Annotated in this window: 43 protein-coding genes (2 of these 43 running past the window's edge); 23 read left to right on the top strand and 20 right to left on the bottom strand. The window is 41.4% G+C overall.

Features of this window, described 5'->3' with window-relative positions; genetic code table 11:
- Both GSQ74_RS04110 and GSQ74_RS04105 read right to left on the bottom strand, forming a co-directional pair.
- A protein-coding gene (locus GSQ74_RS04110; RefSeq protein ID WP_158990354.1) for an arsenic transporter crosses the window boundary here: on the bottom strand, positions 1-546 show its start. It extends 696 nt beyond the left edge of the window; 546 of the gene's 1,242 nt are visible here — the first part of the coding sequence; the start codon lies at positions 544-546; the stop codon falls past the left edge of the window.
- On the bottom strand, positions 543-1,781 hold the full coding sequence (locus GSQ74_RS04105; protein WP_158990352.1) for an MFS transporter: 1,239 nt from the start codon (positions 1,779-1,781) through the stop codon (positions 543-545). Before GSQ74_RS04105 ends, GSQ74_RS04110 begins: the two co-directional genes overlap by 4 nt.
- A 218-nt stretch (positions 1,782-1,999) precedes the next feature.
- Between GSQ74_RS04105 and GSQ74_RS04100 the strand changes: the two genes are divergently transcribed.
- Positions 2,000-6,193, top strand: coding sequence for a hybrid sensor histidine kinase/response regulator (locus GSQ74_RS04100; RefSeq protein ID WP_158990350.1), 4,194 nt, complete (start codon positions 2,000-2,002; stop codon positions 6,191-6,193).
- A 655-nt stretch (positions 6,194-6,848) separates the two neighbouring features.
- Complete coding sequence (locus GSQ74_RS04095; protein WP_158990348.1) at positions 6,849-7,271, top strand: VOC family protein; 423 nt, start codon at positions 6,849-6,851, stop codon at positions 7,269-7,271.
- Positions 7,272-7,324: 53 nt separating this feature from the next.
- Here the strand turns inward: GSQ74_RS04095 and GSQ74_RS04090 are convergent, their stop codons facing one another.
- Positions 7,325-9,061: a phospho-sugar mutase gene (locus GSQ74_RS04090; RefSeq protein WP_158990346.1), complete on the bottom strand. Its 1,737-nt coding sequence runs from the start codon at positions 9,059-9,061 to the stop codon at positions 7,325-7,327.
- Positions 9,062-9,285: 224 nt separating this feature from the next.
- Between GSQ74_RS04090 and GSQ74_RS04085 the strand changes: the two genes are divergently transcribed.
- Together GSQ74_RS04085 and GSQ74_RS04080 are read left to right on the top strand one after the other, a co-directional pair.
- The gene (locus GSQ74_RS04085) at positions 9,286-9,684 is read left to right on the top strand and encodes a DoxX family membrane protein (protein ID WP_158990344.1); all 399 of its coding nucleotides are present in this window, start codon (positions 9,286-9,288) and stop codon (positions 9,682-9,684) included.
- Positions 9,685-10,032: 348 nt separating this feature from the next.
- Positions 10,033-10,899, top strand: a complete 867-nt coding sequence (locus tag GSQ74_RS04080) for a beta-1,6-N-acetylglucosaminyltransferase (RefSeq protein WP_158990342.1) — start codon at positions 10,033-10,035, stop codon at positions 10,897-10,899.
- Here the strand turns inward: GSQ74_RS04080 and GSQ74_RS04075 are convergent.
- Positions 10,891-11,841, bottom strand: a complete 951-nt coding sequence (locus GSQ74_RS04075) for a Smr/MutS family protein (RefSeq protein ID WP_158990340.1) — start codon at positions 11,839-11,841, stop codon at positions 10,891-10,893. The two genes, GSQ74_RS04080 and GSQ74_RS04075, sit on opposite strands and share 9 nt — an antisense overlap.
- A gap of 502 nt (positions 11,842-12,343) precedes the next feature.
- Between GSQ74_RS04075 and GSQ74_RS04070 the strand changes: the two genes are divergently transcribed.
- Entirely contained in the window at positions 12,344-14,218 is a 1,875-nt protein-coding gene (locus GSQ74_RS04070) for a M1 family metallopeptidase (protein WP_158990338.1), read from the top strand.
- A 188-nt stretch (positions 14,219-14,406) separates the two neighbouring features.
- On the opposite strand, the gene GSQ74_RS04065 is transcribed toward GSQ74_RS04070, so the two are convergent.
- The 4 genes from GSQ74_RS04065 to msrA form a co-directional block, all read right to left on the bottom strand.
- Positions 14,407-14,784, bottom strand: a complete 378-nt coding sequence (locus tag GSQ74_RS04065; RefSeq protein WP_158990336.1) for a YtxH domain-containing protein — start codon at positions 14,782-14,784, stop codon at positions 14,407-14,409.
- Between the two features lie 148 nt (positions 14,785-14,932).
- Positions 14,933-15,127 (bottom strand): cold-shock protein, encoded by a 195-nt coding sequence (locus GSQ74_RS04060; protein ID WP_158990334.1) that lies wholly within the window; start codon positions 15,125-15,127, stop codon positions 14,933-14,935.
- 120 nt (positions 15,128-15,247) lie between these two features.
- Positions 15,248-15,763 carry a peptide-methionine (R)-S-oxide reductase MsrB gene (msrB, locus tag GSQ74_RS04055; protein ID WP_158990332.1) on the bottom strand — a complete coding sequence of 172 codons (516 nt, stop codon included), beginning with the start codon at positions 15,761-15,763 and terminating at the stop codon, positions 15,248-15,250.
- Complete coding sequence (gene msrA / locus GSQ74_RS04050; protein WP_158990330.1) at positions 15,764-16,393, bottom strand: peptide-methionine (S)-S-oxide reductase MsrA; 630 nt, start codon at positions 16,391-16,393, stop codon at positions 15,764-15,766.
- Between the two features lie 297 nt (positions 16,394-16,690).
- On the opposite strand from msrA, the gene GSQ74_RS04045 reads away from it, so the two are divergent.
- On the top strand, positions 16,691-18,001 hold the full coding sequence (locus GSQ74_RS04045; RefSeq protein ID WP_158990328.1) for an aspartate kinase: 1,311 nt from the start codon (positions 16,691-16,693) through the stop codon (positions 17,999-18,001).
- A gap of 117 nt (positions 18,002-18,118) precedes the next feature.
- Positions 18,119-19,270 carry a diaminopimelate decarboxylase gene (gene lysA / locus GSQ74_RS04040; RefSeq protein WP_158990326.1) on the top strand — a complete coding sequence of 384 codons (1,152 nt, stop codon included), beginning with the start codon at positions 18,119-18,121 and terminating at the stop codon, positions 19,268-19,270.
- A 16-nt stretch (positions 19,271-19,286) separates the two neighbouring features.
- Here lysA and GSQ74_RS04035 read toward each other — a convergent pair whose 3' ends face one another.
- Positions 19,287-19,595 (bottom strand): hypothetical protein, encoded by a 309-nt coding sequence (locus GSQ74_RS04035; RefSeq protein ID WP_158990324.1) that lies wholly within the window; start codon positions 19,593-19,595, stop codon positions 19,287-19,289.
- A 307-nt stretch (positions 19,596-19,902) separates the two neighbouring features.
- Here GSQ74_RS04035 and GSQ74_RS04030 point away from each other — a divergent pair, with 307 nt between their 5' ends.
- Together GSQ74_RS04030 and GSQ74_RS04025 are read left to right on the top strand one after the other, a co-directional pair.
- Positions 19,903-21,042, top strand: coding sequence for a GAF domain-containing protein (locus GSQ74_RS04030; protein ID WP_158990322.1), 1,140 nt, complete (start codon positions 19,903-19,905; stop codon positions 21,040-21,042).
- 178 nt (positions 21,043-21,220) lie between these two features.
- On the top strand, positions 21,221-22,756 hold the full coding sequence (locus tag GSQ74_RS04025; RefSeq protein WP_158990320.1) for a S10 family peptidase: 1,536 nt from the start codon (positions 21,221-21,223) through the stop codon (positions 22,754-22,756).
- 261 nt (positions 22,757-23,017) lie between these two features.
- On the opposite strand, the gene GSQ74_RS04020 is transcribed toward GSQ74_RS04025, so the two are convergent.
- From GSQ74_RS04020 to GSQ74_RS04005, 5 genes are all read right to left on the bottom strand, one after another.
- The gene (locus GSQ74_RS04020) at positions 23,018-23,509 is read right to left on the bottom strand and encodes an isoprenylcysteine carboxyl methyltransferase family protein (RefSeq protein ID WP_158990318.1); all 492 of its coding nucleotides are present in this window, start codon (positions 23,507-23,509) and stop codon (positions 23,018-23,020) included.
- A 1-nt stretch (position 23,510) separates the two neighbouring features.
- Entirely contained in the window at positions 23,511-24,569 is a 1,059-nt protein-coding gene (locus GSQ74_RS04015) for a type III polyketide synthase (protein ID WP_158990316.1), read from the bottom strand.
- A complete protein-coding gene (locus GSQ74_RS22965) occupies positions 24,544-24,780 on the bottom strand; it encodes a VanZ family protein (RefSeq protein WP_174236917.1) in 237 nt (78 codons plus the stop codon). The genes GSQ74_RS04015 and GSQ74_RS22965 overlap by 26 nt, the downstream gene beginning before the upstream one ends.
- 34 nt (positions 24,781-24,814) lie before the next feature.
- Complete coding sequence (locus GSQ74_RS04010) at positions 24,815-25,048, bottom strand: hypothetical protein (RefSeq protein WP_158990314.1); 234 nt, start codon at positions 25,046-25,048, stop codon at positions 24,815-24,817.
- Between the two features lie 74 nt (positions 25,049-25,122).
- Complete coding sequence (locus GSQ74_RS04005; RefSeq protein WP_254060808.1) at positions 25,123-26,226, bottom strand: metallophosphoesterase; 1,104 nt, start codon at positions 26,224-26,226, stop codon at positions 25,123-25,125.
- Positions 26,227-26,430: 204 nt separating this feature from the next.
- Here GSQ74_RS04005 and GSQ74_RS04000 point away from each other — a divergent pair, with 204 nt between their 5' ends.
- Both GSQ74_RS04000 and GSQ74_RS03995 read left to right on the top strand, forming a co-directional pair.
- Positions 26,431-27,006, top strand: coding sequence for an alpha-ketoglutarate-dependent dioxygenase AlkB (locus tag GSQ74_RS04000; protein WP_158990310.1), 576 nt, complete (start codon positions 26,431-26,433; stop codon positions 27,004-27,006).
- Positions 27,007-27,434: 428 nt separating this feature from the next.
- Positions 27,435-27,677, top strand: coding sequence for a hypothetical protein (locus GSQ74_RS03995; protein WP_158990308.1), 243 nt, complete (start codon positions 27,435-27,437; stop codon positions 27,675-27,677).
- A gap of 91 nt (positions 27,678-27,768) precedes the next feature.
- Here GSQ74_RS03995 and GSQ74_RS03990 read toward each other — a convergent pair whose 3' ends face one another.
- Positions 27,769-29,340 carry a choice-of-anchor Q domain-containing protein gene (locus tag GSQ74_RS03990; RefSeq protein ID WP_158990306.1) on the bottom strand — a complete coding sequence of 524 codons (1,572 nt, stop codon included), beginning with the start codon at positions 29,338-29,340 and terminating at the stop codon, positions 27,769-27,771.
- A gap of 335 nt (positions 29,341-29,675) precedes the next feature.
- Here GSQ74_RS03990 and GSQ74_RS03985 point away from each other — a divergent pair, with 335 nt between their 5' ends.
- The 10 genes from GSQ74_RS03985 (at position 29,676) to GSQ74_RS03940 (ending at position 40,318) form a co-directional block, all read left to right on the top strand.
- Positions 29,676-30,161: a VIT family protein gene (locus tag GSQ74_RS03985; RefSeq protein WP_158990304.1), complete on the top strand. Its 486-nt coding sequence runs from the start codon at positions 29,676-29,678 to the stop codon at positions 30,159-30,161.
- Between the two features lie 28 nt (positions 30,162-30,189).
- Positions 30,190-30,861 (top strand): cytochrome b/b6 domain-containing protein, encoded by a 672-nt coding sequence (locus GSQ74_RS03980; protein ID WP_158990302.1) that lies wholly within the window; start codon positions 30,190-30,192, stop codon positions 30,859-30,861.
- 174 nt (positions 30,862-31,035) lie between these two features.
- Entirely contained in the window at positions 31,036-31,971 is a 936-nt protein-coding gene (locus GSQ74_RS03975; RefSeq protein WP_158990300.1) for an FAD:protein FMN transferase, read from the top strand.
- 8 nt (positions 31,972-31,979) lie between these two features.
- A complete protein-coding gene (locus GSQ74_RS03970) occupies positions 31,980-32,201 on the top strand; it encodes a DUF4266 domain-containing protein (protein ID WP_158990298.1) in 222 nt (73 codons plus the stop codon).
- Between the two features lie 17 nt (positions 32,202-32,218).
- The gene (locus tag GSQ74_RS03965) at positions 32,219-33,502 is read left to right on the top strand and encodes a DUF3570 domain-containing protein (protein WP_158990296.1); all 1,284 of its coding nucleotides are present in this window, start codon (positions 32,219-32,221) and stop codon (positions 33,500-33,502) included.
- 11 nt (positions 33,503-33,513) lie between these two features.
- Entirely contained in the window at positions 33,514-33,939 is a 426-nt protein-coding gene (locus tag GSQ74_RS03960; RefSeq protein WP_158990294.1) for a thioredoxin family protein, read from the top strand.
- A gap of 504 nt (positions 33,940-34,443) precedes the next feature.
- Positions 34,444-35,889: a cell wall metabolism sensor histidine kinase WalK gene (locus GSQ74_RS03955; RefSeq protein ID WP_158990292.1), complete on the top strand. Its 1,446-nt coding sequence runs from the start codon at positions 34,444-34,446 to the stop codon at positions 35,887-35,889.
- A 235-nt stretch (positions 35,890-36,124) separates the two neighbouring features.
- A complete protein-coding gene (locus GSQ74_RS03950; RefSeq protein ID WP_158990290.1) occupies positions 36,125-37,990 on the top strand; it encodes a mechanosensitive ion channel family protein in 1,866 nt (621 codons plus the stop codon).
- 88 nt (positions 37,991-38,078) lie between these two features.
- The gene (locus GSQ74_RS03945; protein ID WP_158990288.1) at positions 38,079-38,984 is read left to right on the top strand and encodes a LysR family transcriptional regulator; all 906 of its coding nucleotides are present in this window, start codon (positions 38,079-38,081) and stop codon (positions 38,982-38,984) included.
- Positions 38,985-39,034: 50 nt separating this feature from the next.
- Complete coding sequence (locus GSQ74_RS03940) at positions 39,035-40,318, top strand: MFS transporter (RefSeq protein WP_158990286.1); 1,284 nt, start codon at positions 39,035-39,037, stop codon at positions 40,316-40,318.
- 449 nt (positions 40,319-40,767) lie between these two features.
- Here GSQ74_RS03940 and GSQ74_RS03935 read toward each other — a convergent pair whose 3' ends face one another.
- Positions 40,768-42,093, bottom strand: a complete 1,326-nt coding sequence (locus GSQ74_RS03935) for a serine hydrolase (protein ID WP_158990284.1) — start codon at positions 42,091-42,093, stop codon at positions 40,768-40,770.
- A gap of 368 nt (positions 42,094-42,461) precedes the next feature.
- On the opposite strand from GSQ74_RS03935, the gene GSQ74_RS03930 reads away from it, so the two are divergent.
- On the top strand, positions 42,462-43,151 hold the full coding sequence (locus GSQ74_RS03930; RefSeq protein ID WP_158990282.1) for a hypothetical protein: 690 nt from the start codon (positions 42,462-42,464) through the stop codon (positions 43,149-43,151).
- A gap of 297 nt (positions 43,152-43,448) precedes the next feature.
- Here GSQ74_RS03930 and pbpC read toward each other — a convergent pair whose 3' ends face one another.
- The 4 genes from pbpC to GSQ74_RS22855 form a co-directional block, all read right to left on the bottom strand.
- Complete coding sequence (pbpC, locus tag GSQ74_RS03925; protein ID WP_254060807.1) at positions 43,449-45,788, bottom strand: penicillin-binding protein 1C; 2,340 nt, start codon at positions 45,786-45,788, stop codon at positions 43,449-43,451.
- A gap of 57 nt (positions 45,789-45,845) precedes the next feature.
- On the bottom strand, positions 45,846-51,437 hold the full coding sequence (locus GSQ74_RS03920; RefSeq protein ID WP_158990278.1) for an alpha-2-macroglobulin: 5,592 nt from the start codon (positions 51,435-51,437) through the stop codon (positions 45,846-45,848).
- A 165-nt stretch (positions 51,438-51,602) separates the two neighbouring features.
- Positions 51,603-55,766, bottom strand: coding sequence for a gliding motility-associated C-terminal domain-containing protein (locus GSQ74_RS03915; RefSeq protein WP_158990276.1), 4,164 nt, complete (start codon positions 55,764-55,766; stop codon positions 51,603-51,605).
- Between the two features lie 930 nt (positions 55,767-56,696).
- Positions 56,697-56,819 carry a hypothetical protein gene (locus tag GSQ74_RS22855; protein WP_256366258.1) on the bottom strand — a complete coding sequence of 41 codons (123 nt, stop codon included), beginning with the start codon at positions 56,817-56,819 and terminating at the stop codon, positions 56,697-56,699.
- A 305-nt stretch (positions 56,820-57,124) separates the two neighbouring features.
- On the opposite strand from GSQ74_RS22855, the gene GSQ74_RS03910 reads away from it, so the two are divergent.
- Positions 57,125-57,671, top strand: partial view of a hypothetical protein gene (locus GSQ74_RS03910; protein ID WP_158990274.1) — the 5' portion only. The gene runs 167 nt beyond the window's last position; only the first 547 of its 714 coding nucleotides appear in the window; the start codon lies at positions 57,125-57,127; its stop codon lies beyond the right edge, outside the window.

Raw genomic sequence — 57,671 nt, 5'->3', positions numbered from 1 at the left:
TGATGGCAAACCATATTGGCCCAACCAGTGCAGCAAGGCAGGCATACGGCTGCCATAAATAACCAAATTAGCCGGGTTGGAGATAGGTAATACAAAAGATGCCGCATTGGCTATAAACGCGCAGATGAGCAAATAAGGCAATGGTTTTTCAACCTTGGCGGCTTTAACGGCGGCGGCGACAGCTGGTGTTAATACCACGGCAGTTGCATCATTGGATAAGAATATGGTTACAATTACCCCTACCAGGTAAATTAATAAAAACAACCTGTTAGCCGATCCTTTAGCCATTACTGTAGCATGCGCGGCGAGCCAATCAAACAGCTTTTCCTCCCGGGCGGTTTCTGCAAGCAGCATCATACCTATCAAAAACAGGTATACATCTAACCCTTTTACAACGCCTAACCATGCGTCGCCGGGCTTAATCAATTGAAATATCAGTAGTATTATAGCACCAATTACAGCATATATGGCTTCTGTTATTTTAAATGGCCTGATGATAACTCCGGCAATGGCCAAAAACGAGATGATACAGATAGCGATGTTCATGTAGTTTGTTTAGAAGTATCACAAGCCATTCTAAGTGATTTTGCGAAAATTAGCCATAATAAAATTGAGATCGTAGCAAAGCTACCTAAAATTAAAAAAGTGGAACTATAGCCAAAACCCTGCGCTATCCAGCCACCGATAGCGGGGCTTAAGGACGCGCCTAAGCCTTGAACAGTCATTACTGCACCCTGGCCTATATTTACCCGCCCTGTTCCGTTTAAGATGTGTGCTACCAAACCCGGCACAGCCACACTCTGTAAGCCAGCGCCTATACCATCCAGTATTTGAACCGGATAAAGCCCCGTGTGATTGATCATATGCGAAGCGATCACCCCCCTAACAGGCAGTGCCAAAAATGAAACTAATAAGACAAGCCAATAGCCACTTTTCTCAGCCATACGCATAGCAATCAGCGATACAATAACCATTACTACCTGTGCAATTACAATCGTCATGGCTACAAACATGATCGGATTACCCTGATTTTTGGTGGCGGCAGCTAACCCATATAAAGGCAGCATAGCGCCATTGCCTAAATGGAAACAAGCCAGTGCAGCGGCCAGTATAAGTAGCGGTTTACAATGCAGTAATACTTTTAGGCCGCTCGCCTTACTATCGCCTCCACTCTCTTTTAAACCTCTGGCGGCTCTGTCATCAATGCTTTTGGCGGGAACCATTAAAACAGATATTATCGAAAGCACTCCAAAAAGCGCTGCCAGGTAAAATACTGCCGGCATACCAAATTTCATCCCTAAATAGCCCGATAGTGCCGCACCTGCCACATTCCCGGCATGATTATAAGCTTGGTTATAACCGTTTTGCCGGTTAAAGCCCGCTTGTTTTACTATGCCGAGTGTAATGCCAACAACGGCTGGCCCAATAGCTGAGCCCGCGACAGCTGTGGCTATCTGCGAAACGCTTACCAACCAAAAGTTTTGGGATAGCAATATAATAGCCGATGCCAAAATGGTAAAAATACCGGGGATAACTATATATAAACGCTTACGTTTCGTTTCATCTATTAATGCTCCGGCCGGGGCGGTCATTAGCATGCCTGCAACTCCGCCTATGGTCATTACGGTGCCAATGGGGCCGCTTTTCCAGCCATTGGCTAACAGAAAGACACCCAGAAACGGACCAATTCCTGCCTGCATATCCGCCATGAAAAAATTGAGTGATTGGAGTGGCCAAATAACCCAATGATTTTTCGCAATAGTGGATTTTTGCTTTCCCATCTTTTACAATCAACATTACTATATATCTATTGTTTGCCAGCTATCAATTAGCATAACAATCATAATAGCAGAATTTTGATTGTAAAAGATGATTTATCAAACCAAAATAATTTCCCCGCGAATAGTAAAAACATCCACCCAGACAGTTAATTTAGAAGAAACTTAATGACCGCATAAACGTATACCACTTAACAACCAATTCATACCTTCATTCCTAAATGTTGTATCGGGATACGAAACGTATTTTATTTTTATTGCTGATAGGCCTTTTCGGCTTATTAAATAAAAGTTATGCCCAAAATATAAGCCTCAAGTTTCAGCATGTTGGCACAACCGAAGGTTTGTCGCAAATTAATGTGAACTGTATCATGCAGGACAGCCGGGGTTTTATATGGATTGCCACCCGGAACGGCTTAAACCGTTATGACGGTTACCATTTTATAACCTACCGGTATGACCCTACTGATAGCACATCCCTCAGCAATAACATGGTTACCGATATTGCCGAAGATAAAACCGGCAATATCTGGTTGGCTACACTTGGTGGTTTAAATATGTATCAACGCAGTACAGGGCGTTTTATACGCTATGTACATAACAGCCATAACAACACGAGCATTATTGATAACATTATAAACCGCATTACATTTGATGCTGATAATAATTTGTGGATAGCAACGCAGGATGGCGGCCTGGATTGCTTTTATATTTCACAAAATAAATTCGTGCACCATCAGCACAATAAGCAGGATACTAACAGTTTAAGCGACAATAACCTTCGTACGGTTTATCAAGATAACGAGCACCGCCTATGGGTCGGAACCGAAAATGGAGGTTTAAACCTTTATAACAAGGCTAATAATACCTTTACCAAATATCAATATCATAACCCCGTTACCCATACCGTTATTGGGAATGACGTTATATGCATTTTTGAAGACAGGCAACAACAAATATGGTTTGGTACGCAGGATGACGGGCTCTTCTCCTTTAATCCGCAGCAAAAAACATTTAAACATTTTGCTTTCGATAAAAAGAATCCGAACAGCATATCATCCAAAACCATATACAGTTTAAACGATGATAAAAACGGCAATTTATGGATAGGGACAGAAAATGGCGGCTTATGTATCTTAAACAAGCACACCGGCAAGATCAACGTTTATCAAAATGATGAGGTTGATAATAACAGCATTAACGGCAACTCGGTATACGCCATTTGCCGGGACAAAAATGGCAATATGTGGGTGGGGGCATTCGGTGGTGGCATAAATCTGTATAAAAAAAGCACTTCAAGTTTCTCACTTTATCGCCATAGCAGTTCACCGTTAAGCTTATCAAACAATTATGTACTTGATTTTGCCGAAGATAAAACCGGCAACATATGGATTGGTACCGATGGTGGCGGCTTAAATAAGTTTGATCCGGTTAAACAAACTTTCATCCATTACAAAAAACCCGATGAAGGCAAAAATGGTATCGCTGGCAACTATGACCTTGTGGTAAAACCCGATGACCAGGGCAATATTTGGATAGGTACCTGGGGCGATGGTTTAAGCATATTTAATCCTTCAACAAATACATTTAAAAACTTTAAGGTTGATACCAGCAAACCTAATAGTATTGGCGGCAACAGCATTTACTACCTGTTACATACCCGCGACAAAAAAACCTGGATAAGTGCCTTTAATAACGGCGTAGATTGTTACGACCCGGCAACAGGTTTATTTAAACACCATAATTTTAATGCAAATGATCCCAAAAGTATAAGCAGCGACAGGGTATATGTAATTTATGAGGATAAAGAGGGCAACCTTTGGTTTGGAACAGCCGACGGTGGCCTTGACCTGTTAAACCGGAGTAACAACACATTTACAAGTTACCAGCATAACGAAAAAACAAATAGTATAAGCAGCAATTCTGTAACAGATATTTTTGAGGATAGCAAAGGGCGGTTGTGGTTAGCCACATTATCAGGCCTTGATTTATTTGACCGGAGGACCAAGCATTTTACCGTTTATACAAAAAAAGATGGCTTGCCAAGCGATATTATTTATGCCATAAGGCAAGGCAACCTGGGCAAATTATGGATAAGCAGCAATGGCGGGCTAACAAAATTTGATCCGGAGGAGAATACCTTCACCAATTATACTACCGAAGATGGCTTACAGGGAGACGAATTTAAACCACACTCGGCTTTGGTTACCCACGATGGCGATATATATTTTGGTGGCATTAATGGATTTAATGTTTTCTCGCCAGATAAGGTTTTAAAAGCTCCAAAGTTCGCGCCGCTGGTTATTACATCATTCCAGTTATTTAACAAGCCGCTCACCATTGCGCAAGGCCCAAATGATAACTCGCCATTAAAAAACGATGTAACCGATACCCGGAAAATAACCTTATCGCATAAGCAATCAGTCTTTTCGATTGAATTTGCGGCGCTTGATTATGCCTCGCCTGATAGAAAACAATATGCCTATTTTTTAGAGGGTTTTGATAAAGAATGGAATTACATCGGCAGCCATAACGCGGCATATTACACTAATCTGCCCCCCGGTAATTACACCTTCAAATTAAAATACAGGAATAGCCAGGGGGCATGGTCACCGGTAGCATCGCCACTTAATATAGTTATAGTACCACCATTTTGGTTAACCTGGTGGTTTGAAATACTCGCAGTAATATTTATTGTAAGTGCTGTTATCGCCTTGTTCAGATACAGGTTACGTGCAATTGAAAAACAAAAAGAAGAATTAGAACAACAGGTGCTTGAGCGTACCCAAAACATTTTGCAGCTTACGCTTGAAGAACGTAAATCGCGTGAGATTGCCGAAAAGGCAAAAGAGGAAGCTGAAAATGCCAACAAAGCCAAAAGCATATTTTTAGCTACCATGAACCATGAAATAAGAACACCAATGAATGGTGTTATAGGTATGGCTACTTTATTGGCAGACACTAATTTAACCCCCGAACAAACGGAATACACCGAGATCATTAAAAGTTCGGGGGATGCGTTGTTAACCGTTATTAACGACATCCTTGATTTCTCAAAGATAGAATCGGGCAATATGGAGCTTGATGAACATGAGTTTGACCTGCGGGAATGCATCGAGGGCGTTTTGGAACTCTTTAAAGAAAAAATACACCGTTCAAACCTCGAGCTACTCTATCATATCGAACCCAATGTCCCAGCCAATGTAATCGCGGATTCTACCCGTCTGAGGCAGATATTAATAAATTTGGTTGGGAACGCTGTTAAATTTACCACCAAGGGCGAAATTTATTTACACGCGAGCGTTGTTAATGTTGTTAATGAGGAGTTAACCCTAACTTTTGAAATACGCGACACCGGGATTGGCATACCCGAAGATAAGATAGCGCGATTGTTTAAAGCATTCTCTCAGGTTGACTCAAGCACCACCAGGAAGTATGGCGGCACCGGCCTCGGTTTAGTAATATGCGATAAACTGGTGCAACTAATGGGCGGCAATATTTCTGTTGATAGTAAGATCAATCAGGGTACTACATTTACGTTCACCATAAAATGTGGTATCGCAACCGGCGTTACCCAGCCACCCGAATACCTACCCACAGCTGCGTTAGAGAATAAGCACATCCTTATTGTTGATGATAATAATACCAACCTCAACATTCTTAAAGCCCAGTTAAGTTACTGGAATTTCATCCCGGTATTAGCAAGCTCGGGGCTGGAAGCTTTAAGTATATTATCAACAGGGAGCCCTATTGATATAATAATATCGGATATGAGTATGCCCGAAATGGATGGCATCCAGCTCACAAAAAAAATAAAACGCATACGTCCAGAAGTACCTGTTATTTTACTTACTTCGGTTGATAGCCAGCAAATTGGGCCCGACTCTGCTTTATTTGATGTAATACTGAGCAAACCTGCCCGCCATAATGTGTTGCTTAAATGTATCGTCGACTTGTTAAAACATAAGGATGAAGCAGTTAAAAATGTAAAAGCTCAAAAAAGCCACATATCAACCGAAATGGCGCTAAAATATCCAATGGAAATTTTAATTGTTGAGGATAATTTGGTTAACCAAAAAGTAGCCATGCATATTCTTGGCAAAATGGGGTATCGTCCACTAATAGCAAACAATGGCCTGGAGGCAGTAAATGCTATAAAAAACAATCGTTTTGATTTGGTTTTTATGGATGTACAGATGCCGGAGATGGACGGCCTGGCGGCCACACGGTTCATCAGGGTAAACTTTACCGCCCAACCTTATATTGTTGCCATGACGGCTAACGCAATGACTGAGGACAGGGATATATGCCTACAAGCAGGCATGGACGATTATCTAAGCAAGCCCATGAAATTAAATGAAATGATAGCCGTACTTGAAAAATATGGTGAGCTGATTAATTTGAAGAATAATTAGGGATGTGTTATCGTCCCAGCGTGAGATTTTTTACACTCCTTTGTCATTCTGAGCATAGCGAAGGATCTGTAAAGTAGTCTCTCTACTATGTCATTGCGAGGAACGAAGCAATGACAAGGCGTTTTATTTTCCTTTATTGTCATTCTGAGCATAGCGAAGAATCTGTAAAGTTGTTTGCATCAGTACAGATGTTTCGTTCCTCATGACAAAACTTTTTTATCACCTTGCGCTTACAATAACGAGGGTTGAGTATAACGTGCGCAAAGGCTGTCATACTGAGCGTAGTCGAAGTATGTGGGCTGGCCTTTACATTCATGCCAAGCTCCTCCATCAATAAATAACGGTTCACTTATCGTCTTAATAGATGACTAAACAATGTCATCAAACTTTTGATTAAACACTGGGTCAATATCGCTAAGATTACTAATCCAAATGCATATTGAAGAGTATTTTCGTACTTGCGATTTCCTACTGGCATAATTTATAAGAAAATATTAATTATAAAGATATTAAATATTATATAAATGGAAATAAGTATGAAAATTATTTTTTATTAAGTGCAATACGGTAGCAAAAGCGGTAAATGATAATTTCACAAAATCATATTTAAATTACTGACCATCACTATATTTGTTATAACTAACCAATCATCATCATGAAAGCTAACATCACCATTGTATACAACGGGCAAACCGAAGAGGCTTTTAACTTTTATCGCTCCATATTTGGCGGCGATTTTGGCAGACTATCGCGCATGAGCGAAACACCCGGCGCACCGCCCTTGCCGGAGGATCAGGCAAACAAGATATTATTTATGGATCTGCCTATTGGCGAGAACATGTTAATGGGTATGGACTGCCCCGCAAGCATACCGCCAGTAAATGTGGGTAATAACTTTATGATAACCATTGATACCGCCAGCGAAGTGGAAAACACCCACCTGTTTAATAAACTTGCCGAAGGTGGAGATATTAAAATGCCGCTTGCCCACCAGTTTTGGGGCGCGTTCTTCGGCATGGTGACTGACAAGTTTGGCATCACCTGGATGCTGAGCTACGTAAACCAGGAACAATCCTAAAACAAAAGAACCCGGACCAATAGATCCGGGCTCTTTATAAAATGGCGTTTTTATTAAACACCCAGATCCTGCATAATAGCGGTTATCTTGTCGTCTAATTGCTTGTCTGTTTCTTTATAAACAGCGGCGCTGGCTAATTTGCCGTTAACACTGCAATAGAATTTTATCTTAGGTTCAGTGCCTGACGGGCGGGCAGATATAATGCTACCATCCGCGGTGATAAACTGTAATACATCCGATTCAGGGAAATCCAGTTTTGTGGTTGTGTTTGAAGTCAAATCAGTCTCCGTACCTTTCTCATAATCCTTCAAAGTAATCACCTTCGATCCACCCAAAGTAGCAGGTGGGTTGCTACGGAATTTTTCCATCATAGCTTTAATTTCTTCTGCACCGGCTTTACCTTTTTGGGTGATGGAGATCAGCTTTTCTTTGTAAAAACCATACTCGATATAAGTATTCAATAAAGCTTCAAATAAGCTGCTGCCTTTGTCCTTGTAATAAGCGGTCATTTCCGCAATAAACGCGCTCGATATTATGGCATCTTTATCCCTTACCAGTTCACCAATCAGGTAACCATAGCTTTCTTCGCCTCCGCCAATAAAGGTTTGTTTGCCTTCAAATTTGGTCATCAGCTCGCCAATGTATTTAAAGCCGGTTAGGGTATTGTAAAACTTAACGTGTTTGGCGTTAGCAATAGCCTCGATAAGGTTAGTGGTTACAATGGTTTTAACAATGTACTCGTTGCCGGTAAGTTTGCCTTTCTCCTCCCATGCGGTAAGCAGGTAATTTATAAGCATGGCACCGGTTTGGTTGCCGTTAAGTAATACAAACTCGTTGTCGGTGTTTTTTACGGCGATACCTACACGGTCGGCATCAGGATCAGTAGCTAATACTAAATCGGCATCAACTTCCTGCGCTTTTTTAAGGGCGAGGGTTAAAGCTTCTTTTTCTTCAGGGTTTGGATAAACTACCGTAGGGAAATTACCATCAGGTGTAGTTTGTTCATCAACCAAAATCACATTCTCAAAACCAAAACGTTTTAATGCCTGCGGCACTAAAGTAATCCCGGTTCCATGTATTGGAGAGTAAACTATTTTAAGGTCTTTTTGGCGACGGATAGCTTCTTTTGATACCGATAGTTCGGTGATCTTATCCAGGTACAGGTTATCTATCTTCTCTCCTATTATCTCGATGTTAGCATCAACCCTGTTGAATTTTATTTCATCAATACTTTTAATTGCCGCTACTTCATCCATTACAGCCTTATCCTCTGGCGATACAAACTGACCACCATCGGCACCATAGGCTTTGTAACCATTGTATTCTTTGGGGTTGTGTGACGCGGTAAGCATTACCCCGCTTTTGCAGCCTAAAGTACGTATGGCGAATGAAAGCTCTGGCGTTGGGCGTAAAGCCTCGAAAAAGTAAACATATATATCATTAGCCGAGAAAACTTCGGCGGTGATGTTTGAAAACAGATCGGCATTGTTACGGCTATCATGCGCTATAGCGACTTTAATTTTTTCGCCGGGATAGCTCTTTTTCAGGTGATTAGCCAGGCCTTGTGTAGCTGCTCCAAGGGTGTATTTATTAATGCGGTTTGTTCCCGGGCCCATGGTACCACGTAAGCCGCCGGTACCAAATTCAAGGTCGCGGTAAAAAGCATCAGTTAGTTCAGTATAATTTTTATCATCTATCAGTTTCTGAACTTGTTTTTTAACATCATCATCATAACTGCCCTGTAGCCATGAGTTCGCCTTTTGAAGAATGGCGGGATCTAATTCCTGCATAAGTACTGTATATTGTGTTTATTATTGATAATAAGTAGTGCCAAATATGATAATAATATCGGATACTATGTAGCAACCAAACAACAATAAACGCTTTGGGTTTTGCATAAATTAAATTGGTTACCCGCTAATTAACCGGAACGAAAAACCGGCTCTCCTGCAACAATCTTGTTAATCATCAACCTTATAAAACTTAATGATATGCTTTTTTGTAAATTAGTATAATGACAAGAGAAAGCACCACCTACTTACTGGCCCGCCTGCCCATAGGCATGAGCTTTTTAGGCCACGGATTACAAAGATTGCCCATCCTGACAAAATTTAGTAATGGTATGGTGACTAGCTTCGGCAAATCTTTTATCCCCGGTGCGTTGGTACTACCCTTTAGCTTCGGCTTGCCCTTTGTTGAGCTATTGCTTGGTATTTTATTATTATTAGGGCTTTTCACCCGTTTTGCCACCGTGTTGGGGGTAATTACTATGCTGGCGTTAATTTTCGGTTCAACATCGCTTGGGCAGTGGGATGGTGTGTTTATACAGTTAATGTACAGCGCTTATTTAGTTCTGCTGTATTACTTTTTGCCTTATAATACTGTTTCTATTGATGGCTGGCGCAATAAGTAATCTTTAGAAGCTGTTAAAAATAGTTCAATGTTGTTTTTCCACAGGCAACCATCTTAATATTCCTCCCGTAAATAGCTTATAATCAAAGCGCTTTATTTAACAGTTATATAAAATAAAGATTTTGTATATTTACAGTAATTACCCCTATTAAAATGAAACTAAGATTCACTAAATCAGGCATTATCGTGCCTAAAAAAAAGCCCTCGGCTAATTACTACAATAATTTACACTTTACTGGTTGATCGCTTTCTGAATAATGCTTTGTGTGCCTTTTATCATTGATGATAAAAGGCTATGATATTTTTATTGAAGAATTACTGATATATACACATTAAATACCCCTCATTAATGAAAATTGCCCATTTAATATTGGCACATAAAGACCCTCGTTTGGTTGAACGGCTGGTTAAAAAACTGCAACATAAGGATGCTGACATCTATATATTGCTGGATGCGAAATCGGATATAAATGAGTTTATTTATATCGAAAATATTCCGAATACCTGTTTTGTTGATAAAAGAATTAATACGGTTTGGGGCAATTACAGCATCATCGAATCCACTCTTAATGGTTTTGAATACATCCTTAAGTCGCATAAAAACTATACCCATATTAATTTATTAAGCGGGCAGGATTATCCATTAAAACCTATTGACGAAATACACCGTTTCCTGTTTGCTAACAGCGATAAAACGTTTATGCGCCTGCTATCCATTAATGATAATGAATGGGATCAGGGAAAAGAACGCCTTTTAAAATACAGCTTTGGCGATTACCATTATATATTTAAGTATAGGCTTCAGTATTTGGCAAACACTCTTTTACCGCAACGTAAAGTACCATTAAAACTAAGGCCCTATGGCGGCTCGCAGTGGTTAACTATCACACCACAGTGCGCGCTTTATACTATAAATTATCTAAAAAATAATCCGCAGCTAAAGCGCTATTTCAGGCGGACATGGGCTATTGATGAAATATTTTTTCAAACCATATTGATGAACTCCCCATTACGGAATAAACTCGTTAACGACAATTTAAGATTTATTGAGCAGTCGGGTAATACCCGCCCAACAATTTTCACCATGAATGATGCCGAAAGATTAAACGCATCAGGCAAACTTTTCGCCCGTAAATTTGACAACGATGTTGACACCCAAATATTAGATTACCTGGATACAATTATTGATGAGCCGGTAAAACAAGGGCTACTTTAATATCACCTTGGTAGCGCCATAACCAAACTTCTCTTTACGGGCATCCATAAAGGTTTGTATGCGGTTATTCTTGCTTAACAATTTATGCAATTCAAGTCTTAATGTACCGTTGCCCGATCCGTGTATAAAAGTAATATCAGGCAATTGATGTACAATAGCGGCATCCAGCGCCTTGTTAAAATATGTCAGTTGAATATTCAATATTTCGGAGCTTTGTAAAAACTGGTAATCATCGCGCAGTTTTTCAATATGTAAATCCACCTCACCGGTTGGCTTACTTATTTCCTTTTTCTCTTCTGCGGGTTTATGAAAGCTTTCTTTAAGTTTTTGCGCATCGATAACCAATTCGGGTTCATCAAGCTGTATTAACCAGCCTTGTGCATCAAGCAAAGGCAGTTTCTTTTTGGCACCGGCTAAATCTTTCGCTTTTAACTTTTCGGTTATTAGTAAAGGCGCTTCGGGTTTAATATTTTGCGTGGTATAAAAAGTGATATTAAATATAAACTTAGGCCATACCTGCATATCGGCCAATTGCGCCGAGTATATTTTTACCGCTTTTTTAGGCCCGATGATCTCCGCATGCTCGCCTTTGTATTTCTGCTGATCTTCGGTAGTTAAAGCTGCCAAAAGCTGGAAAGAAGTATCGTTTATCAGATAAAAATGAATAACAGAATTTACCTTCGCATCATTCACCAGGCCCAGATAAACCCCTTTGCTAATAAATTCCGCAGCAGGTATTTGCGCGATGTTTAGATCAGAAGCTGTACTTTTTGTACCATTGTTTTCGTACCCGTGTACAAAGGTTACTTTGCTGGCCAAAACCGGTATCTCAAAATCATCATCACCTGTAACACCAATCATTTGCTCATCAATAATGCGGGTTACAAAACCTTCCATTTTCTCATCAACAAACCGCACAAAATCACCTAATTTGTATTTCATATATTATATTATCTACTGCAAATGTACCCTATATTACCGCTAACCGGTAAAAATAAAACATACTATATTATCAGATTATTAGTTTTAATTTTGAGCAGATTAAGCACCTTACATCCATACATGCAACTGTTAGAGCACATAAACATAAGTGCTTGCAGCATGTTAAAATGATAGCCCCAAAATTAAAGATGAGAGAAGCAAGCCAATTGCTTACTGAATGTTTTGATGAATCAATAGATAATGATCATTTATTCATGCTAATATCTAAAGAATACATAGCTATAGATTAATCGCTATAAAAAAAAGAAGGCCATCTACTAATAGCAGATGGCCCGATATAGTTATTTAATACCCCTATTAAAATAACTCCTCAAAAATAGGAAAATATTTAATACCAAGCAAGCTATTTTAATTGTTGTAATATACTTGTTACCTTTTTTACTAGTGCTAAAACGTATTTTCGTACTTAATTTTAACTGACTTAATAAATAATTGTAACGTAATGAAGTATTTCATTTTATCCATGTTATGCTGTGGTTTTTTATTGCAGGGGCAGGCTCAAAGCTTGTACATCCCGCGCGATATTAAAAAAGCATACGAAAAAGGAACACGATCCGCAGACGGAAAACCCGGAAAAAACTATTGGCAAAATACCGGCAGGTATAACATTTCAATAACGGTATTGCCACCTAACCGTAATGTACAAGGCACCGAGCAAATAACCTATTTTAACAATAGCCCGGATACGCTAAAACAGCTTAATATGAAGCTGATATTAAACATCCACCGCCCCGGCGCAACCCGCTACGCCAACACCACTCCTGATTATTTAACCCAGGGCATACAGGTTGATTCCATATTTGTAAATGGTGCTAAAAAAGAATGGGATAACGCCAAGGCTTTAGGCACTAACCAATTTATAGCGCTGGGCCAGCCATTAATGCCCCATGACTCGGTAAAACTAAATATCACCTGGCACTATGAGCTATCGTTAAAAAGTGAACGCGAAGGCATGATCGATCCTACCACATTTTATATAGGTTACTTTTACCCGCGTGTGTCTGTTTATGACGATTATAATGGATGGGACAGGCTGGAGTTTAATGATCGTCAGGAATTTTATAACGACTTTAATGATTATACTTTAAAGGTAACCGTACCGAAAAACTTTATTGTTTGGGCAACAGGTACCTTGCAAAACCCTAACCAGGTTTTACAGCCGGAATATGCTAAAAGACTGCAACAATCAATGACAAGCGATGCGGTAATGCACATAGCTACTGCTGATGATCTGGCTAAAAAGAACATCACCGCGCAAAACGATCTGAATACTTGGGTTTGGACAGCTAACGACATCAGCGATCTGGCCGTTGGCGTGAGCGACCATTACGACTGGGATGCAGGGAGTGTTGTGGTTGATGACGCGACCCATCGTCGAGCCAGCATGCAGGCTGCCTTTGCCGATAATTCGGCAGACTTTCATTTAGCTGTTAAATGGGGATTGCATGCGCTGGATTATTTATCGCATGGCTTACCGGGTGTGCCCTACCCCTTCCCAAAAATGACGGCCTTCCAGGGCTTTGCGGATATGGAGTTCCCGATGATGGTGAACGATAGTCACGAAACTGATTTGGCCGATGCCGAGCTTTTGCAGGACCATGAAATGGCGCATACCTACTTCCCTTTCTACATGGGAATTAATGAAACCCGTTACGGCTATATGGACGAAGGCTGGGCAACCACGTTTGAACTATTTTTAGGTTATACCGAGGTAGGTAAAGCTGCCTCAGAAGAAGTTTATAGAAACTTCCGTGTGAAAAAATGGATATTCGACCCATCAACCAGCGAAGACCTGCCGATCATCACCCCAACCAGCGAATTAACCCGTGGCTATGGTAATAATGCTTATGTAAAACCATCATTAAGCTATATCGCTTTAAAGGATATGCTGGGCGATGAAGGCTTTAAAAAGGCATTGCACGTTTACATGAATAACTGGAACGGCAAACACCCAATTCCATGGGATTATTTTAACTCGATGAGTGCAGGATCGGGTAAAAATTTGAACTGGTTTTTCAACAACTGGTTCTTCACCAATAACTATATCGACCTTAATCTACAAAGCGTGAGTAAAGATAAAACCGGTTATATGTTAGCCATACAAAATATTGGTGGCTTTGTTATACCTTTTGATGTTAAAGTAACTTATGCCGATGGAACCACAGAAAGCCTGCACCAAACCCCTGCAGTTTGGGAGTATAACCAAAAGCAAATATCCGTTCATGTAAAAACCACCAAAGCTGTACAATCCATCTTTTTAGATAATGGTATTTTTATGGATGCGGATATTAGTAATAATAAGTGGGTGAGTAAGTAACCCGGCAGCGGGCAACCCTTTAAAGCCCTTTGTCATTCTGAGCGAAGCGAAGAATCTATCCGTTATACATGGCGCAAATGCCTGTCGATAGATTCTTCGCTCCGCTCAGAATGACAGAGAAGATTTAACATACAAACAAAGAAACCCGGCTTATGGCCGGGTTTCTTGCTTTATAAAAGCTGATTCAATTAGTTATGAACAATGGTGTTCAAATCATCAAGATTACTTTTTGCCTTTGCTTTAACATTGTTAAGGGCATCCTCGCCGTATGCTTTGGCCTGATCGGCAACATCACTTGCTTTTGATTTTATATTGCCGATTACATCATCGCCAACTAAGTCATTAATTTTTGTTTTGGCAGTGTTATAAACGTTATTGCTATAATCTTTAACGCCGCTGGCTGTTGTTTGCGCCTTATCTTTTGCTGATTCTATTAAATCATTAATGTATTCAGCTATACCGTCCCGGGTACTTGCTCCGCTATCTGGTGCTAATAATAAACCCAGTGCAGCGCCTGCTGCAGCACCAACTAAAAGTGCTGCTATAATCTTTGTTTGATCTTTCATATTCGTTTTCTTTTAGTAGATGAATAAATAAACAACACTATTTAACGTTTTAAGTTTAAACTAATTGCAAAAAAAAAGAAAGTATAATACAAAAAAAAAGCACCCACTCTGATGAGTGGATGCTGTACGATTGATGATTATATTATAATTAAATAACCTTTACATTTACCGCGTTCAAGCCTTTTCTTCCGTTTTCAACTTCGAATTCAACTTTATCGTTTTCACGAATTTCGTCGATTAGGCCTGTAGAATGAACAAATACATCCTGACCACCTGCATTAGGTGTGATAAATCCGAATCCTTTTGTTTCATTAAAAAATTTTACTGTTCCTTCTTTTTGCATTATATTGTTTATTAAAGCGCGCAAGTTAGGTATAATATTCCAAATACACTAATTATTGCAAATCATGACGTATGAGCGACTAATCACAAGACCCATAATTGAGTTTGAAACTGTTAATTATTACAATTTATCCGGCGCGAAATCCAATGATATGGAGTTCATACAAAAGCGTTTATAAGTTGGCGGCGGCCCGTCGTTAAATATATGGCCCAAATGCGAGCCGCACCTGGCGCATATTACTTCGGTACGTTTCATACCGTACGAATCATCTTCCCGGTATATCACGCTCCCCTTTCTAACCGGTTCAAAAAAGCTGGGCCAGCCGCAGGTGCTGGCAAATTTAGCATCTGATCGGAACAATTCATTCCCGCAAACCGCGCAATAGTACGTTCCCTTTGCATTGCTGTTCCAGTATTTACCAGTGAAAGGCTTTTCTGTATCTTGTTTTCTCGCTACAGCGTACAAGTCGGGTGGCAATATCTTTTTCCATTGGGCATCAGTCACCTTTAATGGTTTGGTATCTGTATTAGAATAATACGGGTTGTTGGCATGCCCTTTATCTGATTTAAGTTGCTGCGCATTTGTCAGCGTAATTGCACTGATGAAGATGCCGATGATAATTAGTGCTGATCTCATTTATTTTAGTTTGTCTTTAAAAGCGGCTTTAAATTTATCAAGCTCGGGTTGTATCACATTTTCGCAATACGGCTGGTGGGAGTTATTGTTAAAATAGTTTTGATGATAATTCTCTGCCTTGTAAAACGCTGTGTAAGGTACAACCTGGGTTACGATTGGTTTTTTATATGCTTTTACCGCATTTAGTTTAGCAATGTAATAGTTGGCTTTTTGTTTTTGTATAGCACCATGATAAAATATGGCGGAGCGGTATTGTGTACCCACATCATTACCCTGCCTGTTTAGTTGTGTTGGATCATGTGATACAAAAAAGGCTTGCAGCAATAGCTCAAATGATATTTTGGTAGGATCATAAATAATATTGCAGGCCTCGGCATGGCCGGTGGTGCCGGTGCAAACCTGCTCATAGCTTGGATTAGCCACATGCCCGCCCGAAAAACCGGAAACTACTTTTACCACACCACGTAATTGCTGAAACTTTGCTTCGGTACACCAAAAACAACCGGTAGCAAAGGTGGCGGTATCTAAATGTGTGCTTTTTATAGGATGATTGGGTTTATTATTGCTGTGTGCGGATGCGCTTAAGCAAATAGTAAGCGATAGAAATAATAAAAGGGTTATTTTTTTCATAGAATGTTAAAGACGATGTGATTTTTACCGGTTAAATATATAAACGTAAAAAGTGTGGTGAGCTATTATATTGTATAGAAAGTGATGCATTGGTGACAATAGCCCCCTCTAAATCTCCCCCGGTAGGGGAGACTTTAGTTTCATTCTTCTTTAAAGCCCTCCCTTCCGGGGAGGGTTGGGTGGGGCTAACATCATTTTTATTTTAATAATATTACCGATAACTCTTTAAAAATCCTATTTTTAGCGCCGCAAAATTGGTATGAGAATATCAACACATTATGGTATAAATTAACAAAAATGAAAGTTTTAAAATTTGGTGGAACATCAGTAGGCAGTCCCGAAAGGATGACGAAACTGTTGGACATCATCGATCCAACCGAGAGGCAGATCGTGGTATTGTCGGCAGTATCCGGAACAACAAACAATTTAGTGGAAATTGGCCAGGCTTACCTGGCCGGTGACAAGACCAGGGCCACCGAATTGATAAAGACGCTGAAGGATAAGTACGAAATTTTTATTAAGGAACTTTTAACCAAGCCTGAGTTTTTAGCACAAGGCAAGGAAGTGATCGACTATCATTTTGGCTTGTTAAGCAATTTAGCTAATGATCTGTTCACTACAATTGAAGATAAGATCATTTTAGCGCAAGGCGAATTATTATCGACTACCTTGTATCATGTTTATTTAAAACAGATCGGCGTGCCATCGGTATTATTGCCGGCGCTTGATTTTATGAAAACAGATGAGGATAGCGAACCAGTGGTTGATTATATCACCGAAAAGCTTACCCCGCTGTTGGCGAAACATCCAAATAACAACCTGTTTATTACCCAGGGATATATTTGCCGCAACGTTTTTGGCGAGATTGATAACCTGCGCCGTGGTGGCAGCGATTATACCGCGTCGTTAATTGGTGCCGGTATCCGCAGCGAAGAAGTACAAATCTGGACTGATATTGATGGTATGCACAATAACGATCCGAGGATTGTTAAAGGCACCAAACCTATCGCCCAGTTATCATTTGATGAAGCTGCCGAGCTGGCTTATTTCGGCGCGAAAATATTGCATCCGCAAAGCGTTTTCCCGGCACAAAAATACAAGATCCCGGTTCGCCTGTTAAATACAATGGACCCGCAAGCTGCTGGTACCTTAATTACCAACGATAGCGAAAAGGATAAGATCAAATCTATCGCCGCTAAAGATGGCATTACCGCTATCAAGGTGCAATCAAGCCGTATGCTATTGGCGCATGGTTTTTTACGCAAGCTGTTCGAGGTTTTTGAGCGTTATAAAACCTCTATCGATATGATCACCACTTCGGAAGTAGCGGTATCATTAACTATTGATGATACTACCTATTTAACCGAGATCAAAAAAGAGCTTAACGCTTTTGGTAGTGTTGAGATTGACGAGAACCAAACTATTATTTGTGTGGTTGGCGATTTTGGTGTTGAGAAGCACGGTTATGCCGCTAAAGTTTTAGAGGCGGTTAAGCATATCCCGTTGCGTATGATTTCATACGGAGGCAGCGATCATAATTTATCTATACTGATAAAAACTGAAGAAAAAACTGAAGCGTTAAGAAGCCTGCATAATAGGTTGTTTTAACAGCCCCTCCTAAATCCTCCCCGGTAGGGAGGGCTTTAAAATTTGGAGGAAATAAATTTATTAGATACCATTAATCATTATAAGTCTCCCCTACCGGGGGAGATTTAGAGGGGGCTTATGTTCAATACTACTATAACAAATAAATTCAAAGACTTAGAAACCCCATTCTACTATTATGATATGGGTGTTTTAAGGCAAACCTTAGAAGCCTGTACCAATGCTTCGGCTAAGTACGGCTTCCACGTGCATTATGCCATGAAGGCTAACTTTAACCCAAAGGTGCTGGATATGATCCAGTCTTTTGGTGTAGGTGCCGATTGTGTGAGTGGTAACGAAGTTAAGGCTGCTATTGAACATGGCTTTGATAAAGGCAAAGTAGTTTTTGCCGGGGTTGGCAAATCAGACAAAGAGATAAACTTCGCTTTGGATGCTGATATTTTTTGTTTTAATGTAGAGTCGGTACAAGAATTACACATTATAAACGATCTGGCGAAAGCCAAAAACAAAAAAGCTAATGTAGCCATCCGTATTAACCCAAATGTTGATGCTCATACCCACCATTTTATTACCACCGGGTTGGACGAAAATAAATTTGGTGTAAACATTTGGCAATTACCTGATGTGGCTAATGCATTACGCGAATGTACTAGCCTCCAATTCTTAGGTATCCATTTCCACATCGGTTCGCAAATAACGGATATGGAGGTTTATAAAAGCCTTTGTACCCGCATAAACGAAATGCAGGATTGGTTTGAAGACCACGGTTTCCCGGTTAAAGTATTAAATACTGGCGGCGGCTTAGGCGTAGATTATCATAACCCCGACACTAATGGAATGGCTGATTTTGAAAGCTATTTTGAAGTGTTTAAGAACTTTTTAAATGTAAAACCTGGTCAGGAAGTGCACTTTGAGTTGGGCCGTGCGATGGTTGCTCAAAGCGGATCATTGATTTCAAGGGTATTATACGTTAAAAACGGACAAAAAAAGAATTTTCTGATCTTAGATGCAGGCATGACGGAGCTCATCCGCCCTATGTTGTACCAGGCTTATCATGATATTGAAAATCTGAGCAGAGAATCAGGACAAAGCATAAAATATGATGTGGTTGGCCCAATTTGCGAAAGCACCGATTGTTTCCGTAAGGATGTTGACCTTCCTGAATCTTTCCGTGGTGATTTGATAGCCATACGTACAGCAGGCGCTTATGCCGAAGTAATGGCTTCAGGATATAACCTGCGGGATAAAGTGCAAAGCGTTTATTCAGCCTGATTACTTCAGGATTTTACTATCTGCTAAATACTAAAAAGCATAATGCTACAATGCTGATAGCTTCAAAAAGGTAGCAGATCACCGTTAGGGCTCGGGTTACAACTTTATTGGTTAAGGATATTGTTAAAATATTGAGCACTAAACCTGTGAATGCGACTCCCATTATCAGCATATCATGTGGTTCCACAAATGTGCTGTCAAGGGTATCGGGGGCTATCATCTTGTTGGCTACATAAAGCCCCAGGCATGCCAGTATAAAAATCCAGAAGGATGGTTTATTGATGGTAGCCATCCGGCTTAGCGGCAATGGTTTTTCGTCCTTCATTATCACAATCGAATAAATACTAATGTAGTGTTAATTCAAAAAAAACGACATATATTTTTAAGGTGTAATGAGATTATTAACTACAATAATTATTCATTAATTAACCCAGGTTACCCATAAGTTAATTTTAAATAAATTTTTTGTTTTTGTTTGAAAAACAACAACTAATAAATGGATATTTACGTTTACTGGAATGAAAATATTAAAAAAATAAAAATCGACCTGCAAAAAATATCGTAGTGTATTTAGGTATGTCATTTACTACTAAAATGGGACAACGTTTAACCGCTTACTCTATAATGTGCTAATGGATCGGGAACTTCACCGCCTGGAGGCTGTTAAACGTTTTAAAGAACTGGAACTTGATCCTGCCATCACGCAGGATTTAAATGATATAGTGGAGCTGGCGGCTCAAATATGCAACACACCTGCCGCACTTATAACTTTATTAGATGAGGATACGCAATGGTTTAAAGCCACTACAGGTATAAATATATTTAGCACTTCAAAAGAAATATCATTTTGCCAATTTGCTATTGAAGAGCAAGGTATTTCAATAGTTGGCGATGCCAAAGCTGATGATCGCTTTGCTAATAATCCCTTAGTTACAGGTGATCCCAATATTCGTTTTTATGCAGGCGCCCCATTAACCACCAAAGATGGCTTTAATGTAGGGACATTATGCGTAATGGACTTTGAAGCACGTGGGTTGGATGCACATCAACAAAAATCGTTAATGGTGCTATCAAAACAAGTAATTAATCTGCTTGAACTTAATTGGAGTTTGCAGGTTATGGCCCAGCAAAACGAACAGCAGCAGTACAATAAAAAAGCAATTGAAGACTCGGAAATTAAATTAAAAGCAGCCTTTGACAGTTCGTCAGATGTTCACGTTTTAGTTGGTAAAAATTTAGAAGTATTAGCTTTTAATAAACCTGCATCATTCTACATCAGAAGCATTTATCAGTACGAAGTTACTGTTGGCGATAGGATACTAAACTACGTCGACCCCAAAAACAAAAAACATTTCGCTAAATATTTCGACATTGCTTTTACAGGCAAAACCATCAAACATGATCTCTTAATACGACCGGGAACCCGGTTTGAATGCTGGCGCGAAATAAAACTGGTACCCATTAAAAACAACCATGACGAGATCATTGGCGTAGCGTTAAACTCGGCAGATATAAGCAGACGCAAGCAGCAGGAAAAACAAATTCATATTCAAAACGAGGCGTTAACCCGTATAGCCATTATACAATCGCACGAATTGCGCCGCCCTGTAGCTTCGCTACTGGGTTTCATGCACTTAATGAAGATAGAAGAATTAGAGTTTGACTATTTTGATATGATGAACTTGACCATTAACGAGCTGGACGAAAAGATCCGCATTATTGTAGCCGATTCCGAAAAAACGATTAGCAGCCCGCTTTCTATCGTAGCATAATCAAAACCAAAACTAAGCGTCTTCAGCTTGTGGTGGTGTTTTCACCGCACCACTTATTATTTACTTGCTTATTACGTAGGGCTGGTGCGGTGAAAACACCAACCAGAAGCTAAAATAATCCCCCTGTTTTAATTCAGAATAAAACCTTATTTTGGGCTATTCATTTTAAAGCCTCTTCATGAAATTTATCAGTACAACTTTAACATTAGTTTTAGCTGCATCGTTATTTACCCAAGCGCAAAATAAACGCAGCATACAGGTAACTGTAAAGGACTCCACCATTGAAAAAAGGGATACCATACCCGGTAAACCCGTAGTTACCTATCACCAGGTTACGGTTGATGGCAAAACCATCACCTACAAAGCCACAGCGGGCTATATGCCGATGCACGATAAGGATGATAACAAACTGCTAGCCAAAATATTTTACGTAGCCTATACCGCAACCAACAGCGGGCAAACCAAAGAGAAACGCCCCGTAACATTTGTATTTAATGGCGGACCAGGCTCGGCATCCATATGGCTGCATATGGGCGGTATATCGCCGGTTAGGGTAAAGTTTGCCAATGATAAAGGCGATGCTCCCGGAGCACCTTACGAATATGGCGAAAACCCAAATACCTGGCTTGCTTTTACGGATTTAGTATTTATCGACCCGATATCAACCGGTTATAGCCGCGCTTATAAGGGTGTTGATGTTAATCAGTTTCATGGTTATAACGAGGATCTGGCATCTGTTGGAGATTTCATCAGGCTATATATCACCAAGGATGAACGTTGGGCAAGCCCTAAGTTTATCGCCGGTGAAAGCTATGGTACAACCCGCGCCGCTGGCCTTTCGGGTTATTTAGCTGATCGTTATAACATCTATTTAAATGGTATCACCTTAATATCTTCGGTATTGAATTTCCAGCTGATTGATTTTAAGAATGGTAACGATATGCCATACATTTACTTTTTACCAACTTATGCTAACACGGCCTCGTATTATCATAAATTAACACCTGAACTGGAAAGCCTTACCCCTGCCGAGCTTACTAAAAAATCGGAAATATTTGCCAATGGCACGTACGCAAGATTTTTGAGTTTAGGCGATCAGGTTCCTGCTGATTTGACTAATTTGGTGATTGACTCCCTGAATTACTTTACAGGCATACCTAAAGATTATATCAGGAAAACTAATGAAAGGATTACCGATTCCCGCTTTTTCAAGGAAGTATTACGTGATGAAGGCAAGATTGTAGGCCGTTACGATAGTCGCTTTAGTGGTGAAGATATTGATGACGCGGGTGAAAACCCATCATACGACCCAAGTGATGCCAACCTAAATGGTTTATTTGTTGGCGCATTTAACGCTTATGTGCGTAAAGATTTAAACTACCGCAACGACATTCCATACGAGGCAATAACCAACGTATGGCCATGGAACTACAAAAATACAGAGAACGCTTACCTTGATGTATCAGAAACGCTGCGTAGCGCCATGACACAAAATCCGCACTTAAAAGTGAACATGATTTGCGGTTATTATGATTTGGCCACCCCGCTTTTCAATGCGGAATATGTGATTAATCACATGGGGTTACGTCCTGATTTGCGTGGCAATATCATTGTTAACTATTACAAAGCTGGCCACATGGTTTATGTAAGTAAAGAAACCGATGAGAAGCTTAAGACCGATGCGGAAGTATTTTATAAAAGCGCATTGAAGTAATATTCCTTTTGTCATTCCGAGGAACGAAGAATCTATCCGCTAATAACCATGCGGTGAGCCTATCGATAGATTCTTCACTCCGTTCAGAATGACAAGGTTAAAAAGAGGCTTGATTTTAGAACCAAGCCTTAATATTCCTTTTGTCATTCTGAGGAACGAAGAATCTATCCGCTAATAACCATGCGGTGAGCCTATCGATAGATTCTTCACTCCGTTCAGAATGACAAGGTTAAAAAAAGTCCGGTTAGAAACCGGACTTTTTTATTTAGCCCAAACTTTATTTTCAACACTGATTCTTACCGTAAGCATTATCGCATTTAATACCGTAAAGACAATAGCGGTATAATACAAATGGAATACCATCGGGATAATAGCTATCTCACATACTACAATAAAATAATTAGGATGCTTAAATAACTTATACGGTCCTTTTTTAACCGGACCAGCGCCGGGCACGCGGAATATTTTGGTATTCCAGTATCTACCTAATGAGGATAACGCCCAGAACTTGAACAACAGTAATAGCGCGAATAGTATCAGGAATACAAAATCAATAGGCGTATTGCCACGCAGTGTGTATTCTACAATAATGGAAATGATAAACAAAGTATGCAGCGCTACAATGAACGGGTAATGCTCTTTACCGTACTCTACTGCGCCCTGAGAGCGCAGCCATTTTTCGTTGCTTCTGGCGATGTACAGCTCTGATAAACGCTGGATAATGACGAATAGAATGAAGATGATGAAATACATGTTATTTATTCTTCATCTTTAATAAAACCATCTCGCTCGAAAAACCTGGGCCCATGGCCATCATTAATCCGTAACCGTCTTCAAATCCCTGCTCCATGAATTTTTCCAGTACATATAGCACCGTAACGCTCGACATATTGCCGTTATCGTTCATCACTTCGCGGGTTTTCTTTAAAAAATCGCCGTCAATAGGCAAAGCATCGGCATAAGCATCCAATACTTTTTTGCCTCCGGGATGAAAGATAAAATTCTTGATGTCACTTAATTGCAGATCATGTTTTTGCAGGAAGAGGGTGATATCTTCCAAAACATGCTCATTAATAAAGGTTGGAATATCTTTAGAAAATAGAACCTTAAAGCCCGTATCCTGAAACTCCCAGCCCATTACATCCAGCGAATCATAATACAGTTTGCTGCTGGCATCAAAATAAGTTACCGCTTTATCAATACCGTGATTATCGCCTTTGATAATACAAGCCGCTATACCATCCGAAAACAAGCTCGACCCTATGAAATTACTTTTACTGTAATCGCTTTTGATGAGTGTTAATGAGCAAAGCTCAACCGCTACTAAAAGTACAACCGCATCAGGGTTTGCTTGCGCTAAAGCATTGGCCTTTGCCATGCCCGATACGCCACCCGCACAGCCCAAGCCCCATATCGGCATACGGCGGATGTTGGGGTTAAGTCTCATTTTGTTGATGATGAGTGCATCCAAACTTGGCGTTGCAAGTCCGCTGGTTGAGAGGAATATAATGTCGGTAATATCATCTTTAGTGATGCCTGCCTTTTTAATTACATCCTCCACTGCCTGTACCGAATACTCTAATGCGGTATTGATATATTCCAGGTTACGCTCCTCAAATGTAGTTGTACTGGTGTAATAGGAAAGCGGTTTGCAAAAATTACGGGTTTTGATCTCGGTATTATCAAAAGCGAATATCAGCCTGTTGGTTTGGGGGAAGTTAGCTGAGAACATTAGCTGGGCTTGTTCTTTTACTTCCTGCTGAGATATTTTATAGGGTAGTTCAATTTTAGAGACTGCGGTTATAGAAGGCATATATTTTTTTATATAAGTACGTTTTTATAGCACATGTCGGTTGCCTTGCTGCTAAGAATGATTTATGAACCGGCCGTAAACAACTAAATGTAAGTATATAAGCCAAATTAACAGCTATTGTTTGCAGATTGTTACTGAAGCTTATCCCTAAAAAGACAGCTATAAAATAGCATAAAATAAAAAATGCCGCACAATGTGCAGCATTTAAAATTCTTTATATTGTTTTAATTTGAACCGGTAGACGATTAGTTATAACGGCGAGCTTTTTGCTCCCATGATGACATATAAAGGGTAAGACCCATTAAAAATACTACACCTGCGCTATAAGTAGGCCATGGCACAGATACAGCACCATACATATATGCCCAAAAACCTCCTGAATCAACTGCATTATCAGTTATAGGGTGATAAAACATGATAGTAAACACGATCATGGCAATTGCTGTTATTACCATTATAGATAAGCCTGCTTTTTTCATATGCTGTATAGTAGTATTATGCCACAAAGTTAAAAATGTTTACGATGTTTCATAAACAAAAATCATCAGTATTATTAAATACTTTTCAGGGTGATCACCGTAATCTCGGGCCAGATACCTACCCTACCCTTAAAGCCGATGAAACCAAAGCCACGGTTAACATACAAATATTTTTCGCCGCGTTTATACAGGCCTGCCCATTGCTCATAAACATATTTCACGGGGCTCCATTTAAAACCAAACAGTTCGATACCAAACTGCATGCCATGTGTGTGCCCCGCAAGCGCCAAATTGATATGCTTTTCATGCTCTAAAGTTTTTGCTTCCCAGTGCGATGGGTCGTGCGACATCAGGATCTTGAACTCGCTGTCATCCAGATTGGCGGTAGCTTTAGTCAGATCGCCGTATTTTTGGAAACCGCCTTTACCCCAGTTCTCCACTCCTATCAAAGCGATTTTCTCACCACCTTTTTCAATATTTACGGATTGGTTAAGCAATAATTTAAAGCCAATCTCTTTATGAACCTCTTTAAGGCGGGCGAGGTTATCTGCTTCATCCTTTTTTGAAGGCCACTTGGAATAGCTACCATAGTCGTGGTTGCCTAATACCGAGTATTTGCCCACTTTGGCTTTCAGTTTAGCGAAAGATTCTATCCAGGGATCCATTTCTGAAGCCAGGTTATTCACCAAGTCGCCGGTGAACAGCAAGAGGTCGCTGTTTTGGGCGTTTACCAGGCTAATACCTTTTTCGACGCCTTTTTTGCTGCTGAAGCTACCAGAATGAATATCCGATAACTGTGTTATAGTAAAGCCATCGAAAGCCTCCGGCAGATCAGTGAATGGCAAGGTAATCCTGTGCACTTTGTAATTGTGTCGCCCGCCGATCATCCCATACAACAAACTAAAGAACGGGATTGCTGCGACAACGGCAGCCAGCGCGCTCACCCAAAACTGCCTTGGCGGGAAGTTGAGGAACAGGCGGGCAATATCCTCGACCAGTAAAACCGGGAGTGCCAAAATTTTCGGTACAGCCGATAGTAGCAACCCTGCCATCAATATGGATATAATCGCAGGGTTGCGGCCTATGCTGCGTATAAACATAAAGAGCATGATGCCGCCAATCAGCAATACATCTATCATCCAGTAAATCCAGGTGGCAATGGCTGAATTATCAGTCATAATTTTAACTGCGTGAAAAAAATAAACGTCGGCTATAAGCCAAATGAGTATAATAAGGGGGATTCTTTGTTTCATGTTATAAATACCTAAGGCTATTGGCCTTACAATGTTTCGGCAAAGATTAAACTTAATAATTTAACTTAAAGCCAATTTTACCGCAAGAACCGGGTTTTTACACAAGGATTACTGTTCTACTTTTGTGCTATGGAGATAATTAACAACGATGGCATCGTAAACTATTATGGTAAAGTGATGAATAAGCATGAAGCAGACGCGTATCTCAAAAATTTGCTCGATACTATTGAATGGAAAAATGATGAGGCGATCATCTTCGGCAGGCACATCATTACTAAACGAAAAGTGGCCTGGTATGGCGATGATGGTTACTCCTACAAATATTCGGGCACTACCAAGCAAGCGTTAAGCTGGACACCGGAATTACTGGAACTTAAAAAGCTAACAGAACAACTAACCGGCGAATCATTCAACTCCTGCCTGCTTAACTTGTATCATGATGGCAACGAGGGCATGGCCTGGCATAGCGATGATGAAAAATCGCTCGGGAAAGATTCGGCTATTGCTTCATTAAGTTTTGGCGCGGAGCGAAAGTTCAGCCTGAAACATCGGGTAACTAAGGAGAGCCACTCCGTATTGTTGGAAAACGGCAGTCTGCTTATTATGAAGGGTGCAACACAAACCAATTGGCTGCATTCGTTGCCAAAAAGCAAGAAGATTATTTTGCCGAGGGTGAATTTGACTTTTAGGCGTATGATGGGGTGATACTGTAGTTGCAAACTACAGTCTTATTGGTTCGAAGTCAGAGACTTCGAACAGCGAGATTCATACATTATTTCACTAAGATAGTATTATCCAACTGTTTTAAATACCATAATTGCGCTCGTTTGCAATAAGTGCAATTATGGAATATTTTTTAATGCTTTTACCCTCTTTGTCGCGCAGCGATAGAGAGGGCGGTCGAGCGAAGCAAAGACCGGGTGAGTAATTATACGAGCGCCATTGGCGCAAACGCTTGGCGCACAGTTGACTCACCCCGAATGCGCTGCGCTGTTCGACCCTCTCTCCGGCAAGCCGGAAAGAGGGCGAAAATTATTGCACGATCCTACAAACAGGACGCTGCTGTAGCATGAGAATAATAAGCTTATTTACTTAAAATTTAAACCTTAATAAAAATAGCTTGTTAAACTGATATGAAAAATCCATTTGTAAAACAGAACAACACGGGCCTTATTGCTGTAGCTTCAGTAGTAACGGCTGCAGGCGCAGGTGCGCTTGCCTATTTATATTTAACTGAAAGCGGTAACGAAGTACGTAACTCCATATCGCATAAATTGAAAGATGAATTTAAAAACCTGGTATCAAGATTTATCAGCGGGAAAACCGGCGTTTCTAAGGATAAAGTAAAAAAGGTGGCCGATCATATTTCTAAATAGGTTACATATTTGTGCTATTCTTCATTAAAAAAGCCTTGCTAAATTAATAGCAAGGCTTTAATCATAGATGTAGGATCAGAAGGGTGTTGTTTTAGTACGATGTTTCATCGGCACCAATATCAACCCTTGAATTTTGAACGCGTGCTTGTCCGTCAATATCAAGTTCGCCTGTTGCTGCTACATAACCTGGCAACCCTGCATTTATACAAACTGATGTACTACTTAAGTGTAGATTTGGCGTTGGTAAGCTGGCGGTTACAAAACCCGGAATGTTGTAAAGACCATGTGCTTCTGCATTGGGAATCACTGTTTGGGCCTGGAAATTCGCGAATGAATACCAGCCACCTGCTGTGCCAAAGTCAAATGTGATGGTGCCTGATGATGCGCTCAGGGTATAATAGTCATCATAATCCATGGTCAGGTTTGTTGAAGTATAGCCTGATAAAGCGATAACCACCACATTGCTGCGCGACTGGATAATGTTATCAAACACATTTAAGTGATCGGTATTTTGGTACTCCACCTCGCCACCGTAACCACCTTGTGAAAAGTTATCATAAAATGTATTGCCGGATAACGTTGAATAAGTAACCTTACTGCTTGCCTGGTTTGAACCGTATATAATACCGGCGGTTACGTTATTGTAGATAAAGTTATCACGCACATTAATTTCAGTAGCGGTGTAACCGTTGTTTTCGCAGCCTACGGTAATACCCGCGCCATTAGCATAGCTGGTATTACCTTGTATATTAATATACGAGCCGCCATCTACATAAATACCACCTGAGGTTGCAACTTGCGATACGCAGTTGTATACGGTATTATAATTTACGTTTCCGCCCCTTGCATAATTTACGCTATCAGGTGCGCCGGTATAGCTGTAATGGCCCGACATATCAATCCCAATATTTGGAATATCATGCACAACATTGTGCTCTATTAAAAAATTGCTCACATTACCCGCCATGGTCAAGGCCTCACTGTAACCGGTGGCGCAATCGTAAATAGTATTGTAGCCAACATATACATTGTTATAAGCTAATGCACCTGTTGCACCCGTACCTTCCACAAAAATTGCATGCGCATTGTTTGATGATGATGGAACAGCTGTCAAACTGGTTGTCCAGCCTACATTATCTACGGTACAGTTGCTTATGTCCACATTAGTACCCGATCCTGTAACAGCAATACCATTAGCATACGCCATAATATTATTTTGAATGGTGATACCATTAATGCTAATGTAGCTTTTGCTTGCTACAGTTATCATATTGGCGTTGCTGCCGGTATTGGTTGTACTTCCATCTATAATAACAGTGCCGCCATCGTTAACTACAGTTATTGGCGCAGCAGATGATGCCCCTGAATTTGGGAACGTTATTCGTTCATAATAAGTGCCCGGTAATACATTAATAGTTGCAGCTGCACCCGCGGTGGTTTTGTTTAAAGCCGCCTGGATAGTTTTTAACGGTACGGATGTGGAAAGACCCGTATTTGAATCACTCCCGGTTGAAGTATTAACGTAATAATTAGTACCGGGCCCGGTAAGAGAACTTTTTACATTCCCGGTTGAACCAAGGGCTGGTGAGGTTGGTTTCACAACAGATTTGTTGCAACCGGCAAGCAGTGCTGCAGACACCAAAAACAAGGATAATTTTTTCATAAGAAAAGAGTTTGGTAAATAAAAATGGTGAATAATGTGTTCGGGTACGCAAGAAAGTTCAGGTCAGTTAAAATACTTATACATTGATTTACAATCTAAAATACCTTTAAATCAAATATATAAAATAATTATGCGTGTACGTACACATATTTTTAAATTTATTTTCTACTTTATTTTTAATCTATGATTAAAAATCCTTTTAGCAGTCACCAAATGGCATTTTCGCAAAACCGGAGTGGTATATTATTTTTTTACACTTCAGTTTTCCTACAAACTTTAGGTCTATCTTTAAGTTTAACAGTTGGTGTTGATATTAACCCCCCTCTCCTATTTCCATGACTGAAAAATCAGACGCTAAATTTGTCATTCAAAAGATTCAACCCGGTTTGCTTGGCTTAATGGATGGCTCAGTATCAACCCTTGCCCCTATTTTTGCAACTGCCGGTTTAACCGGGCAACCTATAAAAGCTTTTTATGTAGGGTTAGCGGCTTCGTTGGGCGCGGGTATCAGCATGGGCCTGGCCGAAGCGCTATCTGATGATGGTAAAGTTACCGGCCGCGGCAGCCCGATAACGCGTGGTGCAATTACGGCATTTGCCACCGCATTGGGCGGAATGTTACATACACTGCCTTTCCTTATACCTGATTTACACCGGGCATTGCACTTTGCATACATAGTGGTTATATGTGAGCTGCTTGCAATAGCTTTTATACGTTACAAATTCATGAAAACACCTTTGTACTCCACCATATTACAAGTTATTGTGGGCGGCGGAATTGTTTTTGCCGTTGGCTTATGGCTGGGAAGCGCCGGATCTTAAAAAATTACATACAGAATACATCTAATTTATGACAATCATTGAACCAAAACGCCGGGACGTTCAACATCCGCAGGAAATAAAAAAACATTCACCGTCTTTACGCTTGTGGCATTGGCTTAACGCTATTGTTATAACCGGATCATTATTAACAGTGCTTTTAAATTCAACCCTGTTAAAAACAAAAAAGAACGCTGTAGCTATTAAAGCCAATTTAGCTCACTCGGGGATAACGGTAACCGATGGACAGGCACGGTCGGTAGCGCATGAGCTGAGCAATAAAGTTTGGATGATACATACTTACTTTGGCTATACCTTAGCCGCGCTGTTACTTTTCAGGCTGCTGGTGGAGTTTTTCCAATTAGCCGATCAGAAGTTTATTCGTAAACTAAAAAGCGCCTATCATCAATATCAAACCACGAAAAAACACCGTGAGCTTGCCAAACACGAGTTTTGGATTAAAACCATTTATGCTGTTTTTTACCTGATGCTGATAACAATGGCGCTAACAGGTTTGTGCCTGGCTTTTGAAGATGATGTGCCTTTGCTTAAATCAATTCATGCTTTTAGGCAGATACACGCTTTTACCATGTATCTGATACTCGCGTTTATTATTGTTCATGTGGTCGGCGTTTTACTGGCTGAGCGGAAAGATAGCCAGGGCATTGTATCTGATATGATAAACGGCGGTACAGATTCGTAGACAGAGACATCCATTATGTTAAACTTATGTTAAATGGCGAAATTTCATGCTAGCTACAGAATGTTAAGTTAACATTGCGTTAAGGTATCAGACATTGGGTTGGGTGGAAAAAAGGCCATTCATCTATACGTTTTCTTGCAGAAAGAATGATTTTGGCTCATCAGGTTTGTTTGAATGATAGGAATTAAAGACGTTTTTAAAAGAGCTTGTAAATTAATGGGCAACCGCTTTGAACTAAGCGTAGTTGCTGATGATGAGCAGTGGGCAAATGAAAAAATTGATGCTGGGGTTGCCGAGATACAACGCATTGAAAAACTGCTTACCACCTTTAGCGATGATAGCGAAACCAATCGGGTAAACTTAAATGCAGGCATAAAACCTGTTGAAGTTAGTCGGGAAACGTTTAACCTGATACAACGCTCGCTCAGGATATCGGCTTTAACCCAGGGCGCATTTGATATTAGTTATGGTTCGATAGATAAACGTTTATGGAACTTCGACCAGCAGATGACCCAATTACCGGATAAAGAAACAGCTAAAAAGATGGTGAGGCTGATAAACTACAAAAACATCGAACTCGATGATGATAAATGCACCGTGTATTTACGCGAAAAAGGTATGCGTATTGGCTTTGGGGGCATAGGTAAGGGCTACGCCGCCGAGCGTGCCAAACAAATAATGAAACTACAGGGAGTAGAAAGCGGTGTGGTTAATGCATCAGGAGATTTAACAACCTGGGGGTTACGGCCTGATGGCAAACAATGGACCATAGCCATAGCCAACCCAAATGCAGCTCACGAAGCATTTTCATACATGAATATTAGCGATATGGCCGCGGCAACATCAGGTAATTATGAAAAATTTGTAATGATTGATGGCAAGAAATACTCGCACACGATTGATCCGTATACGGGCTTGCCGATAAGGGGCATTAAAAGCGTAACCATAATTACTACCAACGCCGAGCTTGCCGATGCCATGGCAACACCAGTAACCATTATGGGTATAAACGCCGGTCTTGATCTGATCAATCAAATGAAAAACATTGAAGCTATTATTATTGATGACGATGATAAGCTTTATACCTCAAAAAACATAGACATTAAATAGCCCCTATTATGATAAAACGATTGATAAACGGAGCAGCATGCGTAGCGCTGATAATAACGGCTACATCGTGCGTGCATTTAAAGGAATATCAGAAAAACAGGCTCAATGATTCGGAAATGGTGCTGGGTAACCGGAAGGTTGAAAAGAATGAGTTGAACTTTGAATCCTATCGCGAAGCGGCATCAGGCGCTAACGCGGGGAAAACGGGTGGCGGTTGTGGATGTAACTAATCAGGATAAATAAAAACATGAAAAAAATATATTTATCCATAGTTGGATTTTCAATACTCTGCCGTTTAAACGCGGTGGCCCAGGTTGGCAATAACAGCCTGGCCGACAACAAGGCACCTTTTACTATATCAACCCCTGCAGTTACTGATACCGGTGATTACAAGTTAAGAAAGATACATATAGATGAGGTGGATTTTGTAACCAGCTACTATAATCAAAACGGCGATCACTCAGCAATTACGGGTGGTATCGGCACAGAAAAGGTTACCGATGTTGCCAATAGCCTTACCTTAAACTTGGTTTGGCTCAACAAATCGAATAATAAAAATACCTTAGAGGTAGGCCTCGGGTTTGATTATCATACCGCGGCATCACAGGCTTTTGTATCTAAAACCGGTGCATCATCTCCTACCGGCACAAGGATATATCCATCATTAGACTGGACAGTTGAAAACGCAAAAAAGGGAAATACATTTGGTGTAGGAGCTTATTATTCAGGCGAATTTAATTACCAATCCTTAGGTGCTGATTTGCATTTCTCGCAAAAAACAACAGATAAAAATGGCGAATTCAGCGCCAAACTTCAAGGTTATTTTGACAAGGTTACACTTATTTATCCGTCGGAGTTTGAACCGGCATCAACAACTGATTACAATGGAAATGGAACTGGTTCTGGCGATGGTAGGAGCCATCATAATTACGGCAGCAGCCCCCGTACAACGCTTGCTGCATCGTTCTCCTACTCACAAATGATCAACTCGCGCTTACAAGTTATGCTTTTAGCCGATGTAGTTACGCAAAATGGTTTTTTAAGCCTGCCCTTTCACCGGGTGTACTTTAACAACGGAAAAGACACTATTGAGCGGTTACCTTCTTCGCGATTTAAGCTGCCTATTGGGGCCAGGCTGAATTATTTTCTGGGTGATAATATCATCATTCGTACCTATTACCGTTATTATATTGATAACTGGGGCATACGATCAAATACGGCAGGCCTCGAGGTGCCATATAAGGTTACACCGTTCTTTTCAATATCACCTTTTTACAGGTTTTATAATCAATCGGCAAGTAAATATTTCGCGCCTTATGAAGAGCATAGCCCAACCGACCAATATTTTACCAGCAATTATGAGTACGCGAAATTTGAAAGCAGTTTTTACGGCATAGGTTTTAGACTAGCGCCACCTAATGGTGTATTTGGAATACAAGGTTTACACGAAATGGAGATTAGATACGGGCATTACACCCAAACTACTGACCTGGTATCAAACGTGGTGTCGGTAAGCTTAGGCTTTAAATAAAATACAAAATCATGAAATTACTAACAGTATTTATAGCAATGTTTTTGATGACCGGGGTTACCTGGTCGGGAGATTTTAGCGCGGCTCAAAAAGAGGCTTCGCAGGAGCATAAGTTAATATTGATCAATTTTTCAGGATCGGACTGGTGCGGCCCTTGCATCCGTTTACGAAAAGAAATATTAGAATCATCAACATTTGAAAGCTACGCGTCGGACCACCTGGTTTTAGTGCGTGCCGATTTTCCGAGGCAAAAGAAAAACCAATTGAGCAAAGATCAGGTAAAGCTTAATGAGTCACTTGCCGACAAATATAACCCTGACGGTAAATTCCCTTATACCTTATTGGTTGATGAAAACGGAAAAGTTTTAAAAGACTGGGACGGTTTCCCGAATGAAACGCCTGAGCAATTTGTATCGCAGATTAGCGCGGAGAAATAATTTAGAGTGGTACGGTGAAAACACCGCCCTCAAGCCGATTTTTTCATCCTCTTTTTTGCCTGCAAAAGAGAGGATGGTCGAGCGAAGCAAAGACCGGGTGAGTAATTATACGAGCGACATTGGCGCAAATGCCCGGCGCATAGTTGGCTCACCCCGAACGCACTACGCTGTTCGCCCCTCTCTCCGGCAAGCCGTAAAGAGGTAAAAATCCCTCTTTACTTAAGATGTCGTTTAAATAGAAGTTATAATCTTTTTTCTGTAAAAGTCGTTTTAATCAGGAAGCTTAAAACATAATAGGTCTATTTATACTTTGTTATACTATATACCAATAGCTGAAAAAGACGTATCTAAAAGAATAATAAACGATATACGGCTTTTAATGCATAGATTACCAAAATTATGGGCGCGAAAGCTTGTGTGAAGTGGTTTGCGTGCTAAAAGAATGCCCTGGTCAAATTGGCCTCCTGTATTAATTACTCAATATTATTTGCTCATCTCCTATTTATGGAAACCAATAATTTAGCAGAGCTGTTAACCATTGCCAATCAGGACAAGATTAATCTTGCCGCGGCGCTGGAACAGGCTAATAGCGAACTTGATCTTCAGAACAAGGAAAAAGGAAAGCGTGCGGCAGAACTCATCCTAGCCAACGTCGAGATGGATCTTCAAAATGAAGAAAAGCTGAAACTCGCTATGGAATTGGTCATCGTTAATAAGGCGCTTGATTTTCAAATTGAAGAGAAAGCAATGCGGGCCGCAGAGCTGATCATCGCCAATAAAGAGTTACGGTTTCAAAATGCAGAAAAGGAAAAGCGTGCTGCCGAGCTGGTTATTGCTTATAGCCAGCTGGATGTACAAAACCGTGAGCGTGAAGCGCGCGCCGCGGAGCTCATTTTAGCTAATACTGAACTGATCTTTCAAAATCAGGAGAAGGAAAAACGTGCCGCCGAGCTAATCATCGCCAATAAAGAATTGCTTTTTCAGAATGAAGAAAAGGAAAAGCGGGCAAACGAGCTGATTATCGCCAATAAGGAACTGCTTTTCCAGGCAAAAGAAAAGGGAAAACGTGCAGCCGAATTAATTATTGCCAATATTGAGTTGAATTTTCAGGACAGTGAAAAGGAAAAGCGTGCCGAGGAACTGATCAACGCGCTTAAGGAGCTGGATTTTCAGGATGAAGAACGGGGGAAACGTGCCGCAGAACTGCTCATTGCTAACCGGGAAGTATTGGTTCAGAAACAGGAAAAGGAAAGGCGTGCTGCTGCCGAAGCTAAAAAGGATGAATTTTTCAACATGGTTAGCCATGAATTTAAAACACCATTAACTAATATAAAAGCTATTAACCAGCTGCTGACCCAAAGGATAAATAAGGCGGATAATATTTATCCTTTTATTGCAAACGCTAATAATAGCATTAAACGCCTGGAAAAACTGATAGAAGATCTGTTAGATGTAACCAAAATTAATTCGGGACAAATCGACCTGAATATTGCAGCTTTCCATTTTTCGGATGCCCTTACGAACAGCATTGTTAATGTTCAATTAACGGCACCCAAGCACGACATCTTACTCGAAAATTCCATTGACTTGTTTTATACAGGCGATCAATTCAGGATAGAGCAGGTATTGATCAACTTACTGAACAATGCTATTAAATATTCGCCGGATGCGAGACAGGTTATTGTAAGGGCCAAGATTGAAGCGAACAACCTTGTAGTAAATGTAGAGGATTTTGGAATTGGTATCGCGAGAGAAGATATCGATCAATTATTCCAGCGCTTTTACCGCGTGAGCAAAGTAGCTATGAATTTTCAGGGGGTCGGGCTTGGCTTATACATCGCATCTGAGATTATCAAAAAACATAACGGCACATTTTCCACAATAAGTGAAGTTGGCAAAGGAAGCATATTTTCCTTCAGCCTACCACTAGACCATCAGGTATTTAATTAAACGGAGATAATACTTAGAAATGGCGTGTGGTGTCGCCCTGAGGCTCGCGAAGGGTTGGCGCAGAGGCCCGCCTCGCATACTTGGACTACGCTTAGCATGGCACCTTTTTCTACTTTTCCGAAGACCGATCGTAAAACACCAACCACAGGCTAAATAATATTAAACCCACCTTCGTTTTCGCGGATAACATTTAATGGTATCTTAGTGATATTAAAAACCTGTTACCTTTTTAGCGATGAAAAAACTTATTTACCTGGTTATCTGTTTAGTTATAGCGGGACAGCAAGAACTTCTCGCGCAGCAAGACACCAGTAACCACAAGAATGACTCTACCCACAATATAGCACTGAACAACCAGCTGTTGAATATCCAAAAGCTTTCAGCAGATCGTTTGTCCGATTCATTAAAGAGACAGCAACTGGAGAAACAGGTAGCACAACTAAGCAGTGCCGATAACCTAAAAAGGCTGGACCTGTTAAAAGAGGTTAACGCCATTAAGGAAAAAGACTCACTCCGGCTAGTACAGCAAAAACACCAGATCGATTCGCTCCGGAAGTTTGTGAAGGGGTTTCCGGTTGTGCCGTTCAGAGACACATTGTTTTCACTTTATACCAGGCAGGGAAGTTTTACCGCACAGGAGCGGGCAGAGGCCATCGCCGGGCGTATTGAAAAATTAAGCAGCGACTATAACTTCAGGCCCGACTCGCTAAAAATAGTCGACAATGAAACGACTACTGATATAGTTTTTAAGGATCAACTGCTAATGGCTGTATCAGAACCCGACGCGTTATGGCAAAACACCGACAGGCAGTCGCTCGCCATAAAACTGAAATCAAGTATCGGGGCAGCAGTATTGCAGCACCGGGAAGAGACCCGTTGGCAAACTTTATTAAAGGAGTCATTACTGGCATTATTTGTTATTGTTGTTGTAATCCTGCTTATCTACGGGGTTAACCGTTCATTAAAATGGTTGCTGAACAGGATAAGGGGCAAACAACGTTGGTTTACATCGGGTATAAAGATCAGCGATTACGAATTGCTCAATGCCGATAGACAGGTTTATCTGCTCGATTTTATATTCAGGATCGTTAAATGGTTCCTCATCATCCTGATCGTTTACCTTGCCTTACCCGTACTGTTCGGGATATTCCCTTTCACACACGACCTTTCAGACCTCTTAATAGGTTACATCACCAGCCCTTTAAAGAGTATAGCAGTTTCTATTTGGGATTATATTCCTAACCTGATCACCATTCTGGTTTTATTCGTTATTTTCAGGTACATCCTACGTTTTATCCGTTACATAAGGGATGAAGTAGCAAAAGGCTCACTAACCATTCCAGGGTTTTACCCGGATTGGGCAAGCCCTACTTACCAGATCGTACGCGTGTTGATCCTTGCCTTTATGCTGATCGTCATCTTTCCCTATCTGCCGGGTTCAGATTCGGCCGTATTTAAAGGGGTTTCGGTTTTCGTTGGGGTCTTATTTACCTTTGGTTCGGCAGGCGCTTTGGGAAATATCGTTTCGGGCGTAGTTATGACTTATACACGCGCCTTTAAACTGGGCGACCGTGTAAAAATAGGTGAAGTGACAGGTGACATTATTGAAAAAACAATGCTTGTTACCCGTATTCGTACGGTTCAAAATGAGATTATTTCCATACCGAATTCAACGGTTATCAGTAACCATACCATCAACTACAGCAGCGATGCGCCCGACAAAGGCTTGATTATCCATACCACGGTAACCATTGGCTATGACGCACCGTGGAGACAGGTACATCAATTGCTGATAGATGCCGCGCTGGATACGCCAATGGTTGAAAAAGAACCACTGCCCTACGTATACCAAACCAGCCTTGACGATTATTACGTGAGTTACCGTATCAATGCATTTACCAAAGAACCCAACCGGCAGGCGGCCATTTACTCGGCGTTGCATGCCAATATCCAGGATCATTTCAATAAAGCTGGTGTCGAGATAATGTCGCCGCATTATAAAGCGCTAAGGGACGGTAATGCAACTACTATCCCGCCAGACTATTTACCAAAGGATTATACCGCGCCCGGCTTTGTTACGCAAACCCGCAAACCGGAATAATGCGGGATGGATAACACCAAATGATTTATTTTTGATTATCATATATTAGCATGATTATTTAATCAAATCACAGGCAAAATTAAACGCTATGCCCGACAAAATTCTGAACTTATTTAAGATCAAAGTATTATCGGAAGTTTGCAAAACGAACAGTTATCGCATTGCATCAAAAAATCTATATATCACTCCTTCAGCGGTCAGCAAAATCATTAAAAGCCTCGAAGCTGAGTGGAACCTTCAATTAGTTCAGTCGACAGGAAATAGCATTAAAGTTACCCCTCAAGCGAATCAATTGGCTGGCCTTGCAACTGATATTCTGCAGGCAGGCACCAACTTCGCTGAGCAACTATCCGTTTTAAATGGGCACAATAGTACAGCAGCTTTGCAAATAGGTTCGGGAGGCTCACACTCGAAAATCATTATGAACAAGTTGCTGGAGTTCTTTGAGCGCTCATTCCCGAAATTGGAATATGACGTGGTAACCAATAACTCAGCTGAAATATTGAATCTTGTTGAGAAAGGCGAACTGGATTGCGGCATCGTATCGGGAATAGTACCCGATCATGTGGATAAGGAATTGATTTATAATGACAATATATCCTTATACGCCTACCACAAACATCCGCTGGCGTCCGCCACAGTATCATTAAAGGACATAACGTATCCGATTTGCCTACGGGAGAAAGGATCGTCAACAAGATTTTATGTAGAACAATTTCTATTTGAAAATCACATCCAGCTTCAAAATACCAAACAAACAGGAAAGAATGATGAATTGACGGACCATCTGTGCAAAACACAGGATGCATTACAGTTTATATCTGATTTTTATTACCGTAACAGCAATTGGAATAAAGAATATGTAAAAATCCAATGCAGCGAAGTTCTTATCCCCATTTCGGTTTATTTCATTACCCGTAAGAACTTTCCTTTTCTTAAATTAAGGAAACATATGCGGAGCGGGGCTTTCCAGGAGGAATTTTTGGCACCCTAAGTAACTTTTTTTCGCTTTGTTAGCCACAGCTTAAGATTTACGTTTGTTGTATGGATAGCGTAACCACTCAACATATCAAACATGATCCTTTTGCATCGCTACGTTTTAAAGATTTCCGTTCATACATTGCCATGAACTTCTTTTTTACGTTCGCTTACCAAATGCAAACCATTGTTATCGGTTTTTACATTTACCAGTTAACTAAAAGTGTTTTTGCATTAGGCATGCTTGGCCTAAGCGAAGCCATTCCTGCTGTAGGGATTGCTTTATATGGTGGCTATATTGCAGACAAATCTGAAAAAAGAAAGATGTTGTTGTGGATCTATAGCGGTGTAATTTTATCGTCAGCTATTATGTATACGGTTACGCTAAAAAGCATAGGCCCTTATCTACATGCAGGCTGGATAGTGCCAATTATAGATGGCATGATATTTTGCAACGGCGTGGCGCGTGCGTTTTTTGGCCCGGCAACCTTTACCGTGTATGCCCACAGTATCCCAAAGGAACTTTATCCTAACGGCACTACCTGGACCACCTCCACCAAGCGCTTAGCCTACATATTAGGCCCGGCAACCGGCGGCCTGGTGTATGGCTTTGCCGGTATAACAGCAGCGTTTTACGTGATCTTGTTTTTTGTGGCGGTTGCACTGATACTTGTTTATTTCATGAAGGAATATCCGGCAGTATTCAAACCGAAGGAAAACATTTGGTTCAGCCTTGGTGAAGGTGTAAGGTTCGTATTTAAAACCAAGATGATGCTGGGTGCCATGAGCCTTGATCTGTTCTCGGTATTTTTTGGCGGCGTAGTTGCTTTATTACCGGCTTTTGCCAATACATTGCTAAAAGTGGGCCCCGAAGGACTGGGTATTATGCGTGCAGTATTCTCTACCGGATCGATAGTAACCATGCTGATTATGTCAAAGTATTCACCAATGAACAGGTCGTGGCGTAATTTATTGATCGCTGTTACAGGTTTTGGTATCTCTATTATTTCCTTCGGGCTTTCGCGAAATTTTTACCTTACTTTATTTTTCCTGTTTGCTCAAGGTTCATTCGATAGCATAAGCGTGATTATCCGTGGCAGTATAATGCAGTTACTCACTCCCGACCAAATGAGGGGCAGGGTATCGGCAGTAAGTTCAATGTTTATCGGTTCATCAAATGAACTCGGTGACTTTGAATCAGGCACGGCAGCAAGTATTTTGGGCCTGGTACCGGCTGTAATTTTCGGCGGATGCGTCACGCTGACGGTAGTAACCGTTACCTATTTCAAAACAAAAAACCTGCTACCACTGTCAATGGAAGATATTCATAGTTCTGATATAGCCGCCTAAAAAGTATTCGTTTTTATGTTCTGATACCAGATCTTTTGGAATATCACCTTTCAGCCTGTGGTCGGTGTTTTCACCGCAGATGTTCAGAAGAATAAAAAAGGAAGCACCGGCCTTGTGTGATTCCGGCCATGGGGTGGGGACAATGTAACTTAGTTAATGGGGAATAATTCTTTACCCTCTTACCGGAGAGAGGGTCGAACAGCGCAGCGCATTCGGGGTGAGTCGACTGTTCGCCAGTTATTTGCGCCAATGTCGCTCGTATACTCAACTCACCCGGTCTTTGCTTCGCTCGACCACCCTCTCTTTTGCAAGCAAAAAAGAGGGAATTAAAACGACAATGTAAACTTCCGAACACCTATGGTGTTTTCACCGCATCATAAAAATGGCCTGATCAGCATGAAAAAGCAGTTTTTTTCAACTATCAATTTCGAATTTGCAATTTGATCCCATTAGTTGGCTTTAGTAAAAAGATAGGTAACTCCCCCCTGATTTAAAGAGAAACTATTTTTGGCTGGGTCGAATTGTACGGTAATGTTGGCATAAGTGAATTTATCACCTCCTTTGGCTTCCAGCGGAAATGCCATCTGACCAGTGGCTTGCGCAAACAGCGCTGTATTATTTTTAGTAATAGCAATTTTTAAAGGTATTTGGGTACTGGAATATTTACCGACATATTTATCGAGATCAGCCGTGCTTAGGGTAATTGTTTTAAATTCAGGAATTGTAAACGGCTTATTAAAATAGATGCTTAACGCACCTGTGATTATATCAGTAGTTGAATATCGCACCCCGTTAGCAGTATAAGCTATCGCTAGCTTCTCTTGCGGGAAATAAATAAGCCAACTGGAGAACCCGTCGATGCCCCCGCTGTGCCCATAACCTTTTTTGTCATAAAACGGAATCGTGATCATGGCCATACCATAGTTATCCTTCATCGTTTTCATAAGCTCTAAACTAGCACGGTTAATGAGTTTTCCTGCAAAAAGCGCATTTATAAATTTAACCAAGTCCGTCGGTGTGGATACAATAGCGCCAGCCCCACCCGGAATACTCATATCCGTTTCTGGCATTTGCGTCCATTGCCCTGCATATTTGTAGGAGTGTGCTTCGTTTTTGGCTGTATTGGTTTTAGTACCATAATAAGTATCTGCCAAGCCAATTCGGGAAGTGACGCGATTTTTCAATTCTTCGGCATAGGTTTTACCGGTTAATTTTTCAATAATATAACCCAGCAACACAAAATTGGTATTGCTGTATTCGGCCTTTGCATCCGGTTCAAAATCGGGTTTCTGCCTGGCAAAAATGGCAGTCATTTCAGCTTCTGATTTAGGGGTAGCCATATATGTGGTATAAAGCGAGTCACTCGTAAAGTTATGAAGGCCACTGCGGTGATCAAGCATTTCTCCTATGGTGATATTTCCAGCATTAGGGAGTTGTGGAAAATAAGTAGCCAATGGTGTTTCAAAGCTAAGCTTACCTTCATCAATCAGTTGAAAGATCATAACCGCTGTAAACATCTTACTGATAGAGCCTATCCGGTATTCAGTCTTAATTGTCGCTGGTGTTTTTAACCCATCGTTTACCTGACTGTAACCGATGGCGTTTTGGTATACGACCACACCATTGGATGTTATAGCAATACTACCCATGTTTTGGCCATGCGTGTTCAGCGCGACAAAAAAACTGTCTAACTTGGCTTTGTCGAAGGTTTGAGCATGAGTGCAACTTTGCAAAATAAGGAGCAAGAATAAAAGATTTAATCTTTTTTTAGTCATTGCGTTAATGTTTAGAAGATAAAGTTAGAATTTAATTAGGTGATAGATGCTATCTACTGTTAGATGCCAGATCAATTGCCATGGAATTTCCAAAAACATAAATTAAGAAAACATTATTTCTACAGTTATTGTTAAGGTAAACATAACTTTAAACAATCATATAGGTTTCCTGAAGCTGTTTTAAGAATATTTTTTCAGGTTGATGTACCGTCGGGAAAACAAGCATCCCGGAAAATCAACAATTATAGCTTTAAGTGCAACAAAGAAGATATGCTTTTAATACCGCCTGCTGGTACTTGTTTTTATATTGAGACCCTGATTTTTACAGCTTAAAAGTTAATTGTTAAATCTCTAATTTTTAATAAAATATGAACAGAATAATTTTAGCCCTCATTTTGTTATCTGCTAACCCGTTGCTTAGCCTTGCACAAACTTCTCAACCAGACATGACTGTATTTGGATATAAATTGGGTAAAAAAATACCCATACCGGAATGCCCTTGTAAGATTGTTGAATCGAAAAGAGTAGGTAATTATGGAGTTTTAAGCATTACACACATTAAAGGCTATCAATATGTATCAGGATTAGGAACTCCCGTTAGCACCACCTGTTTTGAACGTTTAGACATAGATAATTATAAAGTAAAAAAAAGTGACCAATTAAATCCGTTACCTGCAGTTACAAATGGAATTATCAACGTTCGATTTGCACCGCAAGACGCTCCCTCAAAGGAGATGTGCCCTTTAGGCTCATTTAATGCATCTATTGAAGATTCTAAATTGACGGCTGTTACCTTTACGATATATGCTGGTGATGCCGATAATATATTTGCGGCACTGAAAAAAAAGTATGGAAATAATGCAGTTGTAAAGCCCTATACAATACAAAATGGTTATGGAGCGTCGCTTAATTATTATGTGGCTATTTGGGCCTTCCCTAATTTAGGAGTAGTATTAGAAAGTTCAATGCATAGATCACTTTCAGAACAATTTGGTACCGTAGCCATTGAACTACCGAAAAAAGGTGAAGCACCACCTCAAAATCAACGGAAATTATAGAACCGATTTCCAGATATGCACTTTGGTGAGCGGATTAGAAGACATTCTGTTACCGATGACTTTAAAGCTTAAACAAGTTTGTGACAGTTTGAAAATTCCGGTCACTTATATCATCCAGCCCGGAGATCATAATGAAGCTTACTGGAAGAAAAGCATTCAGTCTATCGTCGGTGTTTTCACAATAGGTGTTTTCACCGCACCATAAAAATGGCCCAATCAGCATAAAAAAGCGAAAAAACAATCCTTACTATATCCATTTTATCAAATGATATATAGTGGATTAAGCTTAACAGCTATTTACTTTTTGTTCAACACCTCGAATGTTGTTTTTATCGTATTGCCTTCTGAATCCACCAAAGTAAGAGTATGCACGCCCTGAGATGGGTTTAAGGCTATCTGATGATAGTCTTTTGTAACACCGATATACTGATCATCCAGGTGCCAAAATATCTTCATCCCGGCCTGGCGGTGCGCGGCATTGCATATCATCCGGCCGCGCTTGCCATCAGCTTCCAGCGGTATATAAATTTTAGCACCTTCTTTGGGGTAGATGAGTTCCATAGGTTGTATCTTATCCGTTGAAGCGCAATCAGCCCTAAATGGCGGTAAACTATGATATTGATAATTCTTTGCTTTGTAATAGTATTCCATGGCAGGCGGCAACACAAACCAGCTGCGGTTTACTATCTGGTCGGGCGCTACGCAATCACTGTTAACCTGCCACTGCCCGGTCTTATCTAAATGCACCAATTGGTGATAAGGACAAACAGGCGATCTTAACCCAGCTTTGGGGACATACATCTCATCCGTATCGGTACAATACTCACCTGCACGGTAGCCACTTTGCCTGCAAACGCTTATCCTAACCATTTCGCCGGTTGGCATATCAAACCAGTCGCGGGTCACAGGTAATAGCCGGAATATCTCAAATAGCGCCGGGGCTGCGGTGTTGATGCCCGTTAAACCTGAACGGCCCTCGCCTGATGTATTGCCCACCCATACCCCAACTACATATTTTGGTGTTATACCAATAGCCCAGCCATCGCGAAAACCAAAACTTGTTCCCGTTTTCCAGGCAATGCGTTGTGTTGAGCCAAATTGCTGCCACAACATTTCTTCGCCGGGCCGCATCACTTCTTCCATGGCTTGCATGGTGTAATAAATTGATCCGGCATCTAACAAGCCTGAGTTTTCTAGTTGTGGTTTTGAAACAGGCTTATTGGCATATACAGGAGAGTGATAATCCGCAGGATCATATTTACCCCGGTATTTATCGTAGTGATTAAGCACCCGCGCCATATCCGCGTAAGCGCCGGAAAGCTCCCACAGCGTATTTTCACCACCGCCTAATATTAGTGATAAGCCATAATAATCCGCGGGTTGTTTTAAGGTGGTGATACCCACCTTCTTCAAAAAATCATAAAAACGTTCGTATTTATACTTTTGCAGCATTTTTACAGTAGGCACATTAAGCGAACGGGCCAATGCGCGTGAAGCTGGTACCGCGCCATCATAACCCAGGTCGAAGTTTTCGGGATGATAACCCGCTATTTGGGTAGGAATGTCGGGCATTAAGGTATTGGGCAATATATAGCCGTCATGCAGCATAGCAGCATATAGTAGAGGCTTCAGGGTACTACCGGGACTGCGCGGCGCATTAATCACATCAACATTACTTTCCATGCTGGTATCTTCCGGGTGATAAATATTACCCACATAGGCTATCGTGGCGCCGGTTTCTACATCCAAAACAATAGCTGCAATGTTGTTGATGTGATTGGCCGCTAATACCTGGTGATGCCTTTCTATAATATCGCTAACCTGCTGTTGCAATTCTGCTTTAATAGAAGTTGTGATACGGGTTGGGCCAACGTGAACGCCGCTTTGGCAATCTTGCTTAAATCGCTCTAACAAATGCGGGGCAAGTATGGGCAACGGCAACGGCTTATCGGGCATAGGCTCTAGCTTGGCAAGGTAGGCTGTGTTTTTATCGATAACACCTTGTTTGTTTAGTTTATCAAGTAATAGATTTCTTTTCTTTAACAGGATATTCCTGTTTTTACCGGGATGCACCAGTGAAGGCGAGTTGGGCAGAACGGCTAATGCAGCCATCTCTCCCCATGACAATTGATTAGGATCTCTTCCAAAATATCGCCACGACGCGGCATCCAATCCCACCACATTACTGCCGAAGGGTGCATTGCTGGCGTAAAGTGCAAGTATCTCTTGTTTGCTATAAGTCACTTCCAGCCTTAGTGCCATCACCATTTCCAGTAGCTTATTAAAAAACGTACGGTGATGATGGGTAGCTATCCTGATGACCTGCATGGTTAGGGTACTGCCACCGCTGCTAATATGTCTTGATCTGATGTTTTGCACGATCGCCCTGCCAAAAGCTAAAAAATCAACACCGGGATGATGTTCAAAACGCTTGTCTTCAAACGCGATTATACATTGCTTAAACTTCTCGGGCACCAAAGTATCATATGGAAAGCGCCACTGCCCATCGGGAGCAATAGCCGCCCCCAGCAATTGCCCTTTATCATCATCAATAATGTACGACGTAGGGCTATTAAATAACCTTTTGGGCAGGCAAAACCAAAAAAGCAGGAACAACACCAGCAATGATAAAATCATCACCAGCCTTTTATTGCTAAGCCAAACCGGCCGCCTTTTAAGCAAATACATACATCCCTACTTTACAACCTTTACCCATTTGCCTTTTTGCAGCGCATTAATTGATGAATTATACATAGCCTCGCAATATGTCGCCGGTAAATAATATTGCCCGGTATATGCGGCGTTAAGCATTACATAATAAGTTACTTCCTTCCCTTCATCCAAACTAAAATAAGTGTTGACGCGGTCATCCCGAATATCAATATAATCGGATGGCGATGATTTAAATGCCTCGTCATTATTCATCATCCGGGTGTTTAATATTTCCCAACCCGAAGGGAATATCTGGGTCAGCGCCATGTTTTCGTAATTGCCTTTATGCCCCGGGTTTTTGATGGTTACCTGCGCCACGAAATCTGTACCTTGTTTAATGCTGGTAACGCTTAGCGGTTGGCCTTTTAGGGTGATGTAATTCACTTCCATTCTTAACACATCGTCATTATTTACACTTGCCGGTTCTTGTCCGGGTGCAGGCTGGCCTTGTTGGGTTAGCTTTAGGTATAAAACATTATTACCCCTATTTTTTATGCTGATGTTGCCTCCATTAACAGCAAGCGGCGATTGCCACAAATAATAATTGGAGTTAACCGCGGCTGTACCATAGTTAAATATAAGTTTGCTGCCATTTTTGTTTTGCCCGCAATATTGTGCTACAGCCAGCAGCGCATAAGCGGTAGTTTGGGTGCTGTACCAATCATCTTTGGATAAATGAGCGGCTACAGTTTGCAGCATCGCGGCTGCTTTGGCATGCTGCCCCAATAAAGTCAGCGTTTCCAGAATCATGGCTTCATCACGCAGATCAGAACCATAAGTTCCATATAATTGATCGTAAGGTTTAATGGTGGTTGGCAAGCCGTTTATCATTTGCAAACCAATCTCCGGCTGGCCTGCCAACTTGTATGCTGCCGCCAAACGCCATTTGGCCTGCGGACTGATATATTTAAATTCCTTCAGCCTGTTCATGGCACCCAATTCAGGTACACGAGCCAATGCTAACAGGTATAAGCGATAAGCCTGTACCAAATCCGCACCGTAGAAGCTGCGGGTATCAGGGGCCCAGTTAACCGCTTTTTGTTTTTGGAAACGCTTCCAGTTATCTAAAAAGCCAACAGGCAGGGTATAGCCTTTGGCCTGCGCTGCCAGCATAAAATGCCCGGCATAATCAGTACACCACTCATCTACATCACTTTCGCCCGGCCAGTAGCTTAAGCCGCCCTCCTTAACCTGGAAACTACTTAGTTTGTTAATAGCTAGCTTGATATTCCGTTCTGTTTCGGCCTTTTGGCGGGCCGAAAGATCAACCAACTGATCCAGATATAGCTGCGGGAAAGCAGACGATGTGGTTTGCTCCACACAGCCATGCGGATAATCAATTAAATAGGCTAAACGTTTAGCCAGGTTAAGCGCAGGTACCGATGAAACCTCCAGCATAGCTTTATTGGTGCCGCTCATGCCAATTGGCGTGTAGCTGGCATTCCAAACTTCGCCTGGTTTAATTTCCTTCTGGAAGGTTTTGGTAATAGGCGGATTTGCGTTGCGGACATTCAGCTCCACATCGTAATCGGCAACCTCGTTGCCACTTCTAGCGGTAATCTTTACTTTGCCGATGCCTACAAAATTCTTAACGTCCAAATCAAAAGTAACCATTTGATCGCCGGGCGAATTGAAGGTAAGGGTTTGCTTATCCGCGCCCTGTAAATTGCTAAAGGCATTTGATTGTACCTGTACCGTAACCGTCTTAATGTTTTTCTCCATCGCGAACACCGTTACCGGTAGTTTAAATTTTTCGGTTGGGCCTAACACACGCGGTAAGGTCGCTATCAGCATTAATGGTTTTTTAACAGCAACCGCTTTTTCCGTGAAACCATAAGCACCATCGTGCCCGGCAATTACCATGGTACGCACCGAACCAATGTATTGCGGTAAGGTGAATTTATGTGTTTGCTTTTCGCCGCTGTTTAAGTGGAACGGACCTAAGAATTTTACTACCGGTTTAAAGCGGTTAACGGATACATTCTGATTGTTATTCAAGGCTTCATCGCCGCCGATACTTAGTATGCGTTCCAGTTCGCCGCCGTAAGCACCAATTACATAATCGTACAGATCCCAGGTTTTAACGCCCAATGCTTCACGGGCATAAAAAGTTTCATGCGGATCAGGTGTTTTAAAGTTGGTGAGGTCTAACAAACCCTCATCAACAATAGCAATGGTATAGGTCATTTCCTTGCCGTTAGCTTCTGAAACGGTTATGGCCGAGGTACTCTCAGGCCTGATCTTATCCGGTATATTAATAACCGGCTTTAACACCGTCCCGGGATCATTCACAATTAGCGGGATAACACCATACATGCGTATAGGCAGGTCATTCATCGTTTGCGAATGATGCTGCAACATGGTCACGTTAACAAAAACGTTTGGCGCCATGCTGCCATCTACCTTAAAACTATAAATTGTTTGGCCTTGATGGGTGTCTATCCAAACTGAGCGGATAATTTTGCTGCCGTTTTCAAAGCTGATAAGCGCGCGTCCATCATTACCTGTCGGGATGGTGAGGGTACAGGTTTCGCCCACTTTATAACTCTTTTTGTCGGACGCAAAGGAGAGCATGGTGGCATCAGTCGCGTTGCCTTGCTGCATGCGTTCGGCATAATCCACATATACAATTTTACCGGTAGAGTGCCCGGTTTGCTCATCTTTTACACGAATGAGGTATCGGCCCCAATTATTTTCACTTAAATTCAGGTCCCATTTACCCCGGCCGTTCACCAGTTGAACGCTTTGGGTGCTTACCAAACTGTTATATTGGTTTTGGGTGAAGTTGCTCAGGTCATTGCCAGTTTGATCCCACCACCAGCGCCATTGTATCTTGTACAATTCAACGGTTACATTGCGGTTTCCGGAGAATGGGTTTCCGTTTACATCTACATCGGCAATATCAATTGGGTTATCGTGATTGGTAGGCAACATGTCGGTATATTCGCCGCCATCGGGTGTTTTAATGCCAACATAGCCGGTGTAAGCATTGTAAGGTAGCTCGACTTGTTGTATACTGAAATTACCGCCCGGTTCAAAAACCTTGATCAAAAAGTTAGCCCTTAACTGGCCGGGAGCCTGCTTATCTACATGAATATTGGCGTTTACCGTGGCTACACCATCAGCATTTAAACGGTTATCAAAAACAGTTTGTGTTTGGGTGTTAAAAGCAAGCGTAGGGTCATCAAAAACATAATCATTAAAACCTTTAAAGCGGGTTACCTGCGGACTAACAAAGGCATCAACCTTAGCTTTCAAATTTTGCGCCGCACCACCGAAGAGCCAGGTTGCTTTTAGTGTACCACTAACATCGCTGCCTTTGGTAAGTGCCGTTTTGCCGCCGAAGTCCAGCGCTATCTTCATGCGGTTCGGCATAATGGTTTCCACCTTCAGGTTCTTATCAAATTCGGCACCACCAACTTTTACTTTGGCCGTCCAGGTACCAGTTGGCGATGATGTTGTGGTAGCGGTATGGAAACTATAAAACCCATCAACTGAGCTGGTGCGCGTAATGCGTTTGTATAATTGCCCGGCAGGATTATAAAACTCAAACTGCACAGGATGATCCGGTGGCAGGGTTTTAAGCTTGTCCTCCAAAATAAAAGAAACGAAAAGCGAATCACCGGGGCGCCAAACACCGCGATCGCCATAAATAAAACCTTTTAAACCGTTTTGAATTTGCTCACCACCTACATCAAATTTTGATAGTAATAGCGCACTGCCATCATCCAGTTTTAAATAGCCGCGTTCGTCGCCTTTTTTAGCTACCAGCAAAAAAGGTTTATGTTTAAGGCTGATATTAGCAAAGCCATTAGCATCAGATATGGCTCTGGCCACCATCTGGTGCTGATAATCGAGCAGGGTAACTTCCACACCCTGCATCGGCGCGGCATCCATAATATTAGTTACCGCAACAAGCATATTATTGTCGTTACCTTTTTTAGCGATGAGGCCAATGTTTGAAGCGATGATGTTTCTTACCGCCCATTTATCTTTAGTGTAAAAAGAGTTTGTGCATGGATCGTCTTTATCCTTCCAATTGTAGCCATCAGGATAATAACTATCATATCGAGCCCAAAAGGTATCATCATCATCTAAACTTGTTCCTGATGAATTACCGTTACCGCCGTCTTCTTCGCCTTCGTCATCACTCTCGTCAGTATCGGTTTTGCTGACGGATGTGCCACCGTTCACTTTGCAATTGAATAAGGAATATTCTTTGCGGTAACCTATGATCACCCGGTAAATAGCTCCCGGCTCGGTATGCATCAAATGATCCAGATCAAGCATAAAACGGTTAGTCTTGGTTAGGTCGATATTTTTATCGTCATCCAACCTAATGGTAGTTTGCAGCACGGATTTACCCACCTGCCTTAGGCCGTCTTCGCCGGTCAGGTCGTTATTCTGCAAAAACTGGGGTACGTTGTTTTCATATATCTTGATGATACTTACATCCACTGCCTTTAAATTGGACGCTTCGAACGGCAAAGTTAACCTGCCGGAATCGGGCATAATAACACCTTTACCGGGTATGGTTACCGTAGGCAAACGGTTCTCAAAAAACACATTGGCGGTAAAACCCTGCGTTATTTTATTGTGGCTGATGTCGCTCACGCCCTCGTTAACAAAAGCGGTATAGCTGCCCTGCAGATGTTCGGGGGCATATATTTTAACCAAACTGCCATCAATAGTATAGGCCGCATCGGCAATATTATTGATGCCGGTTAAGCCGGTTAATTCCTGCCCGATGAGTATCGGGTTTGAGAACTGGACCTCCACATATTGATCTTGGTCCTGCACCGCGCGAATATTCAGTACCTTAAATACGCCTACGGCAGGTATTTCAAAATCCTTTGTGCCTTTGGTATCGATGTTTAAGCCTGTACCATCCCAGTTTACGGTAAGCGTGGATGAGCCTTTTAGTGGCCTGTTGATATTATCAATGGTAAAGGTATGCGTGTTATTGGCATCATCATGCTGCCAGGTGATCAGCACGTTGGATGGATAATTCTTGCTGATGATCCGCTCAATACTTAAAGGCGCTTCTTTATCAGCTGTTTTGATCACGCCGGTCAGCTTCATTTTATCGAGCGAGGTGGTGGTAGCGGTTTGCAGGCCATTAAAAGTAATGGTATAATCGGGGCGGATGGTTTTGAACCAAAATGTGAAGTGATCCATATCAGGCGGCACGCCGGTTACCTTACTTAAGTTAAAATCAGCCTCGTAATACTTGCCCGGGTCCATTTCTGTGGCCGGTTTAAATTCGATGGTTTGCGCATCAACCCAGTAGGCTTTTCCTTTTATAGATGGAGAGAAACTGAATGCATCATCACTCAACGCTTCGTTCTTCACGTGCCCCGTTTGTACATCGCCTGAGAGCTTGATGCGAATAGTACCCGTGCGGGATATTACACCCGAGGTATAGGATTCCACATACTTACCAAACGCCGGGTTTACCTTGTTTTTATGCTGATGCCTGACCAGCAACACCACGGCGATTACAAAAACAGCAAAGATAACAGCCAGAACAACCAGCCGTTTGCGAGGGTTTGAGAAGTAAGGTAAAAGGTTCATATTTATAGGCTCTGCTAACCAAATATAACTATGAAAAATGATGTTTTTGAGTTTTGAGAGGGTTTGCGAAAAATAAATATTGAAGAGTGCTTTTGGTAAAAAGATAAATTATTTTACAACTGACATACCTAATATGCCTGTAAATTTCGCTATGTGCCCTAACCGCTACCTAATAATAGCAAGCCATCCCGAAAAAACTGCTTGCCCATTTTTAGGGTCAATAATATAATAATAGGTACCCGAAGGTAATACAGTCCCTTTATAGGTACCGTCCCACGGGGTAGGATATCCTATGGACGAGAATACCTTTTGCCCCCAGCGGTTAAATATATTAACGGTCGATTTAGGGTAGTAGTCAAGATACTTTATCTCCCAGGTATCGTTAATCCCATCCCCATTTGGGGTAAAGGTATTTGGGATAGATAGTGCGGATAAGGATGGTTCTATGGTTAAAATGCCGGAGATATACGTAAAAGTATAATTAGGCGATACGGCATCGCTAATCGTGATAGGATACTGCCCGAGCGGCGATTGGGTTAAGGCTGTTGTGGTTACCACTGGTTTTGAGGTAAGCTGCGCAGGGCCATCGTTATTAACAAAGCCTGAATATGTTACCGTTAAAGGCGGATTAATTGCGCCAAAGGGCTTGGTTGTGTTATTCGCGGTAATTATTAACGGTGCCGGGCTTACCGTGCTCAGAGGGATCAGCACATTGACATTGTTAGCACTATTGGTACCTATCAAAATGCCGCCAGTATAACTCCCTACCGGGGTTGTTGCAGCCAATCTGATATAAACCGGCGCCGATGTGATTGTGCCATTACCATTGATTGTAGTTGTACTGTTGTAGGTTGAACCATTATTACTTACTTCGAAACCCGGGGATATAGTTATTGTTATGCCACCGGTAATATTTGTACCCGAAAGAGTGAAGCTTTCTGCTGATGACGGTGTACCGTAAATAGTTGCCAGCGGACTAAGGTTAGCCGTTGCTGTTAAAGTAGACGGCGCAGGTGGGTTTACCGTGATGGTAAATATAATGGGTGTGCCGCTACAGCTTGTACCATTTAATGGCGTTACGGTGATAGTCGCTGTGATTGGGTTATTGGTATTATTTACGCTGGTAAATGAAGGGATATTACCCGTCCCGTTTGCAGCCAGCCCTATGCCGGGCGAATCATTAATCCAATTATATGTAGCTGCTGTCCCGCTAAAATTAACCGGCGAAGTCGTCGCGCCGTTTGTCAGGGTTTGGCCAACTACTGCATCTACGCTTGGTATAGCATTTATAGTATAGCTTACAACAACTGCCTGGTTTGTAGCGCCCGCTGATGTTAGATCAACGTTGCCCGAAATGCTTCCGGCAGGGGCTGTGGCTGCTGCCCTGACATAAATAATGGTATTGCTTACCGTGCCGTTGATTTGTGTTAGTGTAAGGCTGTTACTAAAGCCGGTTGTGGCGTTAAGCGATATTTCAAAGTTTAAAGGGGCGGTTGCTGTGATGTCGCCAGTTAACCCGCTGCCTGAAACTGTAAATTGCCGAACGTCTGAAGAAGCTGTTCCCTCGCAGCCGGTAATATTGCCTGTTACTGTGCTTGCGGTAATTGTTGGTATGGATAATGGATTTACGGTAATGGTAAAGGTGGTTGGGATACCTGGACAACCTGAGCCGGCTGTAACAAAATTACCCAGTGAAATTGGACTTGTACCCACTTTAACCGTGGCTATAACCACGTTTGTTGAAGTGTTAATTACCGAAACATTATTTGAGGTTGCATTAGTGACATATACAAAATATCCATCAGGGCTTACACATATCGCTTCGGGATTTGAGCCTACTGAAATCAGGGATAATACCGTATTTGTAGATGTGTTAATCACTGAAACATTACTTTGACCTGTAGCTACATAAGCCCTGGTTCCGTCAGGACTCAATGCTATTACACCCGGGCTGGCGCTTACAGGGATAACCGCTATAACACTATTAGTTATGGGGTTAAGAACAGATACGTTATTTAAGTTTGAAATCGGCACATATATATTACCATTCGGACTTACAGCTATATCCGGTACTGAACCTAAGATTAGATTAGCTGATATATTATTTGTTTTAGTATCAATCACTGAGATATTGCTGGTATATGTAAATGCTACGTAAACCTTGCTTCCGTCGGGACTTATAGCTATACCATAGGGATTTGACCCGACCTGGATCACAGCAACAACAGTACTGGTTGCAATATTAACTACTGATACGGTACCTGTAACGTAGTTTGCCACATATAGCGTGGTGCCATCCGGGCTCACTACTATACCTGTAGACTCACCTGATGAACTTACAGGTATGGTAGATATGATTGCATTAGTTGTGGTATTTATAATGGTGACGGTAGATGAACCGTCGCTACATCCAATATATGCCTTGCTACCATCGGGGCTTATGCAAACGCAAAAGGGATCATGCGGAGGCATGATCGTGGATACGATTGTATTGGTAGCGACATTGATTACAGAGATAGTACCATCGCCGCTATTTGCTATATATGCGAACCCTTCTGACACAGGAGTAGCCGTAATTGTCGCGGTAATCGGGGTGTTCCCATTGTTAACCGCTGTAAACGAGCCAATATTACCCGAACCTGTTGCCGGTAAGCCTACACCAGGGGTATTATTAACCCAGGTAAAAGCAGTGTTACCAGTGCCGGTAAAATTAATTGCAGTTGTTGCTGCGCCATTTAATAAGGTTTGATTAGTTATAGTATTTACCGTTGGCAAGGCATTTACAGTACCCAATACTGCTACATTTTGATTTGCTGCACCCGGTGAACTTAAAGCTACATTGCCTGATATTGGGCCAACTGCATCACCTGTTGCCGACCGTACATAAACGGTAGTACTACTTAAACTACCCGATGATTGGTTAAGCGTTACGCTGCTGGCATAGCCTGTTGCTGCGGTAAGCGATACTTCAAACCCGGTTGGCGCTGTAGCCGTAATTGCAGAAGTTAAATTACTGCCTGAAACGGTGAACTGCTGGATATTTGGGCTTGTAGATGCTGTACCAACGCAGGACGTGATGGAGCCGGTTGCCGCACTTGCGGTAAGAGCAGGTACAGTAGTAGATGATGGATTTACCGTTATTGTAAAAGTGATGGTTGAACCGGTACAGCCTGAGGGATCTGGCGCGATAAAATTACCTAAAGAAAGCGGGAAGGCCCCAACAGGTATAGTATTGGTGACTGAATTGGTTACCGTATTAATAACCGAAACAGTATTTGACCGGTAATTTGTCACCATTAAAATACTTCCATCTGCGTTTAGCGATACCCCTTCCGGCTGGTTACCTACCGGGATAGTGGCTACAACCGACTGATTAACAGCGTCAATAACCGAAACATTATTCGTGCCCGCATTTGCTACATATATATGTTTGCTGTCTGGGCTTACCACTATACCGTATGCAGCATTTACAGTTATTTTATTGGTGATGTTGTTTGTAGCCGTATTTACGACATATACATATTGTTGAGCAGTAAAATACATGTTATTGCCGTCGGGGCTAACTGCAACATCTTCGATATTTAAAACCGGTGAAGTTATTGTTGTCGATACGGTATTGGCAGCAATATTTATTACCGAAATTGTTGAAGAAGCACTGTTTGTAACATACACGGTTGATCCGTTGGGACTTATAGCTATACTACTCGGGCTTTTTCCTACTGCAATGGTTTTTATTACCGCATATGTTGACGTGTTAATTACTGAAACTGAATTTGTGGAGTAATTTGCTACATATAAACGGCTGCCATCAGGGCTAACACATAAAGAATAGGGTAATGCGGAAGGGAACGTTTTAATTACAGTATTGGTTGCCGTATTAATAACTGAGATGGTACCTATGTTAGCATCGGCAATATACGCGTACTTACCATCCGGACTTATAGCTGCACCCCAAGGCCCGGCGTTTGACGCAATAGGGATAGTTGATATAACCTGGTTATTACTGACATTGATAACAGATATAGTACCGTCGGATTCATTGGTAATGTATGCGAACCCACCAACGGCAGGCTTGGCTGTAATGGTACCCATTATTGGAACAGTGCCATTATTTATACCTATAAAAGAGCCTATGTAACCTGTTCCACTTGCTGGTAAGCCGATAGCAGGATTATCGTTTACCCAGTTATAGGTACAACCTAATCCTGAAAAATTTACAGCTGTAGTAAAGTGACCATTAGCCACTACCTGATCAGATTGCGCAAATGCAGGCAATACAAATGAGAAGGAAAATGCAATAAAAGTTACAGCAAGTAAAAGTCTCCTCATGCGGTCAGGTTTGGGTACATTTCTAATCAATAGTATCCAAATTTACAACTATTTGGTTATCCTTAATAAAAACAGGTTATAATAAGCTGATACTATTTTAAAAGCACTACACATTAAACAAATAAATGAAAGAGCAATAGTCAGCGTGTGTCTTTCAGGATTTTTCGCACCCGCAGGCTAAACACGAACCCGCTCAAGAAATTGTTCGAACCTGCCCGCTTATGCGGTTTCACCAGCGAAGTATCACACACTTACGGCATCTTTCATTATGTTTTAAAAAAGGGCAAAAAGCAACTGGTGATTATAATTTTGACCACTGCAATAAATTGCAGGCAGAACTCGAATCTGCAGCTTCCGCCATTGGGCGGACGTTATACCGAAGTATCACCTGTTTACGGCACCTTTTAGGTTTAGGTATTTTTAGATAATCCGGTAAGCGTGTTAAACGTGGCAGGTTGAAGTAACGCTTACTTACGGCATCTTCTTAATTTCTTAAAAAAGGGTAAAAATCAATAAGTGACTGTCTACTGTGCTCTAACCATCTGAGCTACCTTTTGTAAAAGGGCCGGACTCGAACCGACGACCGCAGGGTTGGATATCGAAGTAACACTTATTTACGACACCTTTTTATGTTTTAATTTCTTTAAAAAGAAGGGTAAAAGGCAATAAGCCATTCATGTCCGTCCGTAAGCAAGCCCCGACAACGGATCCAAAGCGAAGTAAGACTTATTTACGACACCTCCTTTCATGTTTTTATAAGGAGCAACGGGCGAATGCGGGACGGGGGAACGCCTTAGGGACTCGAACCCTCAGCATGGCTTGCACCACACTGCCCCCCCCTGAGCGGTGCGAAGTAACCCGTTTCTACGGCATCCTTATATTTTAATTCCTTTTTAAAAGTATGGGGATGTTTAGCTTACCCATACTTGGTTATAGTTCTATTTCGTTTATGGCATCCAGTGCCGAAGCTCCATTTTCTAAGGCTGCTAACACCTCGAAAACTTTATCGCTCCAGCCTGCTACCAGGTAAACGTCGTTGCGCAATAATTGCATTGGTGCTTGTCCGTAGCCCTTCAGGGCTACGCAGTGTATTTGCGCAGATGGAATTATTTTTAATTATTTAAAAATAATTCCATCTTTGACCTAATTCCACGGAAATGAAAACTACGTTTATCTGCATATAATCTCTTCGCACACTGTCTTATAAAGGCGGAACAGATTTCTATTCTAAAATTTTCTGTTATTGCACCAGCCATTTATGGCCCTGCTTTTTTGTGTTCCAAAAAGGGATATATCTGCCAAAGGCGGATGAATTTTTCAATCAACAATTTTTATGAAAAATTTATGCAGAAGTCCCGATGGACACACAAAATTTACCGTATCGCTTAAAATCGGCACGAAGAAAAAAACGCCTTCAGAAAGAAGACCGTGATAAACAATTATTAAAATTACACAGGGAGCGGGAACGTATATCAAAAGATCCGGAGTTCCTTACTGTAATACCTTTAGATGAACCCTACCAAAAAGGCTGGAAGCGCTTATTTGTGCTGAAACCGGAAGTGCAAAAAAGCAGTAAAGCCGATTTTTATCAGCACATACTGGATAGAATTACCACGGTACAGTATCATTACGACAGAACGTTTAAAAAGCCTAAGCGCAGACAATGGCAGCGGTTTAATTATGAGGCTATGCCTTATTTAAACAGTATTTACCGTAATGATTGGGATAATAACAGGCACCAACTAAGCGAAGAGCAGCGCACCTGTTTTGAGCGTGTTGAATTTTGGAACGACCAGCTTTATGCTATGGACTACCGTTACCAATTTGCAGAACCGAACTTGTTTAAAATTGCCGTGTTGCCACATATTATTGATACCATAAAAATTGGTGATGCCGTTTTGGAGC

The organism is Mucilaginibacter sp. L196 (genome assembly GCF_009765905.1).
GTDB lineage: Bacteria > Bacteroidota > Bacteroidia > Sphingobacteriales > Sphingobacteriaceae > Mucilaginibacter.
Note: the sequence above shows the minus strand (reverse complement) of the source record. Positions and strands in the feature narration are given on the sequence as shown.

Bases quoted from the DNA above. Each gene is read 5' to 3' on its own strand.
- GSQ74_RS22855 (WP_256366258.1), bottom strand. From the start codon at position 56,819: ATGCAATTATTGCGCAACGACGTTTACCTGGTAGCAGGCTGGAGCGAT.
- GSQ74_RS03975 (WP_158990300.1), top strand. From the start codon at position 31,036: ATGATAGGAATTAAAGACGTTTTTAAAAGAGCTTGTAAATTAATGGGC.
- GSQ74_RS03950 (WP_158990290.1), top strand. From the start codon at position 36,125: ATGAAAAAACTTATTTACCTGGTTATCTGTTTAGTTATAGCGGGACAG.
- GSQ74_RS04090 (WP_158990346.1), bottom strand. From the start codon at position 9,061: ATGCAGGAATTAGATCCCGCCATTCTTCAAAAGGCGAACTCATGGCTA.
- GSQ74_RS04065 (WP_158990336.1), bottom strand. From the start codon at position 14,784: ATGAAAGATCAAACAAAGATTATAGCAGCACTTTTAGTTGGTGCTGCA.
- msrB (WP_158990332.1), bottom strand. From the start codon at position 15,763: ATGAGATCAGCACTAATTATCATCGGCATCTTCATCAGTGCAATTACG.
- GSQ74_RS04000 (WP_158990310.1), top strand. From the start codon at position 26,431: ATGGAGATAATTAACAACGATGGCATCGTAAACTATTATGGTAAAGTG.
- GSQ74_RS04080 (WP_158990342.1), top strand. From the start codon at position 10,033: ATGAAAATTGCCCATTTAATATTGGCACATAAAGACCCTCGTTTGGTT.
- GSQ74_RS03995 (WP_158990308.1), top strand. From the start codon at position 27,435: ATGAAAAATCCATTTGTAAAACAGAACAACACGGGCCTTATTGCTGTA.
- GSQ74_RS04045 (WP_158990328.1), top strand. From the start codon at position 16,691: ATGAAAGTTTTAAAATTTGGTGGAACATCAGTAGGCAGTCCCGAAAGG.
- msrA (WP_158990330.1), bottom strand. From the start codon at position 16,393: ATGAAAAAAATAACCCTTTTATTATTTCTATCGCTTACTATTTGCTTA.
- GSQ74_RS04015 (WP_158990316.1), bottom strand. From the start codon at position 24,569: ATGCCTTCTATAACCGCAGTCTCTAAAATTGAACTACCCTATAAAATA.
- GSQ74_RS04085 (WP_158990344.1), top strand. From the start codon at position 9,286: ATGACAAGAGAAAGCACCACCTACTTACTGGCCCGCCTGCCCATAGGC.
- GSQ74_RS03915 (WP_158990276.1), bottom strand. From the start codon at position 55,766: ATGAGGAGACTTTTACTTGCTGTAACTTTTATTGCATTTTCCTTCTCA.
- GSQ74_RS03960 (WP_158990294.1), top strand. From the start codon at position 33,514: ATGAAATTACTAACAGTATTTATAGCAATGTTTTTGATGACCGGGGTT.
- GSQ74_RS03965 (WP_158990296.1), top strand. From the start codon at position 32,219: ATGAAAAAAATATATTTATCCATAGTTGGATTTTCAATACTCTGCCGT.
- GSQ74_RS03985 (WP_158990304.1), top strand. From the start codon at position 29,676: ATGACTGAAAAATCAGACGCTAAATTTGTCATTCAAAAGATTCAACCC.
- GSQ74_RS04005 (WP_254060808.1), bottom strand. From the start codon at position 26,226: ATGACTGATAATTCAGCCATTGCCACCTGGATTTACTGGATGATAGAT.
- GSQ74_RS03930 (WP_158990282.1), top strand. From the start codon at position 42,462: ATGAACAGAATAATTTTAGCCCTCATTTTGTTATCTGCTAACCCGTTG.
- GSQ74_RS04075 (WP_158990340.1), bottom strand. From the start codon at position 11,841: ATGAAATACAAATTAGGTGATTTTGTGCGGTTTGTTGATGAGAAAATG.
- GSQ74_RS03920 (WP_158990278.1), bottom strand. From the start codon at position 51,437: ATGAACCTTTTACCTTACTTCTCAAACCCTCGCAAACGGCTGGTTGTT.
- GSQ74_RS03990 (WP_158990306.1), bottom strand. From the start codon at position 29,340: ATGAAAAAATTATCCTTGTTTTTGGTGTCTGCAGCACTGCTTGCCGGT.
- GSQ74_RS04010 (WP_158990314.1), bottom strand. From the start codon at position 25,048: ATGAAAAAAGCAGGCTTATCTATAATGGTAATAACAGCAATTGCCATG.
- GSQ74_RS03935 (WP_158990284.1), bottom strand. From the start codon at position 42,093: ATGACTAAAAAAAGATTAAATCTTTTATTCTTGCTCCTTATTTTGCAA.
- GSQ74_RS04025 (WP_158990320.1), top strand. From the start codon at position 21,221: ATGAAATTTATCAGTACAACTTTAACATTAGTTTTAGCTGCATCGTTA.
- GSQ74_RS03940 (WP_158990286.1), top strand. From the start codon at position 39,035: ATGGATAGCGTAACCACTCAACATATCAAACATGATCCTTTTGCATCG.
- GSQ74_RS04105 (WP_158990352.1), bottom strand. From the start codon at position 1,781: ATGGGAAAGCAAAAATCCACTATTGCGAAAAATCATTGGGTTATTTGG.
- GSQ74_RS04100 (WP_158990350.1), top strand. From the start codon at position 2,000: ATGTTGTATCGGGATACGAAACGTATTTTATTTTTATTGCTGATAGGC.
- GSQ74_RS04030 (WP_158990322.1), top strand. From the start codon at position 19,903: ATGGATCGGGAACTTCACCGCCTGGAGGCTGTTAAACGTTTTAAAGAA.
- lysA (WP_158990326.1), top strand. From the start codon at position 18,119: ATGTTCAATACTACTATAACAAATAAATTCAAAGACTTAGAAACCCCA.
- GSQ74_RS03980 (WP_158990302.1), top strand. From the start codon at position 30,190: ATGACAATCATTGAACCAAAACGCCGGGACGTTCAACATCCGCAGGAA.
- GSQ74_RS03955 (WP_158990292.1), top strand. From the start codon at position 34,444: ATGGAAACCAATAATTTAGCAGAGCTGTTAACCATTGCCAATCAGGAC.
- GSQ74_RS04020 (WP_158990318.1), bottom strand. From the start codon at position 23,509: ATGTATTTCATCATCTTCATTCTATTCGTCATTATCCAGCGTTTATCA.
- GSQ74_RS04095 (WP_158990348.1), top strand. From the start codon at position 6,849: ATGAAAGCTAACATCACCATTGTATACAACGGGCAAACCGAAGAGGCT.
- GSQ74_RS04070 (WP_158990338.1), top strand. From the start codon at position 12,344: ATGAAGTATTTCATTTTATCCATGTTATGCTGTGGTTTTTTATTGCAG.
- GSQ74_RS04060 (WP_158990334.1), bottom strand. From the start codon at position 15,127: ATGCAAAAAGAAGGAACAGTAAAATTTTTTAATGAAACAAAAGGATTC.
- GSQ74_RS03945 (WP_158990288.1), top strand. From the start codon at position 38,079: ATGCCCGACAAAATTCTGAACTTATTTAAGATCAAAGTATTATCGGAA.
- GSQ74_RS04035 (WP_158990324.1), bottom strand. From the start codon at position 19,595: ATGAAGGACGAAAAACCATTGCCGCTAAGCCGGATGGCTACCATCAAT.
- GSQ74_RS03970 (WP_158990298.1), top strand. From the start codon at position 31,980: ATGATAAAACGATTGATAAACGGAGCAGCATGCGTAGCGCTGATAATA.
- pbpC (WP_254060807.1), bottom strand. From the start codon at position 45,788: ATGATTTTATCATTGCTGGTGTTGTTCCTGCTTTTTTGGTTTTGCCTG.